Annotated in this window: 57 protein-coding genes and 1 tRNA gene (2 of these 58 only partly in view); 35 read left to right on the top strand and 23 right to left on the bottom strand. The window is 62.7% G+C overall.

What is annotated here, in order from left to right; genetic code table 11:
* On the bottom strand, positions 1-148 hold the 5' portion of the coding sequence (locus AC4GYV_RS12935) for a family 1 glycosylhydrolase (protein ID WP_491101110.1). It extends 1,130 nt beyond the left edge of the window; the window shows 148 of its 1,278 coding nt (coding positions 1-148); its start codon is at positions 146-148; the stop codon falls past the left edge of the window.
* A gap of 156 nt (positions 149-304) precedes the next feature.
* Between AC4GYV_RS12935 and AC4GYV_RS12930 the strand changes: the two genes are divergently transcribed.
* The 4 genes from AC4GYV_RS12930 (at position 305) to AC4GYV_RS12915 (ending at position 3,584) form a co-directional block, all read left to right on the top strand.
* Positions 305-1,186, top strand: a complete 882-nt coding sequence (locus AC4GYV_RS12930) for a 2-dehydro-3-deoxygalactonokinase (RefSeq protein ID WP_491101108.1) — start codon at positions 305-307, stop codon at positions 1,184-1,186.
* Between the two features lie 2 nt (positions 1,187-1,188).
* Positions 1,189-1,818, top strand: a complete 630-nt coding sequence (locus AC4GYV_RS12925) for a 2-dehydro-3-deoxy-6-phosphogalactonate aldolase (RefSeq protein WP_491101107.1) — start codon at positions 1,189-1,191, stop codon at positions 1,816-1,818.
* On the top strand, positions 1,815-2,744 hold the full coding sequence (locus AC4GYV_RS12920) for a Gfo/Idh/MocA family protein (RefSeq protein ID WP_491101106.1): 930 nt from the start codon (positions 1,815-1,817) through the stop codon (positions 2,742-2,744). Before AC4GYV_RS12925 ends, AC4GYV_RS12920 begins: the two co-directional genes overlap by 4 nt.
* Positions 2,745-2,834: 90 nt before the next feature.
* The gene (locus tag AC4GYV_RS12915) at positions 2,835-3,584 is read left to right on the top strand and encodes a Crp/Fnr family transcriptional regulator (RefSeq protein WP_491101105.1); all 750 of its coding nucleotides are present in this window, start codon (positions 2,835-2,837) and stop codon (positions 3,582-3,584) included.
* Here the strand turns inward: AC4GYV_RS12915 and pyrC are convergent.
* Positions 3,581-4,603: a dihydroorotase gene (gene pyrC, locus AC4GYV_RS12910; protein WP_491101104.1), complete on the bottom strand. Its 1,023-nt coding sequence runs from the start codon at positions 4,601-4,603 to the stop codon at positions 3,581-3,583. The two genes, AC4GYV_RS12915 and pyrC, sit on opposite strands and share 4 nt — an antisense overlap.
* A gap of 23 nt (positions 4,604-4,626) precedes the next feature.
* Between pyrC and ygfZ the strand changes: the two genes are divergently transcribed.
* Positions 4,627-5,334, top strand: a complete 708-nt coding sequence (gene ygfZ, locus AC4GYV_RS12905) for a CAF17-like 4Fe-4S cluster assembly/insertion protein YgfZ (protein WP_491101103.1) — start codon at positions 4,627-4,629, stop codon at positions 5,332-5,334.
* On the opposite strand, the gene AC4GYV_RS12900 is transcribed toward ygfZ, so the two are convergent.
* From AC4GYV_RS12900 to acnA, 5 genes are read right to left on the bottom strand one after another with little or no spacing between them, the layout of a single operon-like run.
* Positions 5,322-5,684, bottom strand: a complete 363-nt coding sequence (locus AC4GYV_RS12900) for a hypothetical protein (RefSeq protein WP_491101102.1) — start codon at positions 5,682-5,684, stop codon at positions 5,322-5,324. The two genes, ygfZ and AC4GYV_RS12900, sit on opposite strands and share 13 nt — an antisense overlap.
* Complete coding sequence (locus tag AC4GYV_RS12895; protein ID WP_491101101.1) at positions 5,681-6,355, bottom strand: cyclase family protein; 675 nt, start codon at positions 6,353-6,355, stop codon at positions 5,681-5,683. Before AC4GYV_RS12895 ends, AC4GYV_RS12900 begins: the two co-directional genes overlap by 4 nt.
* The gene (locus tag AC4GYV_RS12890) at positions 6,310-6,582 is read right to left on the bottom strand and encodes a CBU_0592 family membrane protein (protein WP_491101100.1); all 273 of its coding nucleotides are present in this window, start codon (positions 6,580-6,582) and stop codon (positions 6,310-6,312) included. Before AC4GYV_RS12890 ends, AC4GYV_RS12895 begins: the two co-directional genes overlap by 46 nt.
* On the bottom strand, positions 6,579-6,941 hold the full coding sequence (locus AC4GYV_RS12885; RefSeq protein WP_491101099.1) for a GFA family protein: 363 nt from the start codon (positions 6,939-6,941) through the stop codon (positions 6,579-6,581). Before AC4GYV_RS12885 ends, AC4GYV_RS12890 begins: the two co-directional genes overlap by 4 nt.
* Positions 6,938-9,619 carry an aconitate hydratase AcnA gene (gene acnA / locus AC4GYV_RS12880; RefSeq protein WP_491101098.1) on the bottom strand — a complete coding sequence of 894 codons (2,682 nt, stop codon included), beginning with the start codon at positions 9,617-9,619 and terminating at the stop codon, positions 6,938-6,940. The genes AC4GYV_RS12885 and acnA overlap by 4 nt, the downstream gene beginning before the upstream one ends.
* A gap of 170 nt (positions 9,620-9,789) precedes the next feature.
* Here acnA and AC4GYV_RS12875 point away from each other — a divergent pair, with 170 nt between their 5' ends.
* The gene (locus AC4GYV_RS12875; RefSeq protein WP_491101097.1) at positions 9,790-9,984 is read left to right on the top strand and encodes a hypothetical protein; all 195 of its coding nucleotides are present in this window, start codon (positions 9,790-9,792) and stop codon (positions 9,982-9,984) included.
* Here AC4GYV_RS12875 and AC4GYV_RS12870 read toward each other — a convergent pair.
* A complete protein-coding gene (locus tag AC4GYV_RS12870; RefSeq protein ID WP_491101096.1) occupies positions 9,981-10,958 on the bottom strand; it encodes a magnesium transporter CorA family protein in 978 nt (325 codons plus the stop codon). The two genes, AC4GYV_RS12875 and AC4GYV_RS12870, sit on opposite strands and share 4 nt — an antisense overlap.
* A 65-nt stretch (positions 10,959-11,023) precedes the next feature.
* On the opposite strand from AC4GYV_RS12870, the gene AC4GYV_RS12865 reads away from it, so the two are divergent.
* Both AC4GYV_RS12865 and AC4GYV_RS12860 read left to right on the top strand, forming a co-directional pair.
* The gene (locus tag AC4GYV_RS12865) at positions 11,024-11,581 is read left to right on the top strand and encodes a DUF2585 family protein (protein WP_491101095.1); all 558 of its coding nucleotides are present in this window, start codon (positions 11,024-11,026) and stop codon (positions 11,579-11,581) included.
* 67 nt (positions 11,582-11,648) lie between these two features.
* Complete coding sequence (locus AC4GYV_RS12860; RefSeq protein WP_491101094.1) at positions 11,649-12,128, top strand: acyloxyacyl hydrolase; 480 nt, start codon at positions 11,649-11,651, stop codon at positions 12,126-12,128.
* On the opposite strand, the gene fumC is transcribed toward AC4GYV_RS12860, so the two are convergent.
* Positions 12,125-13,522, bottom strand: coding sequence for a class II fumarate hydratase (gene fumC, locus AC4GYV_RS12855; protein ID WP_491101093.1), 1,398 nt, complete (start codon positions 13,520-13,522; stop codon positions 12,125-12,127). The two genes, AC4GYV_RS12860 and fumC, sit on opposite strands and share 4 nt — an antisense overlap.
* 96 nt (positions 13,523-13,618) lie before the next feature.
* The gene (locus AC4GYV_RS12850; protein ID WP_491101092.1) at positions 13,619-14,110 is read right to left on the bottom strand and encodes an SspB family protein; all 492 of its coding nucleotides are present in this window, start codon (positions 14,108-14,110) and stop codon (positions 13,619-13,621) included.
* Positions 14,111-14,161: 51 nt separating this feature from the next.
* Between AC4GYV_RS12850 and AC4GYV_RS12845 the strand changes: the two genes are divergently transcribed.
* Entirely contained in the window at positions 14,162-14,539 is a 378-nt protein-coding gene (locus tag AC4GYV_RS12845; RefSeq protein ID WP_491101091.1) for a histidine triad nucleotide-binding protein, read from the top strand.
* Positions 14,540-14,652: 113 nt separating this feature from the next.
* On the top strand, positions 14,653-16,299 hold the full coding sequence (locus AC4GYV_RS12840; protein WP_491101090.1) for an amino acid permease: 1,647 nt from the start codon (positions 14,653-14,655) through the stop codon (positions 16,297-16,299).
* A 3-nt stretch (positions 16,300-16,302) separates the two neighbouring features.
* Here the strand turns inward: AC4GYV_RS12840 and AC4GYV_RS12835 are convergent, their stop codons facing one another.
* Positions 16,303-17,298: an adenosine kinase gene (locus tag AC4GYV_RS12835; protein ID WP_491101089.1), complete on the bottom strand. Its 996-nt coding sequence runs from the start codon at positions 17,296-17,298 to the stop codon at positions 16,303-16,305.
* Positions 17,299-17,396: 98 nt separating this feature from the next.
* On the opposite strand from AC4GYV_RS12835, the gene AC4GYV_RS12830 reads away from it, so the two are divergent.
* Positions 17,397-17,744 carry a hypothetical protein gene (locus AC4GYV_RS12830; protein ID WP_491101088.1) on the top strand — a complete coding sequence of 116 codons (348 nt, stop codon included), beginning with the start codon at positions 17,397-17,399 and terminating at the stop codon, positions 17,742-17,744.
* Here AC4GYV_RS12830 and queG read toward each other — a convergent pair.
* Positions 17,705-18,778: a tRNA epoxyqueuosine(34) reductase QueG gene (queG, locus tag AC4GYV_RS12825; protein WP_491101087.1), complete on the bottom strand. Its 1,074-nt coding sequence runs from the start codon at positions 18,776-18,778 to the stop codon at positions 17,705-17,707. The two genes, AC4GYV_RS12830 and queG, sit on opposite strands and share 40 nt — an antisense overlap.
* A 44-nt stretch (positions 18,779-18,822) precedes the next feature.
* On the opposite strand from queG, the gene AC4GYV_RS12820 reads away from it, so the two are divergent.
* On the top strand, positions 18,823-19,785 hold the full coding sequence (locus AC4GYV_RS12820; RefSeq protein WP_491101086.1) for an ABC transporter ATP-binding protein: 963 nt from the start codon (positions 18,823-18,825) through the stop codon (positions 19,783-19,785).
* Positions 19,782-20,978, top strand: a complete 1,197-nt coding sequence (locus AC4GYV_RS12815; RefSeq protein WP_491101085.1) for an ABC transporter permease — start codon at positions 19,782-19,784, stop codon at positions 20,976-20,978. The genes AC4GYV_RS12820 and AC4GYV_RS12815 overlap by 4 nt, the downstream gene beginning before the upstream one ends.
* Here AC4GYV_RS12815 and AC4GYV_RS12810 read toward each other — a convergent pair.
* Positions 20,975-21,718 carry an isocitrate lyase/PEP mutase family protein gene (locus AC4GYV_RS12810; RefSeq protein WP_491101084.1) on the bottom strand — a complete coding sequence of 248 codons (744 nt, stop codon included), beginning with the start codon at positions 21,716-21,718 and terminating at the stop codon, positions 20,975-20,977. The two genes, AC4GYV_RS12815 and AC4GYV_RS12810, sit on opposite strands and share 4 nt — an antisense overlap.
* A gap of 139 nt (positions 21,719-21,857) precedes the next feature.
* On the opposite strand from AC4GYV_RS12810, the gene pstS reads away from it, so the two are divergent.
* The 9 genes from pstS (at position 21,858) to AC4GYV_RS12765 (ending at position 31,786) form a co-directional block, all read left to right on the top strand.
* Positions 21,858-22,895, top strand: a complete 1,038-nt coding sequence (gene pstS / locus AC4GYV_RS12805; RefSeq protein ID WP_491101083.1) for a phosphate ABC transporter substrate-binding protein PstS — start codon at positions 21,858-21,860, stop codon at positions 22,893-22,895.
* Positions 22,892-23,878 (top strand): phosphate ABC transporter permease subunit PstC, encoded by a 987-nt coding sequence (gene pstC / locus AC4GYV_RS12800; protein WP_491101082.1) that lies wholly within the window; start codon positions 22,892-22,894, stop codon positions 23,876-23,878. The genes pstS and pstC overlap by 4 nt, the downstream gene beginning before the upstream one ends.
* 1 nt (position 23,879) lies before the next feature.
* Positions 23,880-24,719, top strand: coding sequence for a phosphate ABC transporter permease PstA (pstA, locus tag AC4GYV_RS12795; protein WP_491101081.1), 840 nt, complete (start codon positions 23,880-23,882; stop codon positions 24,717-24,719).
* Entirely contained in the window at positions 24,716-25,528 is an 813-nt protein-coding gene (gene pstB, locus AC4GYV_RS12790; RefSeq protein WP_491101080.1) for a phosphate ABC transporter ATP-binding protein PstB, read from the top strand. Before pstA ends, pstB begins: the two co-directional genes overlap by 4 nt.
* A gap of 11 nt (positions 25,529-25,539) precedes the next feature.
* On the top strand, positions 25,540-26,232 hold the full coding sequence (phoU, locus tag AC4GYV_RS12785) for a phosphate signaling complex protein PhoU (protein ID WP_491101079.1): 693 nt from the start codon (positions 25,540-25,542) through the stop codon (positions 26,230-26,232).
* Complete coding sequence (gene phoB / locus AC4GYV_RS12780; protein ID WP_491101078.1) at positions 26,232-26,924, top strand: phosphate regulon transcriptional regulator PhoB; 693 nt, start codon at positions 26,232-26,234, stop codon at positions 26,922-26,924. Before phoU ends, phoB begins: the two co-directional genes overlap by 1 nt.
* Positions 26,925-27,089: 165 nt before the next feature.
* Positions 27,090-29,972 carry a TonB-dependent receptor gene (locus AC4GYV_RS12775; RefSeq protein ID WP_491101609.1) on the top strand — a complete coding sequence of 961 codons (2,883 nt, stop codon included), beginning with the start codon at positions 27,090-27,092 and terminating at the stop codon, positions 29,970-29,972.
* A 244-nt stretch (positions 29,973-30,216) separates the two neighbouring features.
* Positions 30,217-30,582, top strand: a complete 366-nt coding sequence (locus AC4GYV_RS12770) for a hypothetical protein (protein WP_491101077.1) — start codon at positions 30,217-30,219, stop codon at positions 30,580-30,582.
* Positions 30,583-30,778: 196 nt separating this feature from the next.
* Complete coding sequence (locus AC4GYV_RS12765) at positions 30,779-31,786, top strand: sensor histidine kinase (RefSeq protein WP_491101076.1); 1,008 nt, start codon at positions 30,779-30,781, stop codon at positions 31,784-31,786.
* Between the two features lie 3 nt (positions 31,787-31,789).
* On the opposite strand, the gene AC4GYV_RS12760 is transcribed toward AC4GYV_RS12765, so the two are convergent.
* Together AC4GYV_RS12760 and AC4GYV_RS12755 are read right to left on the bottom strand one after the other, a co-directional pair.
* Positions 31,790-32,596: a LytR/AlgR family response regulator transcription factor gene (locus tag AC4GYV_RS12760; protein WP_491101075.1), complete on the bottom strand. Its 807-nt coding sequence runs from the start codon at positions 32,594-32,596 to the stop codon at positions 31,790-31,792.
* A complete protein-coding gene (locus tag AC4GYV_RS12755) occupies positions 32,596-33,666 on the bottom strand; it encodes a sensor histidine kinase (RefSeq protein WP_491101607.1) in 1,071 nt (356 codons plus the stop codon). The genes AC4GYV_RS12760 and AC4GYV_RS12755 overlap by 1 nt, the downstream gene beginning before the upstream one ends.
* Before the next feature lie 253 nt (positions 33,667-33,919).
* On the opposite strand from AC4GYV_RS12755, the gene AC4GYV_RS12750 reads away from it, so the two are divergent.
* Positions 33,920-36,250, top strand: a complete 2,331-nt coding sequence (locus AC4GYV_RS12750) for a putative bifunctional diguanylate cyclase/phosphodiesterase (protein ID WP_491101074.1) — start codon at positions 33,920-33,922, stop codon at positions 36,248-36,250.
* Here the strand turns inward: AC4GYV_RS12750 and AC4GYV_RS12745 are convergent.
* From AC4GYV_RS12745 to AC4GYV_RS12735, 3 genes are all read right to left on the bottom strand, one after another.
* The gene (locus tag AC4GYV_RS12745) at positions 36,247-36,918 is read right to left on the bottom strand and encodes an NADPH-dependent F420 reductase (protein ID WP_491101073.1); all 672 of its coding nucleotides are present in this window, start codon (positions 36,916-36,918) and stop codon (positions 36,247-36,249) included. The two genes, AC4GYV_RS12750 and AC4GYV_RS12745, sit on opposite strands and share 4 nt — an antisense overlap.
* A gap of 110 nt (positions 36,919-37,028) precedes the next feature.
* Entirely contained in the window at positions 37,029-37,247 is a 219-nt protein-coding gene (locus AC4GYV_RS12740; protein WP_491101072.1) for a hypothetical protein, read from the bottom strand.
* A 72-nt stretch (positions 37,248-37,319) separates the two neighbouring features.
* On the bottom strand, positions 37,320-39,242 hold the full coding sequence (locus AC4GYV_RS12735; RefSeq protein WP_491101606.1) for a potassium transporter Kup: 1,923 nt from the start codon (positions 39,240-39,242) through the stop codon (positions 37,320-37,322).
* A gap of 124 nt (positions 39,243-39,366) precedes the next feature.
* Between AC4GYV_RS12735 and AC4GYV_RS12730 the strand changes: the two genes are divergently transcribed.
* The 5 genes from AC4GYV_RS12730 to AC4GYV_RS12710 all read left to right on the top strand — a co-directional run bounded on the left by AC4GYV_RS12730 (position 39,367) and on the right by AC4GYV_RS12710 (position 44,463).
* Positions 39,367-40,908 carry a DUF4118 domain-containing protein gene (locus AC4GYV_RS12730; protein ID WP_491101071.1) on the top strand — a complete coding sequence of 514 codons (1,542 nt, stop codon included), beginning with the start codon at positions 39,367-39,369 and terminating at the stop codon, positions 40,906-40,908.
* A complete protein-coding gene (locus tag AC4GYV_RS12725; RefSeq protein ID WP_491101070.1) occupies positions 40,898-41,587 on the top strand; it encodes a response regulator in 690 nt (229 codons plus the stop codon). The genes AC4GYV_RS12730 and AC4GYV_RS12725 overlap by 11 nt, the downstream gene beginning before the upstream one ends.
* 129 nt (positions 41,588-41,716) lie before the next feature.
* Entirely contained in the window at positions 41,717-43,123 is a 1,407-nt protein-coding gene (locus tag AC4GYV_RS12720; protein ID WP_491101069.1) for an epoxide hydrolase family protein, read from the top strand.
* A 52-nt stretch (positions 43,124-43,175) separates the two neighbouring features.
* Complete coding sequence (locus AC4GYV_RS12715) at positions 43,176-44,162, top strand: alpha/beta fold hydrolase (RefSeq protein WP_491101068.1); 987 nt, start codon at positions 43,176-43,178, stop codon at positions 44,160-44,162.
* A gap of 121 nt (positions 44,163-44,283) precedes the next feature.
* The gene (locus AC4GYV_RS12710) at positions 44,284-44,463 is read left to right on the top strand and encodes a hypothetical protein (RefSeq protein WP_491101067.1); all 180 of its coding nucleotides are present in this window, start codon (positions 44,284-44,286) and stop codon (positions 44,461-44,463) included.
* Between the two features lie 21 nt (positions 44,464-44,484).
* Here the strand turns inward: AC4GYV_RS12710 and AC4GYV_RS12705 are convergent, their stop codons facing one another.
* The 4 genes from AC4GYV_RS12705 to AC4GYV_RS12690 all read right to left on the bottom strand — a co-directional run bounded on the left by AC4GYV_RS12705 (position 44,485) and on the right by AC4GYV_RS12690 (position 48,623).
* Positions 44,485-45,378 carry a TSUP family transporter gene (locus AC4GYV_RS12705; protein WP_491101066.1) on the bottom strand — a complete coding sequence of 298 codons (894 nt, stop codon included), beginning with the start codon at positions 45,376-45,378 and terminating at the stop codon, positions 44,485-44,487.
* Positions 45,379-45,447: 69 nt separating this feature from the next.
* Complete coding sequence (locus AC4GYV_RS12700; RefSeq protein ID WP_491101065.1) at positions 45,448-45,834, bottom strand: DUF1801 domain-containing protein; 387 nt, start codon at positions 45,832-45,834, stop codon at positions 45,448-45,450.
* A 62-nt stretch (positions 45,835-45,896) separates the two neighbouring features.
* A complete protein-coding gene (locus tag AC4GYV_RS12695; protein WP_491101064.1) occupies positions 45,897-46,193 on the bottom strand; it encodes a hypothetical protein in 297 nt (98 codons plus the stop codon).
* A gap of 36 nt (positions 46,194-46,229) precedes the next feature.
* Entirely contained in the window at positions 46,230-48,623 is a 2,394-nt protein-coding gene (locus AC4GYV_RS12690; protein ID WP_491101063.1) for a PAS domain-containing protein, read from the bottom strand.
* Positions 48,624-49,360: 737 nt separating this feature from the next.
* Between AC4GYV_RS12690 and AC4GYV_RS12685 the strand changes: the two genes are divergently transcribed.
* From AC4GYV_RS12685 to AC4GYV_RS12655, 7 genes are all read left to right on the top strand, one after another.
* Positions 49,361-49,903 carry a DUF3617 domain-containing protein gene (locus tag AC4GYV_RS12685; protein WP_491101062.1) on the top strand — a complete coding sequence of 181 codons (543 nt, stop codon included), beginning with the start codon at positions 49,361-49,363 and terminating at the stop codon, positions 49,901-49,903.
* 33 nt (positions 49,904-49,936) lie between these two features.
* Positions 49,937-50,821 (top strand): diacylglycerol/lipid kinase family protein, encoded by an 885-nt coding sequence (locus AC4GYV_RS12680; RefSeq protein ID WP_491101061.1) that lies wholly within the window; start codon positions 49,937-49,939, stop codon positions 50,819-50,821.
* A 57-nt stretch (positions 50,822-50,878) separates the two neighbouring features.
* Positions 50,879-51,457: a hypothetical protein gene (locus AC4GYV_RS12675; RefSeq protein WP_491101060.1), complete on the top strand. Its 579-nt coding sequence runs from the start codon at positions 50,879-50,881 to the stop codon at positions 51,455-51,457.
* A gap of 32 nt (positions 51,458-51,489) precedes the next feature.
* On the top strand, positions 51,490-51,969 hold the full coding sequence (locus AC4GYV_RS12670; RefSeq protein ID WP_491101059.1) for a DUF2721 domain-containing protein: 480 nt from the start codon (positions 51,490-51,492) through the stop codon (positions 51,967-51,969).
* 42 nt (positions 51,970-52,011) lie between these two features.
* On the top strand, positions 52,012-53,010 hold the full coding sequence (gene glpX / locus AC4GYV_RS12665) for a class II fructose-bisphosphatase (RefSeq protein ID WP_491101058.1): 999 nt from the start codon (positions 52,012-52,014) through the stop codon (positions 53,008-53,010).
* A gap of 32 nt (positions 53,011-53,042) precedes the next feature.
* Positions 53,043-54,794, top strand: coding sequence for a single-stranded-DNA-specific exonuclease RecJ (gene recJ / locus AC4GYV_RS12660; RefSeq protein WP_491101057.1), 1,752 nt, complete (start codon positions 53,043-53,045; stop codon positions 54,792-54,794).
* Between the two features lie 42 nt (positions 54,795-54,836).
* A tRNA-Glu gene (locus AC4GYV_RS12655) sits at positions 54,837-54,912 on the top strand.
* Positions 54,913-54,915: 3 nt separating this feature from the next.
* Here the strand turns inward: AC4GYV_RS12655 and AC4GYV_RS12650 are convergent.
* A protein-coding gene (locus AC4GYV_RS12650; RefSeq protein ID WP_491101056.1) for a Gfo/Idh/MocA family protein crosses the window boundary here: on the bottom strand, positions 54,916-55,669 show its 3' portion. It continues 254 nt past the right edge of the window; 754 of the gene's 1,008 nt are visible here — the last part of the coding sequence; the start codon falls outside the window, past its right edge; its stop codon occupies positions 54,916-54,918.

The raw sequence follows: 55,669 nt of genomic DNA, 5'->3' as shown, positions 1-55,669 counted from the left end.
CGTAGCGGAGATAGTTGATCCCGATCTCCTGGACGCAGTCGAAATCTTCGCGCCAGCGTTCGTAGTGGCCGCAGACCTCCATCTCGTCGACGCGGGTCTTGCCGTGATTGATCGTGGGGTAACTATTCTCGATCCCCGTCGCGAACATGAAGTTGGCGATGGTTCATCTCCCTCGAATTGATACTCACACCGTCCGGGCTGAGTCTCGGAATCGGGCGCGCGCACCGATAGCCCTGCCGGTAAAAAAGAAAACCTCGGGAGCGCAATCGCGTTCAGGAGTTTTTCCGCTATGGGCACAAAAAGCATGCGCTGGGCAGATGGTTTCATCGCGGTCGACTGGGGCACAACCAATCGCCGCGCCTATTTGATCGACGCGTCCGGCAAGCACACGGACGAATTCGAAGATCACAAGGGCGTCCTTTCGGTCCCATCCGGGGGCTTCCCCGATGCAATCGCGGAGATTCGTCAGCGCCTCGGCGACAAGCCGTTGCTAATGGCCGGGATGGTCGGTTCGAACCGCGGCTGGCACGAGGCTCCCTACGTCCGTTGCCCAGCTGGAGTCGATGAAATCGTCAAAGGCCTGGTCTGGGCCGGCGAGCGAGAGGCCATCGTTCCGGGCGTCTCATACGTCGGTGATGGACGAGCTGACGTAATGCGTGGCGAGGAAGTGCAATTGCTCGGCGGAGTCGCGGCGGGTTTGGCCGATCCTGACGGTCTATGCTGCCACCCCGGTACCCACAACAAATGGGCCTTGCTGCGTCACGGCAGGATCCACGAATTTCGTACGGTGATGACGGGAGAGATCTTCAGCCTGCTCAAGGATCACAGCATCCTATCCGACTTGCTGCAGACTGAAGTCGAGCCGAACGACGCCTTCAAGGAGGGTGTTCGCCACGCGATGGACAATGAGGACTTGCCCTCCGACCTGTTCGCGGTGCGAGCTCGCGTCCTCCTGGGCAAAGCGAAGAAAGAGGAAGCCGCGTCCTACACCAGCGGGCTACTCATCGGCACGGACGTTCGGATCGGCCTCAGCACACCGACCGGTGCCCAGATTACCGCCATGGGTCGGCCCGAGCTCACGCGGCTCTACGCTGCCGCGGTTCACGAGTCCGGGCGCGAATGCATCGAAGTCGATGGTGAACAAAGCTTCCTCGCGGGCATTCGGCAGATAGCAGAAAGGATTTGAACGTGAGCGCCAAGGAGCTGCTGAATCGCTATCTCGAGGAGTGCCCGCTGATTGCGATCATTCGGGGTGTGACGCCCGATGAGGCAGAGGCAATCGGCGATGCAATCTATGAGGGCGGGATCCGCATCATCGAGGTTCCGCTCAACTCGCCCGATCCGCTGAAGAGCATCGAGCTGCTAGCCAAACGCCTCGGCGACAGAGCGCTTGTCGGCGCCGGGACCGTGCTCCGCGCCGACCAGGTTGCGCAGGTGAAAGACGTCGGGGGGCGCATCATTGTGTCCCCGGACACAAACGTCGAAGTGATTTCGGCGGCAGCCGCCGCCGGTCTCGTCTCTTCCCCCGGTTACTTCACCCCCTCCGAGGCCTTCGCCGCCATTCGCGCCGGTGCCCATACGCTGAAACTATTCCCCGCGGAGGGTGCAACGCCTGCTGTACTCAAGGGTCAGCTTGCGGTCATCCCCAAGGACATCCCAGTCTTGGCCGTCGGAGGAATCACGACAGACAACATGGGTCCGTGGCTCGACGCCGGTGCAGCTGGATTCGGCCTAGGCTCAGGTCTGTACAAGCCGGGCCAAACGGCCGCTGAGACGGTTGAAAAGGCGAAGGCTTATGTTGCGGGAGTGAAGCGTTGAATTCGATCAAGATCGCCATCCTCGGCTTCGGCAAGATCGCCGAAGATCAGCATGTGCCTTCGATCAAGAGCAATGATCGGCTCGAGCTCGTGGCGACTTCGAGCCGCTCGGGTCATGGCGTTGATCCGGTTTTCACCGATTGGCGCGAGCTGATCCGCAGCGTGGAGGGCCTCCAGGCGGTAGCAATCACCACGCCACCCGGACCGCGATACGAGATCGCTCGTGAGTGTGTGCTCGCCGGTCTGCATTGCCTGCTAGAGAAACCGCCGGCGGCGGGGCTTGCGCAGATCAACGACCTTGCCTGTCTGGCCGACGCCGAGGGCGTGAGCCTGTTCACCACCTGGCACGCGCAGCACCATTCGACTGTCGACGCCGCCTCGCGGGCGCTTGCGGGCAAGCGAATCAGGTCGATGGAGATTCTCTGGCACGAAGACGTGCACAAATGGCACCCCGGCCAGCAGTGGATCTGGGAAGCTGGCGGCTTCGGCGTCTTCGACCCCGGCATCAACGCATTTTCGATTGCGACCAAGATCTTTCCGGGCGGTCTGTTCGTAGGGTCCGCGGAACTCAGCTTCCCCGAGAATTCTCAGACGCCGATCGCGGCCGACGTGACCTTCTCCAGCCCTGAGGCCGAGGGGCCTCTAAATGCCAGCCTCGACTGGCGGCGGACCGAGGGTGAAGAATGGACCATCACGATAACTACGACTGACGGCATGAACCTCCGCCTAGAAAACGGCGGATCGCGGCTGCTGATCGACGAGGTCGCGAGCGAAGATGATGGCCCGGGCGAATATCCGGACATTTACGCCAAGTTTGTCTCCCTGATCGACGAGCGGAAAAGCCTGGTTGACCTCGCCCCCTTCAGGCTTGTCGCAGATTGCCTCCTGACTGGCAGCCGAAAGACCGTCGGGCCCGTCTACGGCTGATGGAGCAACTTCGCGGGCCGGGCATTTGTCCTTCGATTGGCCCGCGTTTGTAATGAGTATCGACTGCGGGCTCTCTTAGGGAATCCGCAAGTGGCACAAGTAACGACTGACGAACTGACTCAGGCCGACGAGGCCTTTTCCGGCAATCGCCTTCTTTCGACCTTTCCACGCGAGGCGCGAGCGCTCATCGAGCCCTTCGGCGAGCTAGTGGACTTAAGAGCCGGCGAGACCGTGCTCAGCCGGGGTGACCAGGTGGAAGCAAGCCTCTTCCCCATTGGGCCGACCATGATTTCTCTCTCGGTCGAACTCACTGGAAACCGTACGATCGAAGTGGCGTCCATCGGCCTCAGAGGCGCTGTCGGTGGAATCATCAGCTGCGGGCAGGCCCCTGCGTTCGCAAAAGCGACAGTGCTCGTGCCAGGCCGTGCTTATCGGGTGCCAATGGAAGCGCTCGAGGATGCCAAGCAACGATCGAAGTTCGTTGCCAATATCTTCTGCCGCTTCTCCGACTATCTGCTCGCTCAGGTCATGCAGTCGGTCGCGTGCAATGCGTATCACTCCATCCCCGAGCGTGCCGCACGTTGGCTGCTCCACGCACAGGACAGGGCAGGGGATCGCATCGAGCTGACGCAGGAGGCCTTGGCCGGCCTGCTCGGGGTGCAGCGCACCACGGTCAACGCCGTGGTTCGCGAGCTTGCGGCCGAGAATTTGATCGCGACCGGGCGTGGCGTCGTTCGTGTCGCAGATAGGGCTGGGCTCAAGCGCCGTGCCTGTGAATGTTACCAGCGGCTTGAGGATCACTTCGGTGCCGTGATCGGCGCAAGTGGAACTGGCGGTTAGTCGACAGGCCTCCACCTGAGCGTCTCGCCGGCGTGGAAGGGAACGACCCCGCCAATCTCGTCAGGCACCTTGGTTTCGGTGCGTTCGAGCGTGATGCTGCCGCCGTTGACGGGCAAGCCGTAGAAACGTGCGCCGTTGAGCGAAGCGAACGCCTCGAACCTATCGAGTACGCCGTCCTCGTCGAATACCGTCGCATAGCTCTCCAGCGCGAAGGGCGCGTTGAAGATGCCTGCGCAACCGCAGCCGGATTCCTTGGCATCGCGCGCATGCGGCGCGCTGTCGGTGCCGAGGAAAAACTTGGGTGATCCTGAGGTGGCGGCCTTCCGCACGGCCAGCCGGTGCTGCTCGCGTTTTGCTACGGGCAGGCAGTAAGCGTGGGGCCTCAAGCCCCCGGCGAAGATTGCATTGCGGTTGATGATCAGATGCTGCGGTGTGACCGTCGCGCCGATGTTCGCGTCAGCACTCTCCACAAACTGTGCGGCCTCCGAGGTCGTGATGTGTTCAAATACGATCTTCAGCTCGGGAAAGTCCGCGACGACTCGAGAAAGCACGCGCTCGATGAACACTGCTTCCCGATCGAACACGTCAACGGCGGCGTCTGTGACCTCACCGTGCACGCAAAGCACCATGCCGATGCGCTGCATACGTTCGAGCACGGGATAGATGTTGCGGATCTCGGTGACGCCGCTCGCGCTATTGGTGGTCGCGCCCGCCGGGTACAGTTTGGCTGCGATCCACACGCCTTCCTCGAAACCCACTTCGATCTGATCCGGATCGGTCTGATCGGTCAGGTAGCAAGTCATCAGTGGTTCGAAGCCCGCCCCGGCGGCTTCGCGGACCCGTTCGCGATAGGCGGCCGCCGCCTGAGGCGTGGTCACCGGCGGCACCAGGTTGGGCATTATGATCGCCCGCGCGAACTGCCGTGCGGTGTAGGGTGCAACAAGCCGCAGCATCTCGCCGTCGCGGAGATGCACGTGCCAGTCGTCCGGCCGGCGGATGGTCAGCGTTTGCGATGCCACGGTCGGCTCCTTAGCTAAGGGGCATGGCTGCTACCACCCTGACCGATCGCGCTGTTGTTCGCCTATCCGGAGAGGAGGTGCGCGGATTCTTGCAGGGTCTGGTCACCAGCGACGTAACTGCGGCGCTTCCGGTATGGGCTGGATTGCTGACTCCGCAGGGCAAATGCCTGTTCGACTTCATCGTCTGGAGCGATGGGGACGACCTGCTGCTGGACTGCGAGGCAGAGGCGGCCGACGACCTCATCAAGCGCCTATCGATCTACCGTCTGCGGCGGCCGATCCGCATCGAGAAGGATGAATCGATCACCGTTCACTGGTCTCTTGATGCTCGAGATACGGTCGATCCGCGACTGCCTGAGCTTGGACATCGATGGCTCGGCGTCCCAAATGAACCCGCCTCGGGCTGGCTAGAGCACCGGCTCCGCCTCGGCGTCACCGAAGGCCGCGCGGAGCTTGGCGATATCCTCTGGCTGGAATGCAATGCGGCGGAACTGAACGGCGTCAGCTTCACCAAAGGTTGCTTCGTCGGCCAGGAGAATACCGCGCGGATGAACTGGCGGCAGAACATCAATCGGCGCCTTGTGGTGGTTGAGACCGATACGCCCGGTCGGCGGACGAAAGTTCACTATCCAGAGCTTGGCCTAGCGGTGGAGCATCGTCGTATCGACGATCTGGATGGTGCCCTCATGCCGCCTTGGCTCGAAAGCCCTCTCAAGCCTCAGCAGCCGTAGCCGCGCTTCAGCTTTTTCGGCCCCACGTCACAGTACCAGACGTCGGTGGCGCCGATGGCATGGTCGACCAGTTGCCACCGGCCTCTGCGCTTCTGCAGGACGGCGTCCACGCGCAGCCCGTCCATGTTATCGAAATCGTCGAAGTATCGATTGCCGTCGATCGGCTTGCCGCCGCGGCGCTGTGGATCTGCCATCAGGAAAGCCCAGCCATCCTCAACCCGGATGACCTGAATAACGAACTCGATGTTCGGACCCAGCTTCGCTTCGATCGTCGGGCGAAGCGCGTCTAGCACAGCCTTACGCTCCGCCGCCGGGGTCGCCGCTGCCAAGACCAGGGTGAGAAGCATCACCCGAGTACGGCGTAGGCGCGCACCGGAAAGCTGCCCATTCCCCGAACCTTCGGCGGCGCGGCGGAGAAGCGGAAGCCCTCGTCCGGCAGGCTACTGAGATTTGTCATATGCTCGCAGATCGGAATCCCCGCCGCGAGCAGCTTTGTATGCACTGGGCGCGATCGGCCTCGCGTGTCGTCGATGTTGAGGCTGTCGATCCCGACGAGCGATGCGCCGTTCTCAACGAGCCAGTCCGCGGCCTCACCCGTCAAGAACGGGTTCTCCGAAAGGTAGCGGTCGGTCCGCCAGTGCCGGTCCCAACCTGTGTGGACGAGCACCGCTTTGCCAGCGACATCGCGTCCCTCGAAAGCCGTTACCCCAATCTCGATCCCGCTGTCCCAAGGCTGACGGATCACTATTCCCGGCAAATCCGCGAGCGATGGGAGAGGCAGATCCGCGAGGTCGGCTCCGTCTGCGTAGCGGTGAAACGGCGCGTCCACGTAGGTACCGGTGTTCGCAATCATGTCGATACGACCGATCTGGAAGGTCTCGCCGCCGTCGAAATTCGCGGCCGTGCTGTCTCGCTCCCAGAAATCGCAGATCACAGGGCCCGGGAACCCCTTGTAGGTCGTCATACCGTGCTCGATCACATGGCTGAGGTCGACGATCCTCTTCTCTTCAAGATCCGCCATGATGCGAGCCCTCCGATCAACAGCCATAGCACGTTGAGCGCTGCGGAGGGGATGGCACCGTGCCACCAGCCGTTAACGACGAAGCCCGCCGCGCCGACCACGTTCATGCCCTGGTAGACAAGCGACTGGCCCGTGAGCTTCTCGGCAGAGAGAAGCAAATAGGCGAGCAGGATCAGTGCGGCGCCGACCCAGCCGGCTACCTCAACGGCGATCTCGACTGGCGTCACCAACTGGCGCCGTCCACGTCCCGCACCTCGACGTCCACTAACGCTGCGGGATCCAACAACCGCGCATTTACGCCCATGCGCTCGTAAGGCGGTTCGGTAAGCAGCGTCCAATGCGTCTGAGCGCCGCAATGCTTGCACCGATAGAGGCGGAGGAAGGCCTCGTCGAGGTCCTCCCGCACATGGGTATCGAACTCGCCTTGGATGCGAAGTTCTTCCGAGGGATAATAAATCCCCCAGAAGCCGGTCTTCGTGCACAGGCTGCAATTGCAGTGGTTCACGTAATCCGGGGCGCGCGGCAGTGTGATGCGCGAACGCCCGCAGATGCAGGAGGCGACCAGTCCGGACGCCTCCGTTGTCACGCGGCTGCCAACCGTCTCAGCACGTAGTGCAGGATCCCGCCCGAGCGGAAATATTCCAGCTCGTTGTAGGTATCGATGCGGCAGCGGGCGCTGATGGTTGTCGTCGAACCGTCCGCGCGAGTGACCTTCACCTCGACATCCTGTCGCGGCTCGATCTCCGCAACGCCGGAGATCGAGAAGATCTCGTCGCCGGTAAGGCCAAGGCTCTCCGCATTCTGGCCTTCCTGGAACTGGAGCGGGAGGACGCCCATGCCAACTAGGTTGGATCGGTGGATACGTTCGAAGCTCTCTGCGATCACGGCGCGGACGCCGAGCAGGATCGTGCCCTTGGCAGCCCAGTCGCGCGAGCTGCCCGTGCCATATTCCTTGCCTGCCAGGATCACGAGCGGTGTCTCGTCGCACTTATAGGCCATGGCCGCGTCGTAGATCGGCATGGTCTCTGAGGTCGGCGCGTAACGGGTGAAGCCGCCCTCGACATTGTCGAGCATGCGGTTGCGAATGCGGATATTGGCGAAGGTGCCGCGCATCATCACTTCGTGGTTGCCGCGGCGCGCACCATAGCTGTTGAACTCGGCGCGGCTGACCTGATGCTCCAGCAGGTAGCGACCCGCCGGGCTGTCCGGCTTGATCGATCCCGCCGGCGAGATGTGGTCGGTCGTGATCGAATCGCCGAACACCGCAAGCGCCCTGGCATTGTCGATGTCCGACAACGGCGCCGGAGTCATCGTCATGCCGGTGAAGTAGGGTGGGTTCTGGATGTAGGTCGATCCGGCCGGCCAGCCGTAGGTCGCGCCACCCTTTACCTCGATAGCCTGCCAGCGCTCGTCGCCGCGATAGACGTCGGCATAGCGGCGGCGGAACATGTCCGAATGGACGTGCGCGTCGATGAGAGCGCGGATCTCCTCGTTCGAGGGCCAGATATCCTTGAGATAGACCGGCTCGCCATTGCTGCCGGTGCCGATCGGCTCCCTGACCATGTCCGAACGGACGCTGCCCTTGAGCGCGTACGCGACAACCAGCGGCGGTGACGCGAGATAGTTGGCGCGGCAGTCCGGCGAAACGCGGCCTTCGAAGTTGCGATTACCGGAAAGAACGCTGACCGCGACCAGGTCCTTTTCGTTGATCGCCTTGCTGATCGGTTCCGGCAGCGGGCCTGAATTGCCGATGCAGGTCGTGCAGCCATAGCCGACGAGGTCAAAGCCGAGCGCATTGAGGTCTTCGGAAAGGCCGCTTTCGTTGAGATAGTCGGTCACCACCTGGCTTCCCGGAGCGAGGCTGGTCTTCACCCAGGGCTTGGTCGTGAGACCCTTCTCGCGCGCCTTGCGGGCGAGAAGCCCGGCGCCGATCAGCACCGACGGGTTGGAGGTGTTGGTGCAGCTGGTAATGGCGGCGATCGCGACGTCGCCGTTGCCGAAGTCGAAGTCTTCGCCTTCCACCGGCACGCGCGGGTCGTTCGACTTCTTGTAGGTGCTCTCGAGCTCGCCGTTGAACTGGTCGTCGACGTCGGACAGCAGCACGCGGTCCTGCGGACGCTTCGGTCCGGCGAGCGACGGCTCGATCGTGCTCATGTCGAGTTCGAGCGTGTCGGTGAAAACCGGCTCCGGCGTCGACGCATCGCGCCACATGCCCTGTGCCTGCGTATAAGCCTTCACGAGAGCGATGCGCTCGTCATCGCGACTGGTCAGGCGGAGATAGTCTAGCGTGCGCTCGTCGACCGGGAAGAAGCCGCAAGTAGCGCCATATTCCGGGGCCATGTTGGCGATGGTCGCGCGGTCGGCGACCGTGATATTGTCGAGGCCAGGGCCGTAGAATTCGACGAAGCGACCCACCACGCCCTTCTGACGCAGCATCTGGGTGACAGTGAGCACCAAGTCGGTGGCGGTGATGCCTTCCTTCAGCTGGCCGTCGAGCCGGAAGCCCACGACTTCGGGAATGAGCATGCTGACCGGCTGACCGAGCATTGCTGCTTCGGCCTCGATACCGCCGACCCCCCAGCCGAGCACGCCGAGACCGTTGACCATCGTCGTATGGCTATCGGTGCCGACCAGCGTATCCGGATAAGCGACGGTCTCGCCGCTCTGGTCCTCGCCGGTCCAGACGCACTGAGCGATGTGCTCCAGATTGACCTGGTGGCAGATGCCGGTGCCAGGCGGCACAACCTTGAAATTGTCGAATGCGGTCGTCGCCCACTTCAGGAATTGATAGCGCTCTCCGTTACGCTGATATTCCAGCTCGACGTTCTTCTCGAACGCCCTCGGATTTCCGAACTCGTCGACCATCACGCTGTGGTCGATGACCAGGTGAACCGGAACGAGCGGATTGATCTTCTCGGGATTACCGCCGAGCTGCGTCATCGCGTCGCGCATGGCGGCGAGGTCAACGACGGCCGGAACGCCGGTGAAATCCTGCATCAGCACGCGTGCCGGGCGATACTGGATCTCGCGCGAGATCTTCCGCTCCTTCTGCCAGTCGACCATCGCCTGAAGGTCGTCACGCGTGACCGTTAGCCCATCCTCGAATCGCAGCAGGTTCTCGAGCAGCACCTTCATCGAGAAGGGAAGGCGGCTCACGTCGCCGAGCGACTCGGCTGCCTTGGGAAGAGAATAGTAAGCGTAGCTCTTACCTCCCACGTCGAGAGTCGAGCGGGTGCGTAGGCTGTCCTGGCCGGTCGGAATCATTGCTGTCCTTCGCTGTGCAGCGGCATGGAGGAATGCCTGCAAGGTGGGGTTGCGCGGCCCTTAGCAATCGAGCCTCCACGCCGCAAACTTGCGCCCAATGGAACAAAGCTTGCGCCAAGATGAACAGCGACAATCTCGTAACCGTTACGGCCAAGCATTAACTAACCATTATGACTCACGACGCCGACTATTTCCGCCGCCGTGCCGCCGAGGCGAGGGCCGCTGCTTCCTCCAAGGAGTATGGCGAGAGCGTTGAGGTCGCCGGAGACTTGGCGCTCGCCTACGCCGCGCTTGCGCGTCGTCGGGCCGCCATGACGAAGGTCGAGGAACAGACTCCAGCCATTCCGCTTCCCGAGTCGGCCTAAATCCAGCCGCGCTTCTTCAAGTACCAGAGCGGCAGGACCGCACTCGCGACAATCACGACCAGCGAGATCGGATAGCCATAATACCAGTCGAGCTCCGGCATGTGATGGAAGTTCATGCCGAAGATGCCTGCGATCAGCGTCGGCGGCAGGAACACGAGCGCCGCCCACGAGAACAGCTTCATCGCGGCGTTCTGCTCGATGCTGATCAGGCCGAGCGAGGCGTCAAGCAGGAACTGCAGATTATCCGCCATGAAGCTGGCATGCTCGCTCAGTGATGTGACGTCGGTACTCAGGCTGGCCAGATGGTGCCGTACTTCCTTGTGGGAGGCATCATGCGACCAGTTCGAGCCGGACAGGAAGCTCAGCATGCGGATCGTGCTGACCGCGGAATAACGGATCTTGGTCAGCAGGTTTTGCGCTCGCCCGATCCTTGATAACAAGGCCGTCAGCCGCTGGGCCGGAATGCGCCGGTCGTCCATCTGCTTCTGGAAGATGTGCGAGGATATTTTTTCGAGCTCTGCGATCAGACTTTCCAGCTCATCGGCTAAGCGATCGATAATCGCATCCGTCATTCGGACGAGAACAGTTCCCGCATCGCGCGCCAACTCGGGCTCGCGCCGGACGTGCTCTTCAAAGGACCGTATTGGCTTCGGCGTTGCATAACGCACGGTAACCAGACGGTTATCAGCAAGGACGAAGCTGATCGGCGTGGTCGCGGGATGATCCTCCACGACTCCGACCAACACGCTGACCGTCATATAAAGAGCGCCTTCGCGATCGTAGAGCCGGCTGGAAGGTTCGATCTCCGCCATCTCCGCCTGCGTCGGCACGTTCACATGGATGCAGCGCTCGACCAGCTGCTCCTCTTCGCGCGTCGGCTCTTCCAGATCGATCCACGTTGCATCGTCCGGGATTTTCTCGGCCTTCGCCTCGATGATCTGCCCGTGACAGTTCGGGCCGTAAACGCGCAGCATGGGCGCGTGCATCAGACGAACGGCTGATCTTTGCAAGTTGCTTCGCTCTGCTAGGCTCCTGCCCGATGACCGCCCGCAGAGCCGCAATCGCGGCCATCCTCATTCTCTTAGTCGCAGCCGCGATCCTGCTCGCCATGGGCAGGAACCCGATCTGCACGTGCGGCGAGATCGACCTTTGGATCCCCCAGAGAGATAGTCCGAAGACGAGTCAGATGCTCGTGGACTGGTACAGTCTCAGCCACGTCGTTCACGGATTGCTTTTCTATGCGTTGCTGTGGCTGGTCGCTCGGGGTTGGCCGGTCCAGTGGCGATTCCTGATCGCGCTCCTGATCGAATCCACGTGGGAAGTGGTCGAGAACACGCCGATGGTGATCGACCGATATCGGGCGACGACCGCGGCGCTCGGCTATACGGGCGACAGCGTTATCAACTCCCTGTCCGACATAGTGATGATGTGCCTGGGCTTCCTGCTCGCGCGGAAGCTGCCGGTCTGGGCTTCGATCCTTCTCGTGCTGATCCTGGAGATCGTCCCGCTTTTCGTCATTCGCGACAATCTGACGCTCAACATCTGGACGCTTCTTGCGCCTAATGCGGCGGTGCAGGCTTGGCAGGCTGGCGGCTGACCGCCACGGTGGCGTCAGTGCTGGAGGAGTCGCGCGAGTGAAAAGCGCTTGTTTCTGTTTGCTTTTGTTGGCGGCGACGCCTGTCCACGCCGGCGAATTGTTCGGCGGCGCCTATGTCCACGACGTCAAGCTTCCCACCGACGAGAGCGGGCTGGAGGACGGCGCCGACCTGATGCTCGGTCTTCGTGGCGGAAAAATCTTTGGCACACCGCTCCAGCCTTATGTCTTCGGCGCAGTGAACACGGCTGGCGAGACAAGCTACGCCGCGGCCGGCCTGTCGATCCGCTTCGGTCTTGGCAAGAAGCTCTTCATCCGTCCGGGCCTCGGCCTGGCTGTCCACAACGGATCGGACGGCAAGTTCTACCGCACCGACAAGATCGCCTTCGGCAGCCGCGTTCTCTTCGAACCGGAGCTCGGCTTCGGCACACAGATCAACGACCGCCTCAGCGTCGAGGCGAGCTGGGTCCACATGAGCCACGCGACGCTGTTCAGCGGCGAGAACCCCGGTATCGACAATCTCGGTATTCGGCTGACCCTCGGGCTTTAGCGCCCGATCATCTTCTCCGGCCTCACGATCTCGTCGAAGCGCGCTTCCTCGATAAGGCCGAGCTCCAGGCCCGCTTCCTTGAGCGTCAGGCCCTTCTTGTGGGCGTGCTTGGCGATCGCCGCAGCATTGTCGTAGCCGATCTCGGGCGCGAGCGCGGTGACGAGCATCAGCGAACGGCCCATCAATTCGGAAATCCGCGCCTCTTCCGGCTCGGTGCCGTCGAGCATGCGCTCGGTGAAGCTTTCGATACCGGTCGACAGCAGGTTGATGGACCGAATCACGTTCGCGCCGATCAGCGGCTTGAACACGTTCAGCTCCAGGTGACCCTGCATGCCCCCGACGGTCACGGCGACACTGTTGCCCATGACCTGAGCGGCAACCATCGTAAGCATTTCAGCCTGGGTCGGATTGACCTTACCCGGCATGATCGAGCTGCCGGGCTCATTTTCGGGGAGCTTCAGTTCACCGAGGCCGCAGCGCGGGCCTGATCCCAGCAAACGAATGTCGTTGGCGATCTTGGTCAGCGCGACGGCGATCGTGTTCAGCACGCCCGACAGCTCGACCATGGTGTCGTGCGCCGCTAGCTCCGCGAATTTGTTGGGCGCGGACGTGAATGGCAGCCGCGTCAGGTTCGCGACTTCACTGGCGAATTCCTCCGCAAAGCCCTTGGGCGCGTTGAGGCCAGTGCCCACAGCGGTGCCGCCCTGCGCAAGACGGTATAGACGCGGCATCACGCCTTCGACGCGGTCGATGCAGTCCTCGATCTGCTGCGCATAGCCCGAGAATTCCTGGCCGAGCGTCAGCGGCGTCGCATCCTGAAGGTGCGTGCGCCCGATCTTCACGATCGAATCCCAGCGCTTCGACTGGTCCACTAGCCGCGCATACATAAGCTTTAGTGCGGGCAGGAGTTTCGACTGCACCGCCCGTGCCGCCGAGATGTGCATCGCCGTCGGGAAGCTGTCGTTCGACGATTGGCTCTTGTTCACATGGTCGTTGGGGTGGACCGGGTCCTTGCCCCCGCGCTTGCCCGTGAGAATCTCATTCGCTCGGCCCGCGATGACCTCATTGGCATTCATGTTTGACTGGGTGCCCGATCCGGTCTGCCAGATTACCAACGGGAACTGGCTGTCGAGATCGCCGCGGGCGACTTCCGCAGCCGCCTGCTGGATGACCTCGGCGATCTTGGGGTCCAGCCCCGCAAGACGCGCATTTACCCGGGCAGCCGCCTGCTTGATGAAGCCGAGCGCGTGCACGATCTCGAGCGGCATCTGTTCGCGAGGGCCGAATGGGAAGTTGCCAATCGAACGCTCGGTCTGGGCACCCCAATACGCGTCGGCGGGAACTTCGATTGGACCGAAGCTGTCGGTTTCGGTGCGGGTTGCTGTGCTGGGCATGATTTCTCTTCAGTCGAATGTCGTTTGGGGAGCGGCAACGACCGGGCGACCCAGGCTGGCTGGATCGCGTCGTAGCGCTCGCATGCCGCGCTCCTGTTACTTTTTGCGCGTGAAGTCCACGTTGACGACGTTGGAACCGTCTTCCTTTGGCGCCGTGTCGGTGGTCGTTTCCGGGTCGTTCTCGGCCTGCTCATGCTCTTCGGCTGGAGCATCGTCGGCATCAGCATGAAAAGTGAGGGCGAATTCGACCGCTGGGTCGTGGAATTGGGTGACTGCCGCAAAGGGCACGCGGAGTGTCGCGGGCACGCCGCCAAAGGAAAGTCCGACCGTAAACAGGTCCGATTCGACCTTCAGGTCCCAGAAGCGGTGCTGGATGACGATCGTCATCTCGTCGGGGAATCGCTCCGCCAAATGCTTGGGAATCGAAACGCCCGGCGCCCGCGTCTTGAAGGTGATGTAGAAGTGGTGTCCGCCGGGAAGGCCGCCCGACTCCTCCACCTCGCCGAGCACGCGGCCGACAACGGCACGCAAGGCGTCCTGCACGATCTCGTCGTACGGAATGAGGCTTTCTGGGGTCTCGTCGCTCACAACGTCAGGTGGTAGCGGAGCGCGACATTCGGTCAAGCGGAGTCATTACCTATGCCTATCGACGCGACCCAACCCTATGACGAAAATAACATTTTCGCGCGCATCCTGCGCGGCGAAATACCATCAAAGAAAGTTTATGAGGACGCGCACGTGCTCGCCTTCCACGACATCAACCCCCTTTCGCCGACCCATATTCTGGTGATCCCCAAGGGCCCTTATGTCTCGTGGGACGACTTTTCCGAGAAGGCCTCTGACGCCGAGATCGCCGGATTCGTTCGCACGGTCGGACGGATCGCGCGCGACGAAGGCTTGGTCGCTGAAGGTTACCGCCTCCTCGCCAACGTCGGGCAGAACTCCGGCCAGGAGGTGCCGCACCTCCATGTCCACATCTTCGGCGGGAAGGCCCTAGGGCCCATGCTCGCTCGTTGATGACGATCGGCAACATCGCGTAAAGCACTGGCGTCACTGGTCGAAGGGGGATTGCTCTCAGGTCACCAGTCGTTAGGGTCGCGGCACGAAATCGGCTTCATTAGGGGAGTATAATGGCCACTGTAGCACCGCGCGCCGGAGGCCGCGGACGCATCAAATCGCTCGACGCGATTCTTGAGACGGCTGAAAAGAAGTCGCTCAAGCGCTCGCTTGGCGCTTTCCAGCTGACGTTGCTCGGCATCGGCGCCGTCATCGGCACTGGAATTTTCGTTCTGACCGCCACGGCCGCGCAGAAGGCCGGCCCGGGCATGATGATCAGCTTCATCGTTGCCGGTGCGGTCTGCGCCGTCGCGGCGCTTTGCTATTCAGAGCTGGCTTCGATGGTTCCCGTGGCGGGGTCGGCCTATACTTACTCCTATGCCGTGATGGGTGAGATCGTCGCCTGGCTGGTCGGCTGGGCCCTCATCCTTGAATATGCGCTTGGGGCAAGCGCGGTCGCGGTCGGATGGTCCGGCTTCATTAGTGGCCTGTTAGATTCCGTCGGGGTGCACTTACCGCACGCCTTGAAGGTTGGCCCTCAGATTCAATGGGGCTTCCTGCAGGGAGGTGAAGTTGGCGGACTGATCAATCTTCCAGCGGTCCTCGTCGTGGGTTTCGTGACCACGCTGCTGGTCATCGGGACGAAGGAAAGTGCGACGTTCAATGCCGTGCTGGTGGTCATCAAGATTACCGCCCTGACGCTGTTCCTGATCATCACGTTGCCGATGGTCAGCGGCCACGCCGAGAACTTCCACCCCTTCGCACCGCGCGGCTGGGGCAATCCGTTCAGCGGCTCCGGTACCGGTATCCTCGGTGCCGCAGCATCGATCTTCTTCGCTTATGTGGGCTTCGACGCGGTTTCGACCGCCGCTGAGGAAACCAAGAATCCGCAGCGCAACGTCCCGATCGGGCTGATCGGCAGCCTGCTGATCTGCACGGTTTTCTACCTGCTGGTCGCTGCCGGTGTGGTTGGCGCTTACGGTGCTCAGCCGCTGATCGACCCGGCAACCGGCCTAGCGTTCAAGGAAGGCTCACCCGAGCTCTATGCCTCGGCGATGTGTCAGGCCAACCACGCGCCAACCGTCTGTTCGAAGGAAGCGCTCGCTTACATCCTTCGTCAGGTATCGAGTCCGCTGGCCGGCAACCTCGTGGGCCTTGCGGCAGCGATCGCGCTTCCGTCGGTCGTGCTTCTCATGATGTACGGCCAGACCCGCGTCTTCTTCGTGATGGCGCGCGACGGCCTGCTTCCTGAGCGTCTGTCGACGGTCCACCCGAAGTTCAAGACGCCTTATGTCGTCACGATCGTCACCGGCATCTTTGTCGCCATTGCGGCGGCGTTCCTCCCGGTCGGCACGCTCGCCGATTACTCGAACGCCGGCACCTTGTTTGCGTTCGCGGCGGTGTCGCTGGGCGTGATGATCCTGCGGAAAAAGGACCCGACCCGCGTTCGCCCGTTCCGGACACCGGCCGTGTTCATCGTTGCGCCGCTGTCGATTGCCGGATGCGCGCTCCTGTTCTTCAACCTGAACATCGAGTCCAAGCTGCTGTTCATCTCATGGACCCTGATCGGCCTCGTGATCTACTTCCTGTACGGCTACCGTCACAGCCACGTCGCTCGCGGCGTGACCGAGGTGCCCGAGCTGGCACCGGAAGCGCCGGGGTCCATCGGCATTGCGCCGCTGCCCCACGCTCCGGTCCCCCCGCAGGACCGCGACGACTAAGGCTTAAGCGGCCAATTCACCAGCGAGCGCCCTGAGGTCCGCCTCAGGGCGCGCGCCATAATGCTGGATCACCTCGGCTGCGGCGATCGCGCCCAAGCGCAGCGAATCTGCGAGGCTCCTGTCCCGCGCCACGCCAAGCAGGAAGCCTGCTGCGAACAGGTCCCCTGCACCCGTCGTATCGACCAGCTTCTCAATCGGCTCCGCGGGAACATCGGCGCGCTCGTCACCGCGAACGGCAAGCGCGCCATCTTCGCTACGCGTGACGACCAGGATCTCCACCTTCTCCTTCACCGCGGCGACTGCGCTCTCCAGATGCGCGACCCCCGCCAGCGCCTCCACCTCCGCCTGGTTGGCGAACAGAATGTCTATCCGTCCTGCGTCGAGCAATTGATTGAAACCCTCGCGATGGCGGTCAACGCAGAAGGTGTCCGAAAGGGTGAAGGCAATCTTCCGCCCCGCCTCACGCGAAACTTCGATCGCCCGCACCATTGCGTAGCGCGGTGTCTCCGGATCCCACAGATAGCCTTCGAGATACAGGATCGCGCTGTCGCGAATCTGCGTCTCATCCAGCGCGCTCGCGGGCAGGTGCTGTGCCGCGCCCAAAAATGTGTTCATCGTCCGATGCCCGTCCGGAGTGACCAGGATCATCGAACGCGCGGTGGGGCTTCCGACGTTGGTTGCCGGCGTGATGAACTCGACGCCGGTTGCCGTCAGGTCGTGGCGGTAGAATTCGCCGAGCTGATCAGGCGCGACCTGCCCGATAAACCCCGACCTTCCGCCAAGCGCCGCAATCCCAGCAGCCGTGTTCCCCGCCGAACCGCCGCTAACCTGATGCGCCGGTCCCATGTGGGAGTAGAGGCGCTCGGCCTCTTCGGCATCAATCAGCCGCATCGACCCTTTCACCAGTCCCTCGGCAGTCAGGAATTCGTCGCTCGAATTGGCGATGACGTCGACGATGGCATTGCCGATGCAGAGCACATCGAGGCGGGTGTCGGACATGAATTCTCCGGGGAAGCGTTGGGAAAGTGCGCCGCCTAGCCGGGCACCGCCCCCGTCGCAACATTGCCTCGCGCCGTTACTCGGGGCATCGTCCGCGCATGCGCCGTTCAGTACTCGCCCTCATCTTGCTCGTCTCCGCCTGCGCTCCTCGCCCGGAGCAGCCGACCTCGCAACCCGCGCCAACTCCGGCGCCGCAACCGCAGGGAGGCCTCCTGATTGGCTTCACGTCCACGCAGCTGATCGCTCAGCTCGGCGCTCCAGCCCTTCAAATCCGAGAGGGCAACAGCCTGAAGATTCAGTTCCGCGGACGAAGCTGCGTGCTCGACGCCTATCTCTATCCGCAGGGCACGGGCCCCGCGAAAGTCACCTACATCGAAACGCGCCAGCCATCGGGCGCAGACGCCAATCAGGCGGCCTGCATTTCCTCGCTGGCGACGCGGAGCTGAGTTTCCGCCCAGGCGGCCGCTTCAGAAATCACTGGGTCCTCGCTGGCCAGATATTTCCGCACGGACTTCAGCAATGACAGGTCACCGCTGTTCCCGGCGGCAATCAAGCAGTTGCGGATCATCCGCTTCACACCAATCCGTTTGATTGGCGACCCGGCAAACATCTCCCTGAAGGAAGTGTCGTCGAGCGCCAGCAGGTCAGCCAACCGCGGCGCCGCGAGTTCTGCACGCGGAAGGAAGGCGCGGTTCGCCGATGCTGCTTCGGCGAAGCGATTCCACGGGCAGACCGCAAGGCAATCGTCGCATCCATAGATGCGGTTGCCCATCGCGGTCCGGAACTCGTTGGGGATCGGGCCCTCATGTTCGATGGTAAGATATGAAATGCATCGACGCGCATCGATCCGGTGCGGCCCATTGAAGGCTTGCGTCGGGCAGGCGTCGAGACAGCGACTGCAACTGCCGCAATGGATCCCTTGCTCGGAGGGCGCATCCGCCCGCAGCTCAAGACTAGTGAGGATCACGCCGAGGAACATCCAGCTGCCGTGCTCGCGGTTGACCAAGTTCGTATGCTTGCCCTGCCAACCGATGCCGGCCGCCTGTGCGAGCGGCTTCTCCATCACCGGTGCCGTATCGACAAACACCTTCAACTCTGAGGGCACCTGATCGACAATGAAGCGAGCGAGTGCCTTCAAGGCCTTCTTGACCGTCTTGTGATAGTCGCCGCCCTGCGCATAGACCGAGACGCGGCCGAGATCGGGATGTGCCCCCAACGCCAGCGGATCGGACGCCGGCGCATAGCTCATTCCCAGGGCGATTGCGGACTTCGCTTCCGGCCATAGTGCGAGCGGCGATACGCGATGGTGCGCGCGCTCCTCCATCCAGCCCATCGTTCCGTGCCGTCCCGTCTCGATCCAGCGCTTGATGTCGAGCCCCGCTGCATCGGCGGCGTCAGCCCGAGCGAAGCCGCACGCCACGAAACCGAGCTGTTCGGCTTGCGCCCTTATTGCTTCCTCAAGACTTTGGACTTTATGCACGCCCGCGCCCTACACTCTCTCGTCGGATTTCCGTAGGAATTTCAGTGCTTCGACCAGTTTCAGACAGTGTGGCAACGAGCGGCCTTGCAGTTGAAGCCGTAGACCTCGTCAAGGATTTCGGTGAGACGCGCGCCGTCGATGGCGTCAGCCTCGCGGTGCCGACCGGCTCCATCTACGGACTTCTCGGCCCCAACGGCGCGGGCAAGACCACGACGCTGCGGATGCTGATGGGAATCATCGATCCATCCAGTGGAACGCGCCGCGTGCTGGGTTCGGAACGCCCGCTCGAGACCGCCAGCGAGATCGGCTACCTACCAGAGGAGCGCGGCCTCTATCCTTCCATGCATGCGAGAGAGGCGATTGCGTTCATGGGCGCTCTGCGTGGCCTTCCCATGCGCGAAGGCCGGAAGCGCGCCGACGAGCTTCTTGCGCAGCACGGGCTGGGCGATTGGGGCAAGAAGTCGATCCGCAGCCTCTCCAAGGGCATGGCACAAACGGTGCAGTTGCTCGGAGCGCTGGTTCACCGCCCACGCCTGATCGTTCTCGACGAGCCCTTCTCCGGCCTCGACGCCATCAACCAGGGGCGCCTCGAAGAGATGATCCGCACCCAGGCTCGCGCCGGTGTCACCATTCTCTTTTCGACCCACGTCATCGCCCATGCCGAGCGCCTCTGCGAGCGCATCGCCATCGTTGCCGCCGGCAAGGTCGCCTTCGACGGAAGCGTCGCTGAAGCGCGCGGCCGGCTCCGTCCCATCGTACGGCTCGGCACCCGTGCATCGGACGGACCATGGCGTGCCGCCATTCCCTCGAACGCTCGACGCGAGGGTAACGAATTCGTGTTCGAGCTTCCCGAAGGAGGCCCCGAGCCCTTGCTCAAGGCATTGATCGACGGAGGGGCGGGTATCGAAACGCTGGCGATCGAGCGGCCCGGCTTGCACGACGCGTTCGTGGCCATAGCCGGCAACCAGGCCGCTGCTGCGATGGGCACGCAGGAGCATGCGAAATGATGCGGCTTTTCCGTTCGGCGTACGTGATCGGGCGCCGCGACTTCGCTGCGACCGTGCTGTCGAAGGCCTTCATCTTCTTCCTGCTCGGCCCGCTGTTTCCGCTACTTCTAGGCGGCGTTTTCGGAGGTATCGGCGCGAAGGTCGCGAATCAGACCGAGCAACCGATCGTCGCCGTGGTATCGTCGACTGCCGACTACGAGCGTATCACGGCCGCACGTGATCGCGTCGTGGACACGGTCCCGAATGTGGAGGCGCTTCGCTTCAAGCATTATGCTCCCGAGGCGAACCTGGGAGCCCAGCAGGCTCGGCTACTTTCCTCCGGAAATCCGCCAGTCAAAGCCGTTCTCACCGGGGGTCTTTCGGAACCGCATCTTACCGGCGCTGTGACCAAGGATGCCGAAACCGTCGGACAGCTCAGACTAATCCTCGACGAGGCCCGCCATCAGCGCGCAGAGCCGCCGGAGCTGCCGGTGACTGAAACCGCTGTCTCGTCAGGCTCGCTTTCCAAAGGTCGCGCGATGACTGCACAGGTCGGACAGATGCTGCTCTTCTTCCTGACTTTGCTGCTGTCCGGCATGGTGATGTCGCAGCTGATCGAGGAAAAATCGAACAAGATCATCGAGGTGATCGCGGCCGCAGTGCCGATCGACGCGATGTTCATCGGAAAGCTGTTCGCGATGCTTGCGGCCTCGGTTGCTGGCATCATCGTCTGGATCAGCGTCGGTGCGGTGGTCGTGCAGCTGATCAGCACGGGCGGGCTGAGGACTCTTCCTACCCCCGCAGTGGGTTGGCCAGGCTTCCTGGTTCTCGCAGTGGTCTATTTCGCTATGAACTACCTGCTGCTCGGCTCCATCTTCCTGACGATAGGCGCGCAGGCCTCGACTGTGCGCGAGGTGCAGACCCTGTCCATGCCGGTGACCTTCGCTCAGGTCGTCATCTTCGGCTTCGCTTCGACCGCGATTGGTCAGCCCGATTCCACTGAGGCGATCGCCGCCGCGATTTTTCCGCTGTCGTCGCCAATGGTCATGCTCGCCAGAGCTGCGGAAGACCCTGCGTGGTGGCCTCAGATCGCAGCGATCATTTGGCAGATCGCGTGGGTCGCGTTGATCATTCGCTGGGGCTCACGGCTGTTCCGCAAGACCGTTCTCAAGTCAGGTCCACGGCGCCCCTGGTGGAAACTTAAGAGCGCCTAGCCGATCGCGGCGCGGGCCGCTTCTTCCAGCTGCTTCATCAGTGCCCGATGCGGAAAGGGACCGTGGCTGATCCGCGCGACGCCCGCGCTGGCCCAGACTAACTTGTCGGGCGCTCCCGGGAAAGCGATCACATTCAGCGGCAAGGGTACCTCGCGAACCACGCGCTCGATCTGTGCCGGATCGGCCAACCGCGGGACGAAAAACCCGCTGGCACCTGCGTCGGCGAAGGCCTTGCCACGTTCCACGACCTGATCAACCAGCGCATCGTCGTACGTCTGCGTTTTGAGGAACAAGTCTGTCCGCGCATTGATGAAGAACTGGTCGCCAACCGCTCGGCGTATCGCCGCGATGCGCCTCACCTGCAGATCGGGCGGATGCAATCCTTCGCCGCCGATCACCTGGTCCTCGAAATTGCATCCGACGGTACCGGTCTCGGCCAGGCGCGCGACGTTGGCCGCTGCTTCCTCCGGGTCCACCGCATATGCGCTCTCGAAATCCACCGTCAGCGGGACTTCGACTGCATCGATGATCCGCCTGGCGTTCTCGAATACGAAGTCCATCGGGACTTGTTGCCCGTCAGGCCAGCCGTTCGCGTCGGCCACGGGATGGCTCCCGGTGGCCAGCGCTTTGGCTCCGGCTGCAACCACGGCAAGAGCGCTGCCGACGTCCCAGATGTTGTAAAGAATCACGGGATCGCCGGGCACGTGCAGTGCGGCGAAGGTCTCGAAATTGCTCGCCATCGGGTGTGACTAGGACTGTCGGCGAGGTGACGCAAACGTCCGTGGGCGCTGTCATAAAAGTGCAACGGAACCGTCACACAGCGTTCGCCGATCTGTCGCTAAGGCTCGCGCAGGCCCGACCTAACAAGGACCAACCTCCATGAACAAGATGCTCTTCGCCTTGCCTGTACTTGCGCTTGTCGCAGCCTGCGGAAGCAATGCAGGAAATGAGAGCGGCACTGCCGCGTCCGGCGCGCAGATTACCGGCGCCGGCTCGACCTTCGTCTATCCGGTCCTCGCGGCCTGGGCTGCTGACTACAAGAAGCAGGGCGGGGGCGACATCAACTATCAGTCGATCGGCTCGGGCGGCGGCATTTCGCAGGTCAAGGCGGGCACCGTCGATTTCGGAGCAACCGATCAACCGCTCGCCAGCGAAGAGCTCGCCGGCTCCAAGCTCGCTCAGTTCCCGATCGTCATCGGCGGCATCGTGCCCGTCGTGAACATCCCGGGCATTCAGCCAGGGAAGCTCCGCCTAACCGGCCCGCTGCTCGCGGACATTTATGCGGGCAAGGTCAAGAAGTGGAACGACCCGGCGATCACGGCAATCAATCCGGGCGTCGCCCTCCCGGCGTCGGACATCGCGCTCGTCCACCGTTCGGACGGCTCGGGCACGACCTTCAATTTCACTCATTATCTCGCGCAGGTCAGCCCCACCTGGAAGGCGGGGCCGGGCGAGGGCAAGACGGTTAACTGGCCGGGCGGCGTCGGCGGCAAGGGTAACGAAGGCGTTGCCGGCTACGTGAAGCAGATCCCGAACTCTCTGGGCTATGTCGAATATGCCTATGCCCTGCAGAGCAAGATGAACACCGCGTCGTTGCAGAATGCGGCCGGGACTTTCGTCGAACCGAACGCGCAAAGCTTCTCGGCAGCTGCTGAATCAGCGGACTGGAAGAATGCAAAGGACTTCAACCTGGTGATGACCAACGCGCCGGGCGCGAATGCCTGGCCGCTGACCGCCACAACCTTCATGCTCGTGCCCAAGGAAGCCAAGGACAAGACTAAGACGCAGGCTGCGGTCGCCTTCTTCCGCTATGCTCTCCAGAAGGGTCAGGGGCAGGCGCAGAAGCTCGACTACGTTCCGCTTCCGGCTGCGCTCGTGCAGCAGGTCGACAGCTACATCGGCGCCAACCTCAAGTGAACGCAACGGCCGTCAGCATCAGCGAAGATTCTCCCCCGCCTTCAGTAAGAAAGAGCGGCGCTGGTGCTGATCGTGCCTTCCAGCTGGTTACGGCAGCGGCAGCATGGTTCGTGCTGCTGCTGCTCGGCGGTGTGGCGCTGTCGATGGCAATGGGCGGCCGGCTCGCGTTCGAGAAATTCGGCTGGAGCTTCATCACCGGCAGGGATTGGGACGTCGGCGCCGAGAAGTTCGGCGCGTTCGTTCCAATCTACGGAACGCTCGTTACCTCGGCGATTGCCCTGATCATCGCGGTGCCTGTCAGCATCGGGATCGCTTTGTTCCTGACGGACATTGCGCCGCGCTGGAGCCGTGGTCCAATCGCCATCGCTATCGAGCTGCTCGCCGCCATTCCGAGCATCATCTATGGCATGTGGGGCTTGTTCATTTTCGCACCCTTCATGGCCGCGAATGTGCAGCCATGGCTGATCGAGCATCTCGGCAATAAGGCGATCATCGGGCCTTTATTCTCTGGGGCGCCCATCGGCATCGGCATGCTCACCGCCGGCATCGTCCTCGGCATCATGGTTATTCCCTTCATCGCGTCCGTCGCACGCGAAGTGTTCAGCGCGGTGCCCGCACCGCTGCGTGAGTCTGCTGTCGCTCTGGGCTCGACACGATGGGAAATCCTCAGTCGCGTGACATTGCCTTACACGCGCTCCGCGATCATCGGCGCCGTGTTCCTCGGGCTGGGGCGTGCGCTGGGCGAGACGATGGCGGTGACTTTCGTGCTCGGCAATGCGCATGAGCTGTCGGCATCGCTCCTGATGCCGAGCAACTCGATCGCCGCCGCCATAGCTAATGAGTTCACCGAGGCCGACACGGAGCTTTATCGCTCTGCGCTGATCGCACTCGGCTTCCTCCTGTTCGTCGTCACTTTCATCGTTCTGACGATCGCCAAGCTGCTTCTGCTGCGCGTCAATCGTCAGCTTGGAAGGACGAGCTGAGATGGCGATCCCCGCACGCCGCCGCGTTGCCGACGTCATCGCGTTCGCATTTGCGACGGCGGCGACTTTGTTTGGCCTAATCTGGCTGACATGGATCCTGTGGACCACGCTGCTCCAGGGCGCTGCTGCGCTGACGCCGACCCTGTTCACGCAGATGACGCCGCCGCCCGGTGCGAGCGGAGGATTGCTCAATGCTTTCTATGGAAGCGCCGTGATGATCCTGCTCGGTCTGGTCATCGGTGCGCCGATTGGGGTCGCTGCGGGCACTTATCTAGCCGAGCATGGTCGCTACACGCGGCTGGCTGCAGTGGTCAGTTTCATGAACGACATCCTGCTCAGCGCGCCGTCGATCGTCATCGGCTTGTTCGTGTACGAGCTGGTCGTACGCACTTCAGGTCACTTCTCCGGCTACGCGGGCGCTGTCGCACTCGCGATGATCCTACTGCCGATCGTTGTGCGCACGACCGAAGAGTCGCTGCGGCTGGTCCCTGACCAGATGCGTGAAGCAGGATTTGCGCTCGGCCTGCCGCGCTGGCGCGTGACTCGCCAAATCCTCTACAAGGCCGCGCTAAGCGCGATCCTCACGGGCGTCTTGCTCGGCGTCGCACGCATTGCGGGTGAGACCGCGCCGCTGCTCTTCACGGCGCTCAACAATCAGTTCTGGAGCGCAAGTCTCAACGGACCGCTCGCGAACGTGCCGGTCGTGATCTTCCAATATGCCATGAGCCCGTACGAGGAATGGCACACGCTTGCATGGGCAGGCGCGTTCATCCTCACCGCGTTCGTGCTCATCCTAAACATCACCGTGCGTCTGCTGGCGCGCAAAGGAAAGAACCGATGAACGAAGTCGCTGAGGCCATCCGACCGACGACGGCCGACGTGGGCGCTGCAGCAACACCTGCAGCGATCGATATCCGCGACCTCAATTTCTACTATGGCAAGTCGCACGCGCTGAAGCACGTCAACATGGCTGTGCCTGCCAATTCGGTGACGGCGATCATCGGCCCCTCGGGCTGCGGCAAGTCGACGCTGCTGCGTACGATCAACCGCATCTACGAGATGTACCCGGACCAATATGCGACGGGTGAGATCGTCATCGACGCCAATAACGTGCTCGACCGCCGCTACCCGGTGTCGGACCTGCGCCGCCTCGTCGGCATGGTGTTCCAGAAGCCGACGCCGTTTCCGTCCTCCATCAAGGCAAATGTCGCCTTTGCTCTCTCCTACTACGAGCGCCTGTCCCGCTCGGAGATCAGCGACCGGGTCGAGGACGCGCTCAAGCAGGCAGCGTTGTGGGACGAGGTGAAGGACAAGCTCAATCAGAGCGCGCTCTCACTCTCGGGCGGTCAGCAGCAGCGACTTTGCATCGCGCGTACGATTGCGGTTCGGCCCGAGATCCTGTTGCTCGACGAAGCCACCTCGGCGCTCGATCCGATCTCGACCGCAAAGGTTGAGGAGCTGATCCATGAGCTCCGCGAGAAATTCTCGATCGTGATCGTCACGCACAACATGCAGCAGGCCGCGCGCGTCTCGCAGAACACGGCTTTCTTCCACCTCGGTGAGCTGATCGAGTTCGGGAAGACGAGCAACATCTTCACGAACCCGCACGAACAGCGGACCAAGGACTATATTACCGGCCGGTACGGCTGACGGGAGACGACATGCAGCAAAGCCGGGAACATACGCTCAAGGCATTCGATCAGGATCTGGATCGGCTGCGCGCGCTCATCAGCGAGATGGGCGGGCTTGCCGAGCATGCGATCAGCGAGGCGATGCGCTGCCTGATCCAGCGCGACGCCGACGGAGCGCTGCAGGTCGTCGAGGACGACAAGAAACTCGACGTGCTCGAGATCGAAACGGAGCGCCGCGCAGTCCAGCTGATTGCGCTCCGAGCGCCCATGGCGAGCGACCTTCGCGACGTCGTTGCGGCGCTCAAGATCTCGGGCGTCGTCGAACGCATCGGCGACTATGCGAAGAACATCGCCAAGCGGGTCCCGCAGCTTGAGAACGTAGCGAAGATCGAGCCGCTGTCACTGCTTCCGGAAATGGCTCGCATCGCGGCCGAGATGGTCCACGATGTTCTGGACGCGTTCGTCGAGCGAGATGCGCAGGCAGCCGTTCGGGTGTGCGAGCGCGACAATGCGGTGGACGACTTTTACGACTCCATCTTCCGCACCTTGCTCACGCACATGATGGAAAATCCCCACAACATTGGCCAGTCGGCGCACCTGTTGTTCGTCGCCAAGAACCTCGAGCGTATTGGCGATCACGCCACGAACATCGCCGAGATGGTCTACTATGCTGCGACCGGCGAGCACATGATCGACCGGCCCGGCAAAACACAGAGGATGTAATGGCAAGCAAGCGCATGCTCCTGGTGGAAGACGACCGCGCCCTGGCGGATCTCGTCACCTTCCATTTCGAACGGTCGGGTTACGACGTCAGCCGCACGGGCGACGGCGAAGAGGCACTGATCCTGGTCGACGAGGTCAAGCCGGACGTGATCCTGCTCGATTGGATGATCGAAGGAATCAGCGGCATCGAAGTGTGCCGCCGGCTTCGTCGCCGATCGACAACGTCGAACGTGCCGATCGTCATGCTCACTGCTCGCGGTGAGGAAAGCGATCGTATCCGCGGCTTCGACACCGGTGCGGACGATTATGTGACGAAGCCCTTCAGCCCCCGCGAGCTGGTTGCTCGTGTAGGGGCGGTGCTTCGCCGCGTTCGTCCTGCGCTTGCTGGTGAGCAACTTGGCTATGCCGACGTGGAAATGGACGTAGCGGCGCACCGGGTTCGGCGGTCGGGTGAGCAGATTGCCCTCGGGCCAACCGAGTTCCGCCTGCTCAAGCATTTCCTCGAGCATCCGGGCCGCGTTTTGTCGCGCGAGCGGCTTCTCGAAGCGGTCTGGACACATGATCCTGAGATCGATGCCCGCACGGTCGACGTGCACGTACGGCGGCTCCGTCAGGCGCTTAATTCAGGTGACCGTCCCGACCTGATTCGGACCGTTCGTTCAGCAGGCTATTCGCTCGATAGCGACGTTTAATTCTGACTTGGCGGATTCTGTGACGCTCCTGCAACAATGTCTTCATTCTGAAATACGAGCTTCACTGATCCGCCGCCGAGGCGTCACTCAGCCGTAGCGCACCAATCCTAACCCGCGGGCAGCCGGCCGCAGTTCCGGCCACGGGGAAGGATTTCTAAAATGACAATGACCAAGGTCGCGCCGCTCGCGGCTCGCTCTGCTCCTAATTTCAGTGGCCTCGGCCGCTCCGCTTTCGCCGCTTTGCTTCTGAGCTCGGTTGCTGCTCCCGCTCTCGCGCAGACGCAGCCCGCTCCGAGCCAGGCGCCGGCTCCAAGCTCGACCAACACCAGCCAGGTCGAGAGCACCACTCAGCAAGATCCGAGCGTCCGGCCCTCGGCTCCGCAGGCGGGCGATGCTGTGACCCCGCAGAGCGGTGCGACCGTCGCTGAGAATTCGCCGCAGGGACCTCAGGACCAGCAGGCGACCAAGAGCGGTCTTGGTGACATTGTTGTTACCGCTACCAAGCGCGAGACTAACCTCCAGAAGACGCCGATCGCCATCAGTGTGGCCAATGCTCAGGCGCTCGCTGACCGACACGCGCAAAGCTTGCTCGACCTCGGCGATGGTTCGATTCCGAGCCTTCGCGTCGCAACCTTCGAAGCCCGTAAGTCGGCGCTGACGATCGGCATCCGCGGCATTGTTCCGTTCGACCAGAACCAGACTGCCCGCGACCAAGGCGTCGGCGTGTACCTCAATGGTGTCTATCTGGGCCGCACCCAGGGCCTGAACGCGGCGCTCCTCGACATCGACCGGATCGAAGTGCTGCGTGGTCCTCAGGGCACACTCTTCGGACGAAACACTGAAGGCGGCGCCGTCAGCGTCATCACCAAGGCGCCCACCGGCGTGTTCGGGGTGCGCGGCACGGCGGGCGTGGGCAATTACGGCCAGTACAGCGGCCTGATCCACGTCGACCTGCCGGCATTCTACAATATCGCGATCAAGTTCGACGGGGCGATCGAGCACCAGAATGCGACGGTGACGAACCCGCTGGCCGGCCAATATGGATGGAACTACGAAAACGCAGTTGGCGGCAAGGTGTCGGCTCGCTGGACTCCGGTGGACAACCTGACGGTCGATCTGTCCTATGATTACGTCAAGGATCAGAACACGCCGAACTTCAGCCAGCTGATCAACTACAACCCCAATCACTACGACGTCGGAACGTACAATGCGTCCGGCGCACTCGTTTGCCCGAATGCGCCTAACCCCTGCATTCGTCCCCTTGCTCCGATCGTCGTCGTCAGCGGCAATGGCCGTCAGGACCACGCGGAAATTGGCGTCCCGCAGCAGCTAAGCGTCGACAAGACGCACGGCTTCGGTGGCACCGTGAAGTATAAAGTTCTCCCGGATCTCGAACTCCGGTCGATCACGGCGTGGCGTGGCGTTAGCACAGATCAATGGGACAACTCTGGCGGCGCGCACCGCACGACCTTCCAGCCGTTCAACCCCGGTGTGACTGCGACTGGTTCATCGCCGGCGGGCCTGTTCAGCCGTTACAGCCTTTCCGATCTGACCCAGAACCAATTCAGCCAGGAAGTTCAGGCGGTCGGCAGCTTCACCAACGTCGATTACGTCGTCGGTGCCTTCTACTTCAACGAGCATGTGCATGAGACCGCGGCTACGCCAAGCACCAATCGCTGGAACGCGGATGGCACCGGCTACACGATTTTAAGCGAGAACGGGAACGGCGTCCCGTCACCGATCTACGGCCCGAGCACGAATTGCGGGAACACCACCATTCCAGCGACCCCCAACCCCTACCTCGTCCCGAACCAGGGCTGGGATCGGCAGAATTGGTGCGTCCAGCGCAACAGTGAAGCGGATGCGAAGAGCTTTGCGGTTTTCGGCCAGGCAACGTGGAGCCCACTTGCTTCGCTTCACCTTACTGGGGGCGCGCGCTGGAGCCATGACAAGCGCAATGGCTTCCTGGACGTCGTCAACGGAAAGCCGACGCCGTACACCTTCCACCTCAATTCGAGCCGCATCGACCCGATGGCGACGATCGCTTACGACATTAACAACAACATGCATGTCTACGCGAAGTTCGCGACGGGCTACCGGGCGGGCGGCGCGAACGACCGCTCCGCTACGTTCCGTGCCTTTGGGGAGGAATCGGTTCACGCCTATGAAGTCGGCGGAAAGTTCGACTTCTGGGATCACCGCGCTCGCCTCAACCTCGCGGGCTACCTCATGAACCGCAAGGGGACTCAGACCGACTTCGACTATGTGAACACGGACAACACCAGCCCGTCGTTCAACCTGCATACCGAAGAGACGATCAACGCCCCGGGCACCACGAAGATCTACGGTTTCGAGGCGGACTTCACTCTGCGCCCGGTGGATGCGCTCACACTGGGTGCATCCTACGCCTACACCCACTTCAAGGTGCCGGCGACGCCGAACCCGTTGCTGCCGGGTAACCCGCTGACGCAGATCTTCATCGTCTACACGCCGCGTAACGCAGCGTCGGGTTATGTCGACTATGAAGTTCCATCAGGTATCGCCGGCGCCATGTGGCGCCTCCACCTGGATGCGGCCTACGCCAGCCGTCAGTACAGCTTCCAGGCGGAAGACGTGTTGACCGACCCGAGCTTCGTCGTGAACGGCCGCTTCTCTTTGGCAGACATCGAGATGAACCAGGGAAGCACGCTGATGAGCTTCTCGCTCTGGGCCCGCAACCTGCTGAACAATACCTACTACTACCGCCGTTCGAACGCGAATTCGGTGCCGGCCGCGAACTTCACCAACGGCCTTCCGAACGGGACCTTCAGCTACACCGGCGTTCTTGGCGATTATGGCAACGTGAACCCGCCGCGGACCTTCGGCGCGGAGCTCTCGTTCAAGATCGGCGCGCCGCGGATCCCGGTAGCTGAGCCGGCGCCGATGCTTCCGCCGCCTCCTCCGGCGACGGTCACCTGCGAATCCGGCGTGGTGGTTCAGGCCCCAGGCGTCTGCCCGCCACCGGCACCGCCTCCGCCGCCACCTGCCGCGCCGGAGCGCGGCCAGTAAGCCGACTCGCGCGGTCAAAAAAGGGGTCGCGCCGAGTCGTTCGGCGCGGCCTTTTCTTTTTGAGTCCGACGCATCATCGGCGGTCCGAAGACGCACGAAGGCTATCTGTTTGAAATGGAGTCGATAGTTGCGACTCGCACCTCGCCGATAGGCAGAGCCTAGCAAGCTTCTATGACAGTTTTATTGCACAGCGGATTCAAGTGAGTTACTCCTGCGTTTTCCAGATCAGGACGGGAGATTGGCCATGAAGACTCTCTGCGCAGTTACCCTCGCTGCAGTCGGGTTGGCGTTCCCGACCGCATCCTTCGCTCAACCTTCTCCGACCAATGATCCGGCTCCCGGTGCCGCGGCGATCATGAACTCGGACTATTCCGCCGCCGTGAAAGAGATTCAGAGCTCTGACACGTCGCCGTACGATCCCGCGCGTTCGATCAATCTGGGCATCGCCTTCGCCAAGACCGGCGAGGCCGCAAAGGCGGAGCGTGAGTTCCGGCAGGTGCTGAACGAGGAAGATGTGCAGATCGTCGTAGCCAACGGCGGCACCTATTCGTCGCATGAGGTGGCGTGGCGTGCTCTCGATGCGCTGAAGTCGGGCGTTCTTAGCCACTAAACACGTTTCCGACGCACTTGCGTCATCAAACTGCAACTGCCGGAGGGCAGGGATCTGATTGAAGCCGATGCTCAAATCAGCCTTTCGGTCCCTCTCTCCCCTCTGGCACGAAAGGCCGCCCTCTCGTCCTGTGGACGAGGGGGCCTTTTCCAAGGCCGAAATAGCCTCCACCGAGCAATCCGCTAGAGAAGCAGCGATGCTGAACTGGGGATCTGCCGGCCGCGCGATTGTCGATGCGCTCGACGAGCCTGCGCTCGTGGTCGACGGCAATGTCGTCGGTATCGCCAACGCCCCTGCTCTGAAGTTGCTCGGCTCCGGCATCGAGGGTCGCGACGTGCGCCTGGCGATCCGGCATCCTCAGGCGCTTGAGAAGATTCTCGCTCACCGGTCATCGGAAGTCGACGCGACCGGGATCGGGGAGCTCGGCCGCTCCTGGCACCTCGTCATTCGACAGATTGGCAATCGTGCGGCGCTCGTGCGCATGTTCGACCGCTCAGATGCAGTTTCCGCGGAAAAGATGCGCGTCGACTTCGTCGCCAATGCCAGTCACGAGCTACGGACGCCATTATCGACGGTCCTGGGTTACGCCGAGACGCTGGCCGACGAGACCGACCTTCCGGCCGACCTTCGACATAACTTCGGCCGGACAATCCGTGACGAAGCGCGGCGCATGCTGCGCATCATCGAAGACCTCATGAGCCTATCGCGCATCGAGGCGGACCGTTTCGTCGCACCCAGCGAGATCGTATCGCTCGAAGACGTCGTCGGCACGGCCGTAGCCAATGCCACTCACATGCGTGGCGGAGCTCAATGCGACTTCAAGGTTACCATCCCTGCCGACCTTCCGCCGGTTCGCGGGGATCGGGCGCAATTGGTTCAGGTCTTCGACAACCTGCTCAGCAACGCCATCCGCTATGGCTGCGACCCTGCCGACCCTGCCGTGGCGGTAAATGCACTCCGCAATGGCCGATGGGTCACGGTTACGGTCACCGACCGCGGTCCTGGCATCGCCCGCGAGCACTTGCCGCGAATCACCGAGCGCTTCTACCGCGCGGACGCGGCGCGGAGCCGCGAGACGGGCGGCACCGGCCTGGGCCTCGCTATCGTCAAGCACATCGTCGAGCGCCACCGCGGTGCTCTCGACATCAAGAGCACGCTGGGCGTCGGCACCAGCGTCAGCGTGAGGCTTCCTCTGGCGTCCTAGGCGTTAGTGGACGAACCTCGCGACCACGTCGCGATAGCTGCGCGATACTTTCACCTGGGCTCCTGAATCCAGCACCAGGAAGCACTCGCCGTTAGTGTGGGGCTTCACTTGGCGGACGAGGTCGAGATTGACGATGGTCGACCGGTGCACGCGCTGGAAGCGGCGCGGATCGAGCCTCTTCTCGAGATCCTTCATCGTCTCGCGGAGGATGAGCGTGTTGTCGCCCGTCTGGATGCACATGTAGTCGCCGGCCGCATCGATCCGCTCGATCGTGTCCACGTCGACCCTGAAGATTTGGCCCTGATCCTTGATGTTGATCATCTTCTCGTAGCGGTTCGCCGCCGGGGCGGCGTCCGGCGACGCTTCGGCCAGCTCTTCAGCTGCTTCGGGAGCATGCTCCGCCAATGCATCTTTCAGGCGCCCGGCCTCCTCGGCGCTCCTGCGCTCGGCGAGACGCTGCCGCACCCGATCGAGCGTGGCTGCAAGGCGGTCCTCGTCCACGGGCTTCATCAGATAGTCGACGGCCTGAGCGTCGAACGCTCGCAGGGCGTGCTCGCCGTAGGCCGTGACGAAGACGAATAAGGGCGGCTCGATGTCCATCAGGCCCTGGATGACGGAGAAACCGTCGAAGCCGGGCATCTGAATGTCGAGGAAGACAAGGTCGGGTTTATTGGTCTTGATCTGCCGGATCGCCTCGCGGCCATTAGCGGCGGTGGCGACGACCTCGACATCGTCATGGGCTTGCAGCCTCAACTGCAGCCCCTGTGTGGCCAAGGGTTCGTCGTCGACCAAAATGGTCCGGATCGTCATCAGGCACTGTCTCCGGTTTCATAGGGAATTTCGAGAATAACGCTAAAGCCCCCGCGGTCATTCTTTGTGGAATCGAAACGATGGCTGGCGCCATAGGCCTGCGACAACCGGTCTCGAATGTTCGCCAGTCCGACCCCTGTCGACGGACTGGCGGCGAAATCACTGCCTTCTCCGCTGCCATTATCGGCAACCTCGATGCGAACGGCTTGGCCCTCGCGCTGGGCGGTGATCCAGATATCCGCTCCATTCTCGCTCGGCGTAACCGCATATTTGATCGCATTCTCGATCAGCGGCTGAAGCAGCAGGGACGGGAGCCGAGCGCCGATCGTCTCGGACTCGATGCGGAAGTGCGGCCGCAGGCGATCCTCGAACCGCATCTTTTCGATTTCAAGGTAGAGCTTCAGCGTTTCCACTTCCTGAGCGAGCGTCACCTTCGCGGTCGGCTCATTAACGAGGGTGTAACGGAGGAACGAGGAAAGCCGCGCCAGCATCGCATTGGCACGCTCGGTCTGCTTCAGGAGCACCAAAGTCGAGATCGAGTTCAGCGTGTTGAACAGAAAGTGCGGGTTGAGCTGGTAACGCAGCATCGCCAGCTGCGCCGTCGAGGCTGCATTCTCGAGCCGCTCGCGCTGATCGATCTGCTCTTCGAGCAAAAGAAAATAGTTGATGCCGTAGTAAAGGGCTGACCATGCCGCGAGCAGGGTGAAGTTCAGCAGGATCGCGCCGAAATATTGCGCGCCGGCCGGCCGGAGATCCGGCTTGAGGAACGTCACGACGCTCCAGGTCTCGATAATCGAGAAGGCCGACGAGGCGAGAACGACGGCGGCGAGCGATAGAACGAGCGTCCAGATCGGCTTCATCTTGATCAGCCGCCGGAACAACGACGCCATTAGTAGGGTCAGCGAATAACCGGTCGCAGTGAGCAGCAGGGTGTGGATCAACCACATCCAACCCATTGAATTTGCGAAGCCGGACAGGGAGCGCAGGAAGAAGTAACCGCTCCAGCCAATCGACTGGAGGATCCAGAATGCGCGATTCTTGTCGTCGAAGAAGGGCTGATCGAGACCCATTCCGCGTGCCAGCGGGGCGGCGGGAGAGACGATCGCGTCGGGCGGCGGCGAGCGCCGCCGCACCGTTTCACGCCGGTCGAGGGTCGCGCTGTCGGTCGCCATCGACACGGATATAGAGGTGACAAACGCGCTTTGCGAGCGCGCTGCTTGTCGGTGCGGCGGGCGCCGTGCGTTTAACTAGATTAAGTGACTCCTTAACCGCGCTTCAACTCTCTTTGTCTAATCCGCTTGTCAGTAGTGGAACGGCGGGCGGATGTACGAAGCTCCAGATAGGTATAAGCGCTTGATTTCGGCCCGACTTCCGGGTGGTGAATCGGCCGGTCTCGCGGCAAGCGGGACAGATTCGGAAACGTCGCCACTGCGCGACGTTCAGCTGATTTCGCGCGCCCAGCTCGCGCCATTCTTCGCGATTGTGAACATAGTCGCGGCGCTGATGATGGTCCCAAGCCTTTGGGGGAAGCCGGCAGCGTACATCATTCCTTGGCTGATATCGGTCACGGTCCTGAATCTCGCCGCGATGCACCTCGCCAAGATCCAGTCGATCAAGTGCGTCGGCCGGTCCGGCCGTCGTGTCCCGACGTGGACGATGGTTGGCGAAGTCTCGGTGCGCGCAGTGGTGTGGCTCAGCCTTCCGCTTTGGCTTTTCCCGAGCATGAACCCGGCTGAGCAGGTCATCTCAGCCTCGATTATGGCGGGCCTGGGTATCGCCGCGCTCGGCTTGGTCGTTGTTCCGCCGTGCGTATCGGCGTGGCTGGTCGCGTTCACGCTCGCTGTCGGGGGATCGCTGCTGATAGGCCGCCATACGGTGCCCTTCCAGCACATGCTGTCGATCCTGTTCACCCTCGGTGTAGGCTGCTTTGGGCTGCTGACGGTCGCTCGCTGGGCTTTTCACCAGCTGAAGATGAACGCCGATTTCGGCGGCCGGAGCGAAAGCGCCGGTCTGCTCTTGCAGGAATATGAGCAGCGCGGCGTGGGCTGGCTGTGGTCCGTCGATGCGGACAATCGCGTGACCTACATCAGCTCACGGATGAGTGCCTTGCTAGGCCGCCCAGGCGCCCAGCTCCTCGGACATTCGCTTCCAGCTTTGCTCGGCGGTCACGCAGAGCTCGGCAGGGTGCTAATCGAGAAGCAGCCGTTCAACTCGCTCGAAATGGAGCTGAAGACGCCGCGTGGAACGCGTTGGATCTCCATCGCGGGGGACCCGATCATCGATACGGCGGGCCGGTTCGAAGGCTTCCGCGGCGTCGGCTCCGACATCACGGAAATCCGTCAGACGCAGGAGCGGCTGACGCACCTCGCCAATGTCGACGTGCTCTCGGGCCTGCCTAACCGCGGCCGTGTGCGCCAGCTGCTCGGCGAGGCGCTGCGCCACGCGACCACGGGCAATGTGCCCTGCGCAATCATGTTCCTCGACCTTGACGGCTTCAAACCGGTCAACGACACCTTCGGCCATCCGAAGGGCGATGCCGTGCTACGCGCGGTCGCGAAGCGCCTCGTCGATGAGGTCGGCTCAGACGGCCATGTCGGCCGCATGGGCGGGGACGAATTCGCGATCGTCATTCCGGACGCCCAGAGCCGCAAGCTCGTAGAGCAACTCGCCGACCGCATCATCAAGTCGATCCGCGAACCCTACATGATCGACCAGACGGAGATCCGGATTGGGGTTTCGATCGGCTGCGCCTTTGGCCCGATCGACGGCGCGACTGTTGACGACCTGATTCTCAAGGCCGACCTTGCGCTTTATCAAGCGAAGGACGCCGGCCGCGGCGTTGCGCGCTACTTCTCGTCCGAGCTTCAGTCGGAGCAGGAAGATCGCGTGCGCCTCGAGTCCGATCTGCGCTCTGCAATCAGCTCAAGGCAATTCTTCCTCGTCTTCCAGCCCCTTATCAACGCCAAGACCCAAAAGCTGACTGGCTTCGAGGCCCTGATCCGTTGGAACCACCCGCAGCGCGGGAATGTGCCACCGAACGTCTTCATTTCCGTCGCCGAGGAATCGGGCCTCATGCCGGCAATCGGCGAATGGGTCATCGATGAGGCGTGCCGCGCCGTCGCGACCTGGCCGGAGCCGATCACCGTCGCGCTTAACGTCAGCCCCCGGCAGATTCTGCCGGCACTACCGAACATCGTCAGCGAAGCGCTCGGCCGCCATAAGCTTGCCGCCAATCGCCTCGAGCTCGAAGTGACTGAAGGGGTCTTCCTCGGCGACAACGGCTCGACCCTCGATGTGCTCAAGCGTTTGCGCTCCCTCGGCGTGGGTATCGCGCTCGACGACTTCGGCACGGGCTATTCGTCGATCGGCTATCTGAACAAGGCGATCTTCCACAAGCTGAAGATCGACGGCAGCTTCGTGCGCGAAGCCGGATCCCGACCTGAGAACGTGGCGATCATCCAGTCGATCGTTCAGCTCGCCAAGAGCTTCCGTATGTCAGTGACGGCAGAGGGCGTGGAGACCGCCGAGGATTTCGAGCGCATGCGCGAACTCGGTTGCGACACGATCCAGGGCTATTTGTTCGGTCGCCCGCTTGCCTACGAGCGTGCCAATCAGATGGTCATCGGCCTCGGTGCGAAGAGGATGGCAGGCTAAGCCGCTGCCGGCGCGTGCTGCGTCAGCAGGCGCCAGTTCATCCGCGGATAAGAGTTCAGCTGGCGACCGAGGCTGGTGGTGATGAACGTCAGCCTCTCGATCGTCCGGCTGTGCACCAGCGGTCCGGCGTCCAGGTACCGGAATGGAGTACCCCTCGCGAGCCGGAGAAATTGGCGCTTCGCTTTCAAGTCGTCGCCGGTGACGAGCACATCGCTTAGAGTCTCGTCGAATTGCGGATGATCGAACACTTCCCAGAAGACGTTCTTGAATGCGCCCACGACCCGCGCCTGTGGGAAGCGGCGTTGAAGCTCCTCCGCGCCGCTGCTGTCCCAGGGCGTCACGAAGTCGCTGTAGTCGGCGTTGAAGGGATTGCTGATGTCGATCAGCAGCTTGCCCGTGAGCATCCGGCATTTACGATCGAGCAAGTCGAAGAGCCCGTCTCGGATGAACACGGCGGGAAGGATCACAGGCGCCTCGAGGGCGTCCGAATTGCAGCCCGCGCGCAGCGTCGGAATGCTTAGCTGTTCGACGATGCCAGCGGCCCGATCCGAATCCCTCGATCCGAGGATTACCTTACGGCCTGCCCGGGCGAACATTGCGGCGAGCCGCGCTCCCATCCGGCCCGTTCCAAGGACGCCCAAGTCCGCCTTCTCCGGAGAGAAGTCCATAAGTTCAGCCTTCCGCTCAATTCAGTGAATTGCGGGCGGCTTACTCTTACAAGACGAGTGCGAGCCAACGAAACGGTCGCGCGATTCGATAAGCTGAACTTATCGAAAACTCAGGGAAGGATGGTGAAATCGTTGCTCAACGTACCGCCATTTTCTTCCGGCGGACCCTTGCCGATTTCCCTTACGGAGCTGCCGTTGGCCTTCGCATCGTAGCGGGCTGCCAGTGCCCGGTGGGACTGCGCAGCGCGCTCGTCTCTCGCCTTCTCGGCGGCGGCTCGCTCTTCCTCCGCGCGGCGGCGGAAATATTCAGTCTGCTCAATATCTTCCACGAAGCAACCATAGGCCCGGCTCGGCCATTCAACACTAAAGGATGTTAGGTATCGGAAAGTGCGGGTTGGCGCTTAGATCTGGAGTTGGCTTCCAAGCTCGACGACACGATTGATCGGGAGCTTGAAGAACTCCATCGCGCTTTCGGAACTCTTCAGCATCCACGCGAACAGCTTCTCGCGCCACAAGGTCATTCCCGGCACCTTCTTCGACGGGATGAGCTTCTGCCGGCCAAGGAAGAAGCTGGTGCTCATCATGTTGAAGGGTTCGCCGCAGGTCTTGATGCCGGCGAGATCGCGCGGGATGTCAACCTCCTCCATGAAGCCGTAATGCAGGATCACGCGGAAGAAGCCTTCTTCGGCAGCATGCAACTCTACCCTCTTCTCCTGCGGGACATGAGGCACTTCCTCGACGTTCACGTGGAGGATCAGCACTCGCTCATGCAGCACCTGATTGTGCTTCAGGTTGTGGAGCAAGGCGGCCGGGACGACTTCGGATGAGGCCGACAGGAACACCGACGTGCCGCGCACGCGGTGCACCGACTTGGTTACCGACTTGATGAACACGGGCAGCGGCAAGGCCGAGGTCGCGAGCCGCTCGCGCATCAGCTGCCGCCCCTTCGCCCAAGTGGTCAGGATGGTGAAGCTGATGGCGGCAATCAGCAGCGGGAACCAGCCGCCGTCGGGGATCTTGGTGATGTTCGACGCGAAGTATGCGCCGTCGACGATCAGGAAGAGCGCAGTCAGGCCCACCGCTACGAGGCGGTTCCACTTCCACACGTAAAGCATCATGACGCCGAGCATCACCGAGGTGATCAGCATGGTGCCGGTAACCGCGATGCCATAGGCGGAGGCCAAGCGGCCGGACTCGCGGAAGCCGATCACCAGGATAACGACCATCGCGAGCAAGCCCCAGTTCACTGCCGGAATGTAGATCTGGCCGAGTGCCTTCTCGCTGGTGTGCTCTGTCTTCAGCCGGGGCAGGAAGCCGAGCTGCACCGCCTGGTGTGTCACCGAGAACGCGCCGGAGATCACCGCCTGACTGGCAATGATAGTCGCGACGGTCGCCAGGAACACAAGCGGAAGCCGCGCCCATTCCGGAGCGAGCAGGTAGAAGGGGTTGGTCGCCGCCGAAGGGTGGCTGAGCAAAAGGGCGCCCTGACCCATGTAGTTCAGCACAAGGCAGGGATAGACCAGCGTCAGCCAGCTCATGTTGATGGCCTTGCGCCCGAAATGGCCCATGTCTGCGTAAAGGGCTTCGGCGCCGGTCACCGCCAGGAACACCGATCCTAATGCCAGGAAGGCGAGCTTCGGATTGTAGGCGAAGAACTTCACTGCCCAGATGGGATTGAGGATCCCGACGATCTCCGGATGCGCCATGATGTTCACGACGCCCAGGGTAGCGAGTACCGCGAAATAGAGGATCATGACCGGGCCGAAGAGGTTGCCGACCTTGGCTGTGCCGCGGGACTGCACGAGGAAGAGGCCGACGAGAATGGCGATCGAGATTGGTATCACGGCGGGCTGAAGCTGCGCCTGGACGATCGTCAGGCCTTCGACCGCCGACAGAACCGAAATCGCCGGCGTGATCATCGCATCGCCGTAGAAGAGGCAGGTCGCCAGGACGCCAAGCATGATCAGGGTGGGCGCCCACTTCTTCTTGCCCTCCAGATTGCGCGCGATCAGCGACAGCAGAGCGAACGAACCGCCTTCGCCGCGATTGTCCGCGCGCATCGCGACCCCGACATATTTCAGGCTGACGATCAGCATCAGCGTCCAGAAGATCAGGCTGAGCACGCCGAAGATGTGCAGCGGATCGACGGCAAGCGGATGCGGCCCGAGGAAGCTTTCCTTCATCGTGTACAGCGGCGAGGTACCGATATCGCCGTACACCACGCCAATCGCGCCAAGCATCAGCTTCGGCAGCGTTTCCTTCGGCCCGTGATGGTCAGGCATATTGTCGGCGTGCGGCGCGGGGTTCGACACTTTTGCATCCATCGCGCTCATGTGGGCTGCACTCGCATAAAGATTCTATGTGGATTCAGGCCAGGAATAGTGAGCGAGGGGCAAGAACGGCCCCTCGGCTATGGACCTCGAGGCTGTGGAGGCCGATTTATCAGCCATGGCGAGACATGATCCGCTTCCAGCTTTAGGCGAGCGCCCGGAGCCGAATATCCTGCGCGTGATCCAGAATTATGCGGGCGCGCTCGCAATGGTTGCCGTTGCCACCTTGATCGGTCTTTGGATCGCGCCTCGGTGGGGAACGGCCGCGGTGGACATGGTCTATCTGCCCGCCGTTCTTGCGGCCGCTGCGCTCTGGGGCCTGGGGCCCGGACTGGTCGGCGGGTTCGCCGCAGCTCTCGCCTACAACTTCTTCTTCACCGCACCCGTCCACACGTTTCGGATGGACCGCGTCACCGACGTGGTGACTGTCATCGTTCTGCTCGCGGTGGCCTTGGTGACGAGCCAGCTTGCGGCGGCGATCCGCGCCCAGGCTCGTCTCGCGGCCGCTCACGCTGCCCGTAATGCCACTATAGCCGGCTTCGCGCGTCAGCTCCTGACTTGCAGCACCGAGCAGGAGATGGCGCATGTCGCGTGCGCCGAGCTGAACCGCTTGTTCAACTGTAACGCGATGATATTGTCCGGTGCGCCAAGGCCGACCGTGATCGCTGCCGTCCCGGAGGGCAATCGCCTGACGCCGAGCGACGTGGCCGCGGCGGCGCTGACCTTCGAATCTGGCGCTCCTGCAGGCCGCGGTACCGACAGAAGCCAACCTGCTGAGTGGCAATTTCATGCTGTGCGCGCGAGCGACCGGGTGCTCGCGCTGGCTGGGGTCGCGCGAGACGACGGCTCGATTCCTGTCGGGGACGACGATCTGCCGCTCCTCACCAACCTGCTCGATCAATTAGCGCTCGCGATTGAGCGCGTGCGCGCAGAGGGCGATCGGCACGAGGTTACATCGCTTCGTGAGCGGGATCGCTTGCGTTCGGCGCTGCTTTCTTCGGTGGGCCACGATCTCCGCACGCCGCTCACATCCATCATCGGCGCGGCCGCCGAACTTCGCCGCGAAGGCGCGGACGATCCTGCGTTGGTCTCGACCATCGAATGCGAATCCGCGAAGCTGGAGCGGTACATCTCCAACCTGCTCGACATGGCTCGCATCGAAGCGGGCGCCGTCGCCTTGCATGTCGAAGCAGTGGATCTGGTCGATGCCGTATCCGCTGCGCTCAAGGATCTCAGGAACATTGAGCAGCAACGGATCGACATCGATCTTCCGCCCGATCTCCCGCTCGTCAGAGCGGACCCGCAGCTCCTGCATCATTGCCTCATCAACCTCGTCGACAATGCCTGGCGCTACTCTGGCGACGGTAACATCCGGATCGCCGCGACGAGCGGCGGCAGCGAAGTGCGGCTCACCGTCGAGGACGAAGGCCCCGGCATTGCACAGGACGGCGAGCGTGCTCTCGACGCGTTCAGCCGCATTGCCGGCTCCGATCGCAAAGGAGGCGCGGGGCTCGGCCTCGCGATTGTGAAAGGCTTCGCCGAAGCGATGGGCGCGAAGGTTCTAGCCGCCAACCGCTGGGAGGTGAGCGGCGCCAAGTTCACGCTGCTATTCCCACCAGCGTTGGTCATATCATCCGTGGAAGCGGCGCATGGCGGCTAGTCTCGCCAAGGTCCTCGTCGTCGATGACGAGCCGCAGATTCGAACGCTCCTGAAGGCGACGCTCGGTCGCGCAGGCTATGCCGTCGTGGAGGCCAGCAATGCGCGCGAGGCGCTGAACGCCAAGGCGATAGACAAGCCCGACCTCGTCCTTCTCGATCTTGGCCTGCCCGACCGCGACGGGCTTGAGCTGGTGACTTTGCTCCGCCAGGAGCCACGCTCGGCGCTGATCGTGGTCTCCGCCAGGGATCAGACCGATCAGAAGGTCGCCGCGCTCGATCTCGGTGCCGACGACTATGTGACCAAGCCGTTCGACACGGAGGAGCTGCTAGCCCGGGTGCGCGCTTCTCTCCGCCAACGCCTCGCATCGGAAGCCGAACGCCAGGTGGTCGAGGCGGGGTCAGTGATCATCGATCTGCTCGCCCGCAACATCCGCCGCAACGGCGCCGAAGTGCACGTCACGCCGAAGGAATGGGATCTCCTGGCCGAGCTCGCGAAGCATCCCGGACGCGTCCTCACCCACGAGAACCTACTGCGTTCCGTCTGGGGCCCGGCGCATGTCGGCCAGACCGAATATCTCCGCGTCGCCATTCGGGGCCTGCGCCAAAAGCTCGAGGAACAACCCTCGCTTCCGACGCTCATCATCAACGAGCCAGGGGTCGGCTACCGACTGATCGCCTGACCCCCGATTTACCCCGGTTGACCCGACTCGCGCTCGAAGAGCAGGCCCGCCTCCGGCCCGCGTGCTCCGTTGCGCACCAGCATTCTCCACGGCCGAGTGATGCGTCTCAGCTTGCTCAGGAGAATGAATATGCACGGATTCCGTCCGCTGATTGCCCGCCGCCATTTCCTGGCTTCGACTGTCATCGGATCGGCCGGTCTCTTCATTCCGTTCTCCGCCGCGAACGCTTCCACGCGACCGCCATCTCCACCGCCCGGTGCGCAGACAGTCACCGAAGCAACGCCGACGCCAACGGTGACCATATCGGACACATCCGTGATCGGGGCGGCCGCAGCGGAGCAAAGCGGCGACACCTCGATCCGCCCGTTCAAATATCATGCGACCGACGCCGAGCTCGCCGACCTCAAACGGCGCATCAAGGCCACTAAGTGGCCGGACCGCGAGACGGTGAATGACGACACGCAAGGCGTGCAGACGGCGACCATGAAGAAGCTCGCCGACTTTTGGGCCAACCAGCACGACTGGCGAAAGGTGGAAGCGAAGATCTTCTCCTATCCCAACTTTGTCACCAACATCGACGGCCTGGATATCCACTTCATTCACGTGAAGTCGAAGTATCCCAACGCGCTTCCAGTGATCATCACTCACGGCTGGCCCGGATCGATTATCGAGCAGCTGAAGATCATCGAACCGCTCACCAACCCGGCCGCCCACGGCGGCACGGCGGCGGATGCGTTTGACGTCGTGATCCCGTCGCTGCCGGGCTACGGCTTCTCCGCCAGGCCGACCACGCCCGGATGGGATGTGCCGCAGATCGCGAAGGCTTGGGCAACTCTGATGAACCGGCTCGGCTACAACCGCTACGTCGCCCAAGGCGGCGATTGGGGCAATGCGATCAGCGAAACGATGGCGCTCCAGCAGCCACCTGGCCTGCTGGCAATTCACACCAATATGTCGGCGACGCTCCCCGAGCCGATCCGGAAGGCGCTGCCGGCCGGGCCGCCGCCCGCCAACCTTTCGTCTGACGAGCAGCACGCCTGGGATCAGCTGACCGACTTCTTCGTCCACGGCCTCGGCTACGCGAACGAGATGACGCAGCGGCCGCAGACGCTCTACGCCATCGCAGATTCTCCAGTCGGTCTGGCGGCCTGGATCCTGGACCACGACATCCAGAGCTATCGTCTGATCGCCGAGGTATTCGACGGGAAGCAAGCAGGCCTCACCCGCGACGACATTCTCGACAACGTTACGCTCTACTGGCTGACTAACACCGGCGTTTCCTCCGCTCGGCTCTACTGGGAGAACCGCAACGCAAAGGGCGGTTTCTTCGACCCGCGCGGGCTTCCGCTCCCAACGGGCGTCAGCGCCTTCCGCTCGGAGATCTACCAAGCACCGGAAAGCTGGGCGCGCAGCGCATACCCGCACCTGGTCTTCTACAAGGCGCATCCGGTTGGGACGCATTTCGCGGCGTGGGAACAGCCGCAGTTGTTGACCGAGGATATGCGCGAAACCTTCCGCTCGGTGCGCAGCTCCTGATCGGCTAGAGGGCGGCGATGCACGACCTCGCTCCAGCATGGCCCGCCTTGTCATGACCGATCGTCGAACCTTCTGCCGCGGCGCTGCAGCAGCGCTCGCGACAACGCAGCTCGGACGGCTCAGCATGGCTGAAGCCGCGACGCTAGCGCCGCTTCGAAATATCAAAGCTGGAGCGCTGGAGGTCAGCTACGCTGAGGCGGGGCCTGCAAATGGTCCTCCAGTGCTCCTGCTCCATGGCTGGCCGTACGATATCTACGCGTTCGCGGAGGTTGCGACGATCCTCGCGAAACAGGGTTTTCGGCTGATCATGCCCTTCCTTCGCGGCTATGGGTCGACCCGCTTCCTGTCGGCGGAGACCATGCGAAATGGCGAGCCGGCGGCGCTAGCGCAGGACGCCGTCGACCTTCTCGACGCGCTGAGGATCGAACATGTGATCCTCGGCGGCTTCGACTGGGGCGGCCGAACGGCGGACATCGTCGCTGCGCTTTGGCCGCAGCGGGTGAAGGGGCTGGTTGCCGTCAGCGGCTATCTCATCGGCAGCCAGGAAGCGGGAAAGCAGCCGTTACCCCCGCAAGCCGAGTTTCAATGGTGGTACCAATTCTATTTCGCGACCGAGCGGGGGCGGCTCGGCTACGAAAAGAACCGGCGCGACTTCAACAAGCTCATCTGGAAGCTGGCCTCGCCGAAATGGAATTTCGATGACGCCACCTATGACCGGTCGGCGGCATCGTTCGACAATCCGGATCACGTCGCGATCGTCATTCACAACTACCGGTGGCGCCTCGGCCTGGCGGAAGGCGAGGCGCGTTACGCCGACGTCGAACGCAAGCTCGCGTCGGCACCGACGATCGGCGTTCCGACGATCACCATGGAAGGGGACGCCAATGGCGCTCCGCATCCGCCGCCCGAGTCATATCGCGCCAAGTTCACGGGCAATTACGAGCACCGCACGATCACCGGCGGGAGCGGCCACAACCTGCCGCAGGAAGCGCCGGCGGCTTTCGCTCAGGCCATCGCTGATGTGGCGCGGCGGGCATGACCTGACGAGACGGTCAGTAAAGCTACTTAAGTGTTTAAGTGCATTAACGAAATCTCCGATTGGGCATACATTGTCCACAAGGCCGACTCGCGAGTGACCTGTTCGGCCGACGGGGCGGCATATGGAAAAGGACGGCATCTACTTTGGTCGTCGCGCTCAAGAGGAGCGTGAGGCGGCGCGTAATTCAACGAACCGCATCGTGCGGCAACGGCATCTCGAGTTCGCCGACGCCTATGATTATCGAGCGCGTGAGGTCACGGCGCTCGAAGAGCAGTTGATCATTCAGCCCGTCCAGGCCTGACGCCGCCAACCTGCAGCGCAGCTATGTGGCTTCCGCTCGTTCCAAGCTCGGCGATGGCGGCTGATTCCTGCCCGCAATGGCGGACCTGATCATCACGATGGCCGCGTAGACCACTACGACCACGACGAGCCATCGTAGCGTCGTCAGCGGCATGCTCTTGACGATGAAGGCTGCGACCAGAACCGCCGGTATTCCGCCGATGGCAATGCCCGTGGCGACGCGCAGGTCGACTTCGCCGAACGCAATGTAACGGGCGCTAGCGCCCGCACCAGCGAGAGCAGCGCCGCCAGCCATGATCGGGAAGCTAAGCCGCGGGTCCATGCCCATCAGGCTCAGCAGGACCAGCGTCGGCGCGTAGCTGCCGATGCCGAAGTTCAGCAGCACTCCGATGATGAAGTTCGCAACGATCGCGATGGTCATCAGCATCGGCGGCAGCGATGCTGCAGTACCTCCCCCCGGCATCAGGTTGAGGTTGGTCGCAGCATAAACTGCCGCGGCGATGATCAAGGCAACCGCAACGACTGCCTGCACGATCCAAACGCGAGCACGTGCCGCAATAGGCGCGCCGAGCAAAGCTCCCATCAGCAGTGCGATCATGCACCCGGCAAGCAGGAACGGATCGACCGCGACGCCGAGCAGAATGAGGAAAATGATGCCTTGCGCGATTGCCGGCGGCGTGTGCCCGACAAGCATCGTGCAAGGGATGAGCCGATCCGGAACCATGCGCCTGAACTTAAACCAAGCCATGGTCGGCGCGAACGATCCGATGCCCAGCGTGTCGAAGAAGTTGGTCACTGCGCCGAGCACCACGGCCTCGAGCTTAGGTAAAGCTCCACGAGCAATCGCTGCACGCACCAGGATCACCGCATAAGCAATGGCCGCAAGAATTACCGGTATCAGAAGTGCGATCAGCATGGCCGCCCCCGCGCCGCTTCGAGGGCGGTTCAATAGCGCACGCAGGCGTCGGCAGGAATGGCCTAGGGTCTAACGCTTCTTGGCAAGGTTGAGCGCAACAGCGCCTTCGACCAGTTTCTTGAACGCTTTCTCGTCGATTGAATCGCCTTCGCGCAGGTCGAGCGCGCGTCGCGTGTTGCCGTCGAGGCTGGAGTTGAAGAGCCCGGCCGGATCGTCGATCGACGCGCCCTGCGCGAAGGTCAGCTTGACCTTGTCCTTGTACGTTTCACCCGTGCAGATCAGGCCGGCATGTTCCCACACCGGCACGCCCGACGGGTTCGAAGGCTTGCGCCATTTCACGTCCTCGACGATGTCGGGATCGGCTTCCTTGATAAGCGTTCGCAAACGGGAAAGGGTCTCACCCCGCCAGTCGCCGAGCGCCTTGAGTTTGGCGTTGATCTCTTGAGCAGCTGTCATCGGACCTCCTTCCGAACCCACGCACTATGCGAGCTTCGGAAGTGCGGGCAAGCGGCTGAAAGCTAGTATCGCGCCAGAATGAAGGCTCTTGCGGCGCGATATTCGTCCGGCGTCACGCGGCCGTCGTGGTTGGTATCGGCCATGCTACGGAATTCATCGGCCGCGGCTTGCGCCTCATCACTCTCCAGCAAGATGTCGCGGTTGCTGTCGTGGAATTTTAGCGCCCAGTTCATCAGCACCCAGTCCCGTTCGAACAGGTCGCGCGCTTCCGGCCCGACGTGGATGCTAGCCTGCGTCGGCCGCTCTGTAGCGGCCGCGGGTTGGGCTGCAGCAGTTGCAAATAACGCAAGAATGGACACCAACATGCCCGCATAACGCGCGAACCGGCTGCGCGTTCACCGGGGAGTGAGCGCGGATCGGACGGCTTTGTCGAGCGCGTCCGCGCGGAAGGGCTTGGCCAGCACCGGGGCGTCCGGCGCAGCGCTTTTAACGGCCTCGGTTTCGCTATAGCCGGACACGAACAAGATCGGCTGCTCAGGCGCGTCCGCCAGGATCCGGCTCGCCACTTCTGCGCCCGACAATCCGGGCATGATGAAGTCGATTACCACCAAGTCAGGACGGTTTTTCGCGATCTTCGCCAACCCTTCCCGGCCATCGCTAGCTTCGCTCACGCGATAGCCTTGCTCTTCGAGCGTCGTGGCAATGAAAGAGCGAACATCGGGATCGTCATCGATGACCAGCACTGACTGAGGTGCTGGCTTTCTCGAAGGGGCCGCCATCTCTTCCGATCCTCCGGCGACGACGTCCGCAACGACTCCGTCGGCCTTCCGGAAGAGCAATCGCACGCTCGTGCCCTTACCCAATGCGCTTTCGAGTCGAGCAGCTCCGCCCGACTGGCGCGCCATGCCGTAGACCATGGATAGACCGAGCCCGGTTCCCTTGCCGACCTCTTTGGTCGTGAAGAACGGTTCGAATGCGCGCTCCGCAACTTCGGGCGGCATGCCTGAACCCGTGTCACTGATGCAAAGCTCGATATATTCGCCATCCTCGAGCTCGGGATCGTCCTTCACGTTCAGTGGCCTGCTCACGAAGGTGAGAATCCCGCCGTCCGGCATGGCGTCGCGGGCGTTGATGGCGAGGTTGAGGACCGCGACCTCGAGCTGCGTCGGATCAGCCATCACCGGCATCATCACGTCGTCGAGATCGAACCGCTTCTCGATGCCCGGCCCGAGCACGTTACGGAGCAGTGGTCTCATGTTTTGGATCAGCGGCGCGACATGGGTCGGCCGCACCTCGAGCCGCTGTACCCGGCTGAACGCAAGCAGCTGGCCCGTCAACCGCGCTCCCCGCTCCGCCGCCGCCAGCGCATTCTCCGCGTATCGCTTCAGCTTCTGGTCGTTTTCGCGCTTGGTGATGATGTCGAGGCCTCCGACGACGACGGTCAGCAGATTGTTGAAGTCGTGCGCAATGCCGCCGGTGAGCTGGCCGAGCGCTTCCATCTTCTGGCTCTGGCGAAGCTGCTCCTGAGCGGTCTTGAGCTCGGTGACGTCGCGCGCTTCGAAGAGGAGATAGATGATGTCTCCGCTCGGCCCGCGAACCGGCTGTACCGAGACGTCGAGATAGGCGGTCGGAACGCCCTCCCGCTCCATCTTGATGTCGGTGGTGAAGATCTCCCCGCTCGCCGCCTTGGCGATGCCGTCCTTCATCACCTGAACGTGCTGGGGATAGGCACGCATTGTCGGCGCCTCCCACAGCTTCGCGCCAATGCCTTCCTGCGGGTTCGGGTGCCGCCACAGCTCGCGCCGGTTGTTGACGGCGAGCACCGTGCCGTCAGGCTCTAGCAGCACCATCACTTCAAGCGCCGCCTCGAACACGGCGCGGAACTGCGCTTCGGACGAAGCGAGCTGGGCGGTCCGCTCCTCAACCTGGCGGCGAAGTTCCAGCTCCGCTTCCTTGGCCACCGTAATGTCGGTGCCGACGCCGATGAAGCCGATCAGATCGCCTTCGCTCCCGAAGCGCGGTCGTGAGACAGTGCGTAGCCACCGATATTCGCCATCGTGGCGCAGGTAGCGCGCCTCGAGGGTAAACGGCTTCTCTGATGCTTCACCGGCGATGCTTTCCGCCACGACCCGATCAACATCGTCGGGGTGGATCCGATCGCGCCAATCGAGCAGCCGTGCCTCGTCCGGATCGAACTCCGGACCGAGCGCGAACTCGGCATAGGTATCGTTGACGAAGTCGCGCACGCGATCGAGCCGGGTCACCCACATCAGAGCGGGCGCGCTATTGGCGATGCGCCGGAACCGCGCCTCGCTCTCCCGCAGTGCGATCTCAGAGGCGCGCTGCTCCGTGATGTCGGTGATGACGACGACAATGCCGTCGATCTCCCCGGTGGTCGGGTTGAGCCACGGCGTGTAGTTGCTCTGCGCCGCGAGCAGACCGCGCGTCGGGTGGTCGAAGGTCGCAGCGAAACTGACCTGTTCACCAGCGAGCGCAGCCTCGATGAATGCCCTGCGCTCCTCGAACGCCTTCTCGCCCAGCACTTCGCGCATCGAGTGCCCGATCATGTCTCGACGCGGCCGCTCAAACCATTCGGCAAGCGGCTTGTTCATGAAACGGTAGATGAGGTCGCGGTCGACGAAGGCGGTCATGACCGGCAGCAGGTCGGCGAGCGCCATGAGGCCCGGGCCCGTGAACATGCCCTGCGGAAGCTCGAGCGGCAGCGGCTGATCGTCGGGCTGCGGAGCCGCGCCCGATCCCTTGCCAACTATCCGCCCCCCGTCAGCCATGCCGTTATAATTCATCGAATTTTTCGCAGAGTCGATTCACTCATGTCAGTAGGTATTGCGGTTGATGCCGATTTACTCGTGAACTCTACGGTTGTTCCGCATCCGTCTCGATGAACGGCGGGAGGGCGTGCCTCCGGGATAGACCCTGGAACAAACGGCTCGTGCGGCTGTTCATCTTGCATCGCCGGCTCGGGCTGACCCAGCATGCCGGTGGCTGAGAGACCAATCGTCGCGCTCCCGCTGATGAACCGGGAGCTAGACATGGCTATTTCCCACAGGAATGATCTCGACCGCATAGCTGCGGAAACAAGGGATCACATCTCCAGGGCCACTGAGTCGAGGGTGGCTTCAGACGCTCACATCCGTTCTTCACGCGATGCAATATCGCGATCGTTGCAGCTTCTCGCCCAGCGGTTCTTCAGGGGCGGTGAGCTGGAATAAAATTCGCCCAACCCTGATCCAGTTGAGAGCGCTATCATTTCACGCAGATAGGGCGTCGCGATGTCTGCCCCCATTCTGCACCGCCCCAAGATATTCCGAGTTGATCCCATCGAAATAGAACGCGCTTACGCCTCGCTCGAGCGGGCATGGCTTCGCGCTCGAGAGATTCGGGGGCTCAAAGTCTATCCATACGAAAGCGACTGATACCCGCCTCGGCAGTGTACGCGGCGGCGTTGGCTGGTTCTACGAAGGTACATCCTTTATGCTCGCCCCCGGCGCGACAAGGGGGAAAGCAGATGAGACATGTTGCCGTGGTGCCGGTCGTCCTGGCGATGCTCGCCGGCTGCAACAACAAAGGTGTCGAGATGAAGAACGCCTCGGTCGAAGAGGTCGCCAACGCGATGAGCGAGCGCGGCGATGACAAGTTCATCGATCCTGGTCGGTGGCAGCGCACGGTCACGCTCCTTTCGGTTGATGCGCCAGGCATGCCGCAAGAAGCCAAGGACGCGGTCCAGCGAGCCATGAAGCAGCCGCAGGTTCATGAAGTCTGCCTTTCCCCGGAAGAAGCAAAGAGTCCGCGAGAGAAGTTCTTCACCGGCGCCGACAAGAGTTGCCGCTACGAGCATTTCAACTGGGGCAGGGGCAAGATCGACCTGAAGATGCTCTGCGACCACCCGAATGCGAAGCAGACGATGGCACTGTCGGGAACCTACGGGCCGCGCAGCTATTCCATGACCATGACCGCGACCAACGAGGGCAGCACGCCTCAGGAGCAGATGACGATGAAGATGCGCGTCGATGCCAAGAACGTTGGCCAGTGCACGCCCGCGAAAAGCTGACGTGACAGGCGCTGCACGGTTGCGTTCGTAAGCGTGCGCGTTCCAGTCCTGATCAATCGGGGCGGCGGCACCGCCTCTGCCGATCCTAAGATCGATGAGAAGGTAAAGGAGGCCATGCAAGCCGCGGGCGTGGACGCGGACATCGAATTGTTAGACGGAGGGCAGTGCGCCGTGCGGTGCCGCGCAGCAGTCGAGCGCAACGTTCCCTTGCTCGTCGTCGGGGGCGGCGATGGGACGATCAGTGCGGCGGCTTCGGCGCTTGTGGGCGCAAAAACCTTGCTCGGCGTTCTGCCGCTCGGAACGCTGAACCATTTCGCTCGAGATCTCGGTATCCCGACGGACCTCACGGAAGCCGCCAAGCTGATCGCGGCTCGTAGCGAACGTCAGGTCGACGTGGCGGAAATGAACGACCGAATCTTCATCAACAACAGCGCTGTCGGCCTCTATCCGCTCATGGTGATCGACCGCGACCTGCAGCGGAAGCGCCTGGGCCGCAGCAAGAAGCTGGCGATGATTGTGGCTTCGATCCGCACGCTCGCGCGGTTCGGCCATCAGCGGCTGACGCTCACCGTCAATGATGAGAAGGAGCGCGTCGACACGCCGCTGCTGTTCGTCGGGAACAACGATTACCGCATCGATCTCGGGGCGCCGGGTCGCCGCGAGAGCCTGCAGGATGGGCAGTTGTGCGTGATGGTGATGCGCAAGAAGACTCGGTCTGGCTTCGTGGCCGCGAGCGTCCGCGCATTGTTCAACCGTGAACGCGACGATGATATGGAACGGATCGACGGCGTCGAGCGCCTGCGTGTGTCGAGCCGGCGCAGTGTCATTCCAGTCTCTCTCGACGGAGAGGTGATCGGTGCAACTTCTCCACTCGAATATCGTATTCGCAAGGGCGCGCTGCGCGTGATCGCACCGTAACGATCCAGGGAACTCCGGCGCTTCGGCTGTGTTCGCCGCACGACAGAGGAACGGCTTTTGGCAACAGGTGCTCGTCAGGGATGGTCGGATCGGGCGCGGGTAAGGGGTACTCGCGTCGCCGGCATTGCCATCATCCTCCTAAGCATCGGTGCCGCATTCCTTCCTGCTGGGAAGAGCATTGCATCGGACATGATCGGGGCGCTGCTGATCGCGGCAGGGTTCATTGAGCTGATCGCGGGATCGCTGCGGCGCGAGGCGCGGCCGTTCGCCATGGCGGCCGGCGCAGTAACGGCGCTTGCGGGCCTTCTCTTCATCGTGAACCCGCAGACTCATTTCTTTCCGATGGTCGTGCCGATCATCGGATGGCTCCTGATCCGCAGCCTGATCCTCGCCATCGGCAGCCGAGAGTCCCGGGGCTCGGTCCGCACCTGGACTGCCCTGTCCGCGGGAATGGACTTCCTGCTCGCGGTGCTCCTGGCGGCAGGGCTTTCAATATCCACACTCATCATCAGCTTGTTTGGCCCGACCACCGAATTGGTCGCGAGCTTCGCCTGGGTTCTCGCTGCAAGCTTTGTGGTCAACGGGCTGATGTTGCTTGAGGTCGCAAGCTGCCACGAACAGTCGGCCAGCCCTTGACCTTCAGTCCGCCGCCGATGGCATAAGGCGGCATGTTCGACACGTCGCCGACCTTTTCCGTTTCCACGGTAGCCGACATCATCCGGCTGGCCGTAGCCCCGGTTTTCCTGCTGAGCGGTATCGGCGCGTTCCTGAATGTCTGCGCATCTCGCCTGTCGCGGATCGTCGACCGTTCGCGCGATATCGAGCCGCGGCTGCTCGGAAGCCGAGGTGCTGAGCATGACCGCTGGATCGGTGAGCTTCAAATCCTCGACCGCCGGATGAGCCTGGTCAGCAAGGCCATTTTTCTGTCGGTCGTCTCGGCCGTGCTGACCTGCCTGCTGGTCGCACTCCTGTTCCTCGCCAGCCTCACCAACCGGCACTACGGCACGCCAATCGCGTTGCTGTTCATCGGATCCATGCTGACGATCGGCGCTGGCTTCACCGTTTTCCTGGCCGAGACATGGGTGGGTTCGCGAGCGGTAAGAGTTCGCAGCGAGCTGCTCCAGCACACGGTGGACGAGGACGGCTAGCCCTCCTATCGGCTCCTCATGCCGCTCACAGGGGAGTCTTCTATGTATCGCGCCGATGCTTCGTCCAGCCATATCCTCGACCGGGTCCTCGTGTTGGAAATGGTTCGGGTGACCGAGGCGGCCGCTATTGCGGCATCGAAGCTTATCGGGCGGGGCGACGAGAAGGCAGCGGACGCAGCGGCGGTCGAAGCGATGCGGGCTGCGCTCAACGAACTGCCTTTTAGTGGCACCGTGGTTATCGGCGAAGGCGAGCGCGACGAAGCGCCGATGCTCTACATCGGCGAGAAGGTCGGCTGTGCGCAGGACGACGACGCGCCGAAGATCGATATCGCGCTCGATCCGCTCGAAGGCACGACGCTGACGGCGAAGGCCGGTCCCAATGCCCTGGCGGTGCTGGCGATTGCCGAGAGCGGTGGCCTGCTCAACGCTCCTGACACTTACATGGAGAAGCTCGCGGTCGGTCCGGGCTATGCCGCTGACACGATCGATATCACCCGCTCCGTGAGCGAAAACATCCGCGCCATCGCCAGCGCCAAGGGCGTCCAACCGCATGAGATCACCGCCTGCGTCCTGGACCGTCCGCGCCACGAGGCGATTATCGCCGAGCTGCGTGCCATGGGTTGCGGGGTGAAGCTCATCCCCGACGGCGACGTCGCCGGCGTAATTGCGACGACGGACCCCGAAACCGGCATCGATGTCTATATCGGCACGGGCGGAGCGCCTGAGGGCGTTCTTGCCGCTGCCGCACTCCGCTGCGTCGGCGGGCAGATGCAGGGCCGTCTCGTATTCCGCAACGACGACGAAATCGCGCGTGCGCGCCGCTGGGGCATCGAGGACCTGGACCGCGTCTACACGCTCCACGACATGGCCAAGGGCGACTGCATCTTTGCTGCGACGGGGGTCACCGACGGATCGCTGTTAAAGGGCGTTCACCGCTCCAAGTCCGGCGTGACCACGGAAAGCGTCGTCATGCGCGCGAGCACGGGCACGATCCGGCGCGTATCCACAGAATATCACGACCTCGCGCACCGCGGCCTCTAGACCCCGGAATCCCCGAGTCATACCTTGCCGCTGTGACAGCGGCGCTGAACATCGAACGATCCATTAGCGGACAGCCATGGCGCTGGCGGCGGCCTGCAGATCCGTCGATCGGCATGGATACCCTGGTCGATGAACTACTACTCGCCCGCGGCGTTGCCCGCGACGATCTCCCGCGTCACCGCGACCCTAGAATCCGCGACTTCCTGCCCGATCCGTCCTGTTTTCAGGACATGGACAAGGGCGCGCATCGGCTCGCCGATGCGGTCCAGAAGGGCGAAACGATTGCGATTTTCGGCGACTATGACGTGGACGGCGCGACGAGCTCGGCCCTGCTCGTGCTCCTGCTGAGACGTTTGGGCGCGGAGCCGATCGTCTACATCCCCGACCGACTGATGGAGGGTTACGGACCCTCAGGCAAAGCACTTGTCGAATTGAAGGCTCGCGGAGCCGCTCTCGCGATCTGCGTCGACTGCGGCGCGCAGGCCTTCGAAGCCCTCGAAGAGGCGGCTACTGCCAATCTCGACGTGATCGTCGTCGATCATCACCAATGCGCAAGCCTGCTCCCGCTGGCTCATGCGATGATCAATCCGAACCGCCTCGACGAAAGCGAGGATGGGGCGGCACACGGCCATCTCGCCGCTGTCGGCATGGCCTTTCTCCTCGGCGTCGCGCTCCTGCGCGAGCTGAGAAGCCGGGGTTTCTTCGAAGCGCTGGCCGAGCCCAAGATCCTTGATCTGCTCGATCTCGTTGCTCTGGGGACGGTGGCGGACGTCGCTCGCCTCAAGAGCCTCAACCGTGCCTTCGTCACGCAAGGCCTGCGCGTCATGGCCGCGCGGCAGAACATTGGCCTGGCAGCCCTCGCCGAAGCGGCGCGCCTGGTGAAGCCGCCAAGCTGCCGCGACCTCGGCTTCGCGCTTGGACCGCGCATCAACGCTGGCGGGCGAGTGGGTAAGTCGGACCTCGGCGTGCGCCTTCTAACCTCAACCGACCCGGATGAGGCGCGCGAGATCGCCGCCGAACTCGACCGCCTCAATGAAGAGCGCCGCGCGATCGAAATGCTCGTCTGCGAGCAGGCCGACGAACAGGCGGCGAAGCTCAACGGTGCTCCCGTTCTTACCGTCATGGGCCAGGGCTGGCATCCCGGCGTGATCGGCATCGTCGCAGGTCGCATCAAGGAACGGTTCGGCCGGCCGGCAATCGTCATTGCCGAGGGTGAGGACGGGATGGGCAAGGGCTCCGGTCGATCGATCTCTGGCGTGGATCTCGGCGCTGCTGTGCTTTCCGCCAAGGAAAGCGGTCTGCTCGTCGCCGGCGGAGGCCACGCCATGGCAGCCGGCCTGACCATGGCGCCGGGTGGCCTCGAGCCGTTCCGGGACTTCATCAACGAGCGGCTCGGAGCGGACGTCGAAAAGGCGCGCGATGATCGGGCTCTGCTGCTCGACGCGTTGCTGGCTCCAGGCGGGGTCGCTGGAAACCTTTGCGATGCCCTGGATTCCGCCGGGCCCTACGGCGCCGGCTGGCCAAGCCCTCGCGTGGCTGCAGGCCCAGCTCGGCTGATCAGAACAAGCGTCGTGGGAGACGGCCACGTCCGCGGTCTCGCGGCGGGCAACGATGGCAAGACATTCAAGTGGATCGCCTTCCGCAGCGCAGCCAGCGAACTCGGCCAGGCGCTCCTCTCTTCCCCCGGCGACAGGCGCTGGTGGCTCGCCGGAACGATCAAGCGCGACGAGTGGAACGGCGGAAATGCCGCAGAGATGCACGTCGAAGACGCCGCACTTGCTTGACGCTGCGAGACCCCTCGCCTAACGGCTCAGCGCTTCCACGCAGGCCCCATCGTCTAGCGGTCTAGGACGTCGCCCTTTCACGGCGAAAACACGGGTTCGAGTCCCGTTGGGGTCACCACGCTTACTGCGTCGCGTGAACTTGCTTGAGCCAGCGGTCGAGCACGTCGGCGCTGCCGATCGAATCCGTCTCGGTCATCCCCGGGTAGGAAAATCGCGTCTTACCTGCCGCAATCGCCCGGTTCGCAACATCAAACTGGAAGCCGTAGAGATTGCCGGGCTCCTCGAATGGGATTTCCTCGAGCGTCCCGCTGTTGTCGTAGAGGCGAAGCGCGGTTCTCCCCCCTTCGTGGCCTGTCCCGCGCCAAAAAGTGTCCACCTCGAGGCGGCCATCATCCCCGATGATGTGCAGCACATTGTCCTGTGCTGCCGTGATCGAGCAGCTCAGGTCGGCAACGATGCCATTGGGAAAGCGGAGCAGGCAGGAGGCGAGAACGTCGACGCCTGTCGGTCCGATCTGGCCGATGCCGCATACTTCCTGGGGCTCGATGACCGCGCCGCATTGATAGCCCGCTATCAGCCGCGCCACCGAAACCGGATAGCAGCCGACATCGAGGATCGCGCCGCCACCCAGACTCGGGTCGATGAGTCTGTGGCCGGAATGGAGCCCTTCCGCGGCAAAGCCAAAGCTCGCCTTGATCAGCCGCACCCCACCGAGGCGTCCTGACTTCACGAGCTCGACGATGGACCGCGTCATCGGATGAAGCCGGTACATGAAGGCCTCCCCGAGGAACGTTCCGGCCTCAGTGGCTGCCGCGAACATCGCCCGCGCCTCGGCCGAGGACATTCCCAGCGGCTTCTCGCACAGCACATGTTTG

This window comes from Sphingomonas sp. SP4, from assembly GCF_058313375.1.
This window is presented reverse-complemented; position numbering and strand designations above follow the sequence as displayed.

Excerpts from the sequence above, each read along its gene's own strand:
- AC4GYV_RS12930 (WP_491101108.1), top strand. The coding sequence starts at position 305 with ATGCGCTGGGCAGATGGTTTCATCGCGGTCGACTGGGGCACAACCAAT.
- ygfZ (WP_491101103.1), top strand. The coding sequence starts at position 4,627 with ATGGCTGCTACCACCCTGACCGATCGCGCTGTTGTTCGCCTATCCGGA.
- AC4GYV_RS12895 (WP_491101101.1), bottom strand. The coding sequence starts at position 6,355 with ATGGCGGATCTTGAAGAGAAGAGGATCGTCGACCTCAGCCATGTGATC.
- acnA (WP_491101098.1), bottom strand. The coding sequence starts at position 9,619 with ATGATTCCGACCGGCCAGGACAGCCTACGCACCCGCTCGACTCTCGAC.
- AC4GYV_RS12875 (WP_491101097.1), top strand. The coding sequence starts at position 9,790 with ATGACTCACGACGCCGACTATTTCCGCCGCCGTGCCGCCGAGGCGAGG.
- AC4GYV_RS12870 (WP_491101096.1), bottom strand. The coding sequence starts at position 10,958 with ATGCTGCGCGTTTACGGCCCGAACTGTCACGGGCAGATCATCGAGGCG.
- AC4GYV_RS12865 (WP_491101095.1), top strand. The coding sequence starts at position 11,024 with ATGACCGCCCGCAGAGCCGCAATCGCGGCCATCCTCATTCTCTTAGTC.
- fumC (WP_491101093.1), bottom strand. The coding sequence starts at position 13,522 with ATGCCCAGCACAGCAACCCGCACCGAAACCGACAGCTTCGGTCCAATC.
- AC4GYV_RS12845 (WP_491101091.1), top strand. The coding sequence starts at position 14,162 with ATGCCTATCGACGCGACCCAACCCTATGACGAAAATAACATTTTCGCG.
- AC4GYV_RS12840 (WP_491101090.1), top strand. The coding sequence starts at position 14,653 with ATGGCCACTGTAGCACCGCGCGCCGGAGGCCGCGGACGCATCAAATCG.
- AC4GYV_RS12835 (WP_491101089.1), bottom strand. The coding sequence starts at position 17,298 with ATGTCCGACACCCGCCTCGATGTGCTCTGCATCGGCAATGCCATCGTC.
- AC4GYV_RS12830 (WP_491101088.1), top strand. The coding sequence starts at position 17,397 with ATGCGCCGTTCAGTACTCGCCCTCATCTTGCTCGTCTCCGCCTGCGCT.
- AC4GYV_RS12815 (WP_491101085.1), top strand. The coding sequence starts at position 19,782 with ATGATGCGGCTTTTCCGTTCGGCGTACGTGATCGGGCGCCGCGACTTC.
- AC4GYV_RS12810 (WP_491101084.1), bottom strand. The coding sequence starts at position 21,718 with ATGGCGAGCAATTTCGAGACCTTCGCCGCACTGCACGTGCCCGGCGAT.
- pstS (WP_491101083.1), top strand. The coding sequence starts at position 21,858 with ATGAACAAGATGCTCTTCGCCTTGCCTGTACTTGCGCTTGTCGCAGCC.
- pstA (WP_491101081.1), top strand. The coding sequence starts at position 23,880 with ATGGCGATCCCCGCACGCCGCCGCGTTGCCGACGTCATCGCGTTCGCA.
- pstB (WP_491101080.1), top strand. The coding sequence starts at position 24,716 with ATGAACGAAGTCGCTGAGGCCATCCGACCGACGACGGCCGACGTGGGC.
- phoU (WP_491101079.1), top strand. The coding sequence starts at position 25,540 with ATGCAGCAAAGCCGGGAACATACGCTCAAGGCATTCGATCAGGATCTG.
- phoB (WP_491101078.1), top strand. The coding sequence starts at position 26,232 with ATGGCAAGCAAGCGCATGCTCCTGGTGGAAGACGACCGCGCCCTGGCG.
- AC4GYV_RS12775 (WP_491101609.1), top strand. The coding sequence starts at position 27,090 with ATGACCAAGGTCGCGCCGCTCGCGGCTCGCTCTGCTCCTAATTTCAGT.
- AC4GYV_RS12770 (WP_491101077.1), top strand. The coding sequence starts at position 30,217 with ATGAAGACTCTCTGCGCAGTTACCCTCGCTGCAGTCGGGTTGGCGTTC.
- AC4GYV_RS12765 (WP_491101076.1), top strand. The coding sequence starts at position 30,779 with ATGCTGAACTGGGGATCTGCCGGCCGCGCGATTGTCGATGCGCTCGAC.
- AC4GYV_RS12760 (WP_491101075.1), bottom strand. The coding sequence starts at position 32,596 with ATGACGATCCGGACCATTTTGGTCGACGACGAACCCTTGGCCACACAG.
- AC4GYV_RS12755 (WP_491101607.1), bottom strand. The coding sequence starts at position 33,666 with ATGGGTCTCGATCAGCCCTTCTTCGACGACAAGAATCGCGCATTCTGG.
- AC4GYV_RS12750 (WP_491101074.1), top strand. The coding sequence starts at position 33,920 with ATGTACGAAGCTCCAGATAGGTATAAGCGCTTGATTTCGGCCCGACTT.
- AC4GYV_RS12745 (WP_491101073.1), bottom strand. The coding sequence starts at position 36,918 with ATGGACTTCTCTCCGGAGAAGGCGGACTTGGGCGTCCTTGGAACGGGC.
- AC4GYV_RS12735 (WP_491101606.1), bottom strand. The coding sequence starts at position 39,242 with ATGGATGCAAAAGTGTCGAACCCCGCGCCGCACGCCGACAATATGCCT.
- AC4GYV_RS12730 (WP_491101071.1), top strand. The coding sequence starts at position 39,367 with ATGGCGAGACATGATCCGCTTCCAGCTTTAGGCGAGCGCCCGGAGCCG.
- AC4GYV_RS12725 (WP_491101070.1), top strand. The coding sequence starts at position 40,898 with ATGGCGGCTAGTCTCGCCAAGGTCCTCGTCGTCGATGACGAGCCGCAG.
- AC4GYV_RS12720 (WP_491101069.1), top strand. The coding sequence starts at position 41,717 with ATGCACGGATTCCGTCCGCTGATTGCCCGCCGCCATTTCCTGGCTTCG.
- AC4GYV_RS12715 (WP_491101068.1), top strand. The coding sequence starts at position 43,176 with ATGACCGATCGTCGAACCTTCTGCCGCGGCGCTGCAGCAGCGCTCGCG.
- AC4GYV_RS12710 (WP_491101067.1), top strand. The coding sequence starts at position 44,284 with ATGGAAAAGGACGGCATCTACTTTGGTCGTCGCGCTCAAGAGGAGCGT.
- AC4GYV_RS12705 (WP_491101066.1), bottom strand. The coding sequence starts at position 45,378 with ATGCTGATCGCACTTCTGATACCGGTAATTCTTGCGGCCATTGCTTAT.
- AC4GYV_RS12700 (WP_491101065.1), bottom strand. The coding sequence starts at position 45,834 with ATGACAGCTGCTCAAGAGATCAACGCCAAACTCAAGGCGCTCGGCGAC.
- AC4GYV_RS12690 (WP_491101063.1), bottom strand. The coding sequence starts at position 48,623 with ATGGCTGACGGGGGGCGGATAGTTGGCAAGGGATCGGGCGCGGCTCCG.
- AC4GYV_RS12685 (WP_491101062.1), top strand. The coding sequence starts at position 49,361 with ATGAGACATGTTGCCGTGGTGCCGGTCGTCCTGGCGATGCTCGCCGGC.
- AC4GYV_RS12670 (WP_491101059.1), top strand. The coding sequence starts at position 51,490 with ATGTTCGACACGTCGCCGACCTTTTCCGTTTCCACGGTAGCCGACATC.
- glpX (WP_491101058.1), top strand. The coding sequence starts at position 52,012 with ATGTATCGCGCCGATGCTTCGTCCAGCCATATCCTCGACCGGGTCCTC.